General features: G+C 38.3%; 60 protein-coding genes, 14 tRNA genes, 1 riboswitch and 1 other annotated feature (2 of these 76 only partly in view). Of the genes, 16 read left to right on the top strand and 58 right to left on the bottom strand.

Annotated features, from left to right (window positions below; genetic code table 11):
* On the top strand, positions 1–531 hold the end of the coding sequence (locus BN1243_RS19585; RefSeq protein ID WP_062110801.1) for a BaiN/RdsA family NAD(P)/FAD-dependent oxidoreductase. It extends 738 nt beyond the left edge of the window; the window shows 531 of its 1269 coding nt (coding positions 739–1269); its start codon lies beyond the left edge, outside the window; the stop codon is at positions 529–531.
* A 103-nt stretch (positions 532–634) separates the two neighbouring features.
* Here the strand turns inward: BN1243_RS19585 and BN1243_RS22790 are convergent, their stop codons facing one another.
* The 6 genes from BN1243_RS22790 to BN1243_RS19555 form a co-directional block, all read right to left on the bottom strand.
* On the bottom strand, positions 635–973 hold the full coding sequence (locus BN1243_RS22790; protein WP_230200262.1) for a hypothetical protein: 339 nt from the start codon (positions 971–973) through the stop codon (positions 635–637).
* A gap of 172 nt (positions 974–1145) precedes the next feature.
* Positions 1146–1331: a sporulation protein Cse60 gene (locus BN1243_RS19575; RefSeq protein WP_062109660.1), complete on the bottom strand. Its 186-nt coding sequence runs from the start codon at positions 1329–1331 to the stop codon at positions 1146–1148.
* A 78-nt stretch (positions 1332–1409) separates the two neighbouring features.
* On the bottom strand, positions 1410–1724 hold the full coding sequence (locus BN1243_RS19570; RefSeq protein WP_062109657.1) for a rhodanese-like domain-containing protein: 315 nt from the start codon (positions 1722–1724) through the stop codon (positions 1410–1412).
* An 84-nt stretch (positions 1725–1808) separates the two neighbouring features.
* A complete protein-coding gene (gene leuS / locus BN1243_RS19565; protein ID WP_062109655.1) occupies positions 1809–4223 on the bottom strand; it encodes a leucine--tRNA ligase in 2415 nt (804 codons plus the stop codon).
* 74 nt (positions 4224–4297) lie between these two features.
* Positions 4298–4522 (bottom strand) — a binding site (T-box leader).
* A 75-nt stretch (positions 4523–4597) separates the two neighbouring features.
* A complete protein-coding gene (locus BN1243_RS19560) occupies positions 4598–5779 on the bottom strand; it encodes an MDR family MFS transporter (protein ID WP_062109652.1) in 1182 nt (393 codons plus the stop codon).
* Between the two features lie 161 nt (positions 5780–5940).
* Positions 5941–6231: a YtzC family protein gene (locus tag BN1243_RS19555; RefSeq protein ID WP_062109650.1), complete on the bottom strand. Its 291-nt coding sequence runs from the start codon at positions 6229–6231 to the stop codon at positions 5941–5943.
* A gap of 128 nt (positions 6232–6359) precedes the next feature.
* Between BN1243_RS19555 and BN1243_RS19550 the strand changes: the two genes are divergently transcribed.
* Entirely contained in the window at positions 6360–6932 is a 573-nt protein-coding gene (locus tag BN1243_RS19550) for a tRNA 5-(aminomethyl)-2-thiouridylate-methyltransferase MnmM (RefSeq protein ID WP_062109649.1), read from the top strand.
* A 224-nt stretch (positions 6933–7156) separates the two neighbouring features.
* On the opposite strand, the gene BN1243_RS19545 is transcribed toward BN1243_RS19550, so the two are convergent.
* Positions 7157–8257 carry a tetraprenyl-beta-curcumene synthase family protein gene (locus BN1243_RS19545; protein ID WP_062109647.1) on the bottom strand — a complete coding sequence of 367 codons (1101 nt, stop codon included), beginning with the start codon at positions 8255–8257 and terminating at the stop codon, positions 7157–7159.
* A 346-nt stretch (positions 8258–8603) separates the two neighbouring features.
* Between BN1243_RS19545 and BN1243_RS19540 the strand changes: the two genes are divergently transcribed.
* The 3 genes from BN1243_RS19540 to BN1243_RS19530 all read left to right on the top strand — a co-directional run bounded on the left by BN1243_RS19540 (position 8604) and on the right by BN1243_RS19530 (position 11841).
* Entirely contained in the window at positions 8604–10112 is a 1509-nt protein-coding gene (locus tag BN1243_RS19540; RefSeq protein WP_062109645.1) for a DUF1846 domain-containing protein, read from the top strand.
* Between the two features lie 204 nt (positions 10113–10316).
* On the top strand, positions 10317–10832 hold the full coding sequence (locus BN1243_RS19535) for a gamma carbonic anhydrase (protein ID WP_062109643.1): 516 nt from the start codon (positions 10317–10319) through the stop codon (positions 10830–10832).
* 178 nt (positions 10833–11010) lie between these two features.
* Positions 11011–11841 (top strand): C39 family peptidase, encoded by an 831-nt coding sequence (locus BN1243_RS19530; RefSeq protein WP_062109641.1) that lies wholly within the window; start codon positions 11011–11013, stop codon positions 11839–11841.
* Between the two features lie 109 nt (positions 11842–11950).
* On the opposite strand, the gene asnB is transcribed toward BN1243_RS19530, so the two are convergent.
* From asnB to BN1243_RS19510, 4 genes are all read right to left on the bottom strand, one after another.
* Positions 11951–13843, bottom strand: a complete 1893-nt coding sequence (gene asnB, locus BN1243_RS19525; RefSeq protein ID WP_062109639.1) for an asparagine synthase (glutamine-hydrolyzing) — start codon at positions 13841–13843, stop codon at positions 11951–11953.
* A gap of 241 nt (positions 13844–14084) precedes the next feature.
* Positions 14085–15284 carry a methionine adenosyltransferase gene (gene metK, locus BN1243_RS19520; protein ID WP_062109637.1) on the bottom strand — a complete coding sequence of 400 codons (1200 nt, stop codon included), beginning with the start codon at positions 15282–15284 and terminating at the stop codon, positions 14085–14087.
* 146 nt (positions 15285–15430) lie between these two features.
* Positions 15431–15537, bottom strand: a riboswitch (SAM riboswitch).
* A 58-nt stretch (positions 15538–15595) separates the two neighbouring features.
* Positions 15596–15838, bottom strand: coding sequence for a DUF2584 domain-containing protein (locus BN1243_RS19515; RefSeq protein WP_062109635.1), 243 nt, complete (start codon positions 15836–15838; stop codon positions 15596–15598).
* Positions 15839–16134: 296 nt separating this feature from the next.
* Positions 16135–16926: an alpha/beta hydrolase family protein gene (locus BN1243_RS19510; RefSeq protein ID WP_062109633.1), complete on the bottom strand. Its 792-nt coding sequence runs from the start codon at positions 16924–16926 to the stop codon at positions 16135–16137.
* A 108-nt stretch (positions 16927–17034) separates the two neighbouring features.
* On the opposite strand from BN1243_RS19510, the gene BN1243_RS19505 reads away from it, so the two are divergent.
* The 3 genes from BN1243_RS19505 (at position 17035) to BN1243_RS19495 (ending at position 19724) form a co-directional block, all read left to right on the top strand.
* Positions 17035–18036: an ABC transporter substrate-binding protein gene (locus BN1243_RS19505; protein WP_062109631.1), complete on the top strand. Its 1002-nt coding sequence runs from the start codon at positions 17035–17037 to the stop codon at positions 18034–18036.
* Positions 18037–18157: 121 nt separating this feature from the next.
* Complete coding sequence (locus BN1243_RS19500) at positions 18158–18931, top strand: ABC transporter ATP-binding protein (protein WP_062109630.1); 774 nt, start codon at positions 18158–18160, stop codon at positions 18929–18931.
* Entirely contained in the window at positions 18915–19724 is an 810-nt protein-coding gene (locus tag BN1243_RS19495; protein WP_062109628.1) for an ABC transporter permease, read from the top strand. Before BN1243_RS19500 ends, BN1243_RS19495 begins: the two co-directional genes overlap by 17 nt.
* Positions 19725–19732: 8 nt before the next feature.
* On the opposite strand, the gene ytkD is transcribed toward BN1243_RS19495, so the two are convergent.
* The 3 genes from ytkD to BN1243_RS19480 form a co-directional block, all read right to left on the bottom strand.
* Complete coding sequence (ytkD, locus tag BN1243_RS19490; protein ID WP_062109626.1) at positions 19733–20197, bottom strand: RNA deprotection pyrophosphohydrolase; 465 nt, start codon at positions 20195–20197, stop codon at positions 19733–19735.
* A gap of 66 nt (positions 20198–20263) precedes the next feature.
* Positions 20264–20593, bottom strand: coding sequence for a hydrolase (locus BN1243_RS19485; protein WP_326569855.1), 330 nt, complete (start codon positions 20591–20593; stop codon positions 20264–20266).
* 301 nt (positions 20594–20894) lie between these two features.
* On the bottom strand, positions 20895–21338 hold the full coding sequence (locus BN1243_RS19480) for a Dps family protein (protein WP_062109622.1): 444 nt from the start codon (positions 21336–21338) through the stop codon (positions 20895–20897).
* A 241-nt stretch (positions 21339–21579) separates the two neighbouring features.
* Between BN1243_RS19480 and BN1243_RS19475 the strand changes: the two genes are divergently transcribed.
* The 4 genes from BN1243_RS19475 to BN1243_RS19460 are packed head-to-tail and all read left to right on the top strand — an operon-like array spanning position 21580 to position 26061.
* Positions 21580–22167, top strand: a complete 588-nt coding sequence (locus BN1243_RS19475) for a TetR/AcrR family transcriptional regulator (protein ID WP_062109620.1) — start codon at positions 21580–21582, stop codon at positions 22165–22167.
* Positions 22157–23425, top strand: a complete 1269-nt coding sequence (locus tag BN1243_RS19470; protein WP_062109618.1) for a cytosine permease — start codon at positions 22157–22159, stop codon at positions 23423–23425. Before BN1243_RS19475 ends, BN1243_RS19470 begins: the two co-directional genes overlap by 11 nt.
* The gene (locus tag BN1243_RS19465; RefSeq protein WP_062109616.1) at positions 23426–24517 is read left to right on the top strand and encodes a DUF917 domain-containing protein; all 1092 of its coding nucleotides are present in this window, start codon (positions 23426–23428) and stop codon (positions 24515–24517) included.
* On the top strand, positions 24517–26061 hold the full coding sequence (locus BN1243_RS19460; RefSeq protein WP_062109614.1) for a hydantoinase/oxoprolinase N-terminal domain-containing protein: 1545 nt from the start codon (positions 24517–24519) through the stop codon (positions 26059–26061). Before BN1243_RS19465 ends, BN1243_RS19460 begins: the two co-directional genes overlap by 1 nt.
* A 209-nt stretch (positions 26062–26270) precedes the next feature.
* Here BN1243_RS19460 and BN1243_RS19455 read toward each other — a convergent pair whose 3' ends face one another.
* The 24 genes from BN1243_RS19455 to BN1243_RS19340 form a co-directional block, all read right to left on the bottom strand.
* Positions 26271–27614, bottom strand: coding sequence for an ABC transporter substrate-binding protein (locus tag BN1243_RS19455; protein ID WP_062109612.1), 1344 nt, complete (start codon positions 27612–27614; stop codon positions 26271–26273).
* 69 nt (positions 27615–27683) lie between these two features.
* Entirely contained in the window at positions 27684–28469 is a 786-nt protein-coding gene (locus BN1243_RS19450; protein WP_062109610.1) for a glycoside hydrolase family 16 protein, read from the bottom strand.
* 56 nt (positions 28470–28525) lie between these two features.
* Complete coding sequence (locus BN1243_RS19445) at positions 28526–29536, bottom strand: LacI family DNA-binding transcriptional regulator (protein ID WP_062109608.1); 1011 nt, start codon at positions 29534–29536, stop codon at positions 28526–28528.
* Positions 29537–29744: 208 nt separating this feature from the next.
* Positions 29745–30404, bottom strand: coding sequence for a hypothetical protein (locus BN1243_RS19440; RefSeq protein WP_062109606.1), 660 nt, complete (start codon positions 30402–30404; stop codon positions 29745–29747).
* An 87-nt stretch (positions 30405–30491) separates the two neighbouring features.
* Positions 30492–30899 (bottom strand): nucleotidyltransferase substrate binding protein, encoded by a 408-nt coding sequence (locus BN1243_RS19435; protein ID WP_062109604.1) that lies wholly within the window; start codon positions 30897–30899, stop codon positions 30492–30494.
* A complete protein-coding gene (locus BN1243_RS19430) occupies positions 30868–31209 on the bottom strand; it encodes a nucleotidyltransferase domain-containing protein (protein WP_062109602.1) in 342 nt (113 codons plus the stop codon). Before BN1243_RS19430 ends, BN1243_RS19435 begins: the two co-directional genes overlap by 32 nt.
* 39 nt (positions 31210–31248) lie before the next feature.
* Positions 31249–31860, bottom strand: a complete 612-nt coding sequence (locus BN1243_RS19425; RefSeq protein ID WP_062109600.1) for a transglutaminase-like domain-containing protein — start codon at positions 31858–31860, stop codon at positions 31249–31251.
* Positions 31861–31915: 55 nt separating this feature from the next.
* A complete protein-coding gene (locus tag BN1243_RS19420; RefSeq protein WP_062109599.1) occupies positions 31916–32464 on the bottom strand; it encodes a DinB family protein in 549 nt (182 codons plus the stop codon).
* 92 nt (positions 32465–32556) lie between these two features.
* Positions 32557–33423, bottom strand: a complete 867-nt coding sequence (locus BN1243_RS19415; RefSeq protein ID WP_062109597.1) for an MBL fold metallo-hydrolase — start codon at positions 33421–33423, stop codon at positions 32557–32559.
* Positions 33424–33489: 66 nt separating this feature from the next.
* A complete protein-coding gene (locus BN1243_RS19410) occupies positions 33490–34968 on the bottom strand; it encodes a UDP-N-acetylmuramoyl-L-alanyl-D-glutamate--2,6-diaminopimelate ligase (protein WP_062109595.1) in 1479 nt (492 codons plus the stop codon).
* A gap of 102 nt (positions 34969–35070) precedes the next feature.
* Complete coding sequence (locus tag BN1243_RS19405) at positions 35071–35814, bottom strand: SDR family NAD(P)-dependent oxidoreductase (protein WP_062109594.1); 744 nt, start codon at positions 35812–35814, stop codon at positions 35071–35073.
* 31 nt (positions 35815–35845) lie between these two features.
* Positions 35846–36346, bottom strand: a complete 501-nt coding sequence (locus BN1243_RS19400; RefSeq protein WP_062109592.1) for a DinB family protein — start codon at positions 36344–36346, stop codon at positions 35846–35848.
* Between the two features lie 32 nt (positions 36347–36378).
* Complete coding sequence (locus BN1243_RS19395; protein WP_084782126.1) at positions 36379–36843, bottom strand: DinB family protein; 465 nt, start codon at positions 36841–36843, stop codon at positions 36379–36381.
* 70 nt (positions 36844–36913) lie between these two features.
* Positions 36914–37438 (bottom strand): GrpB family protein, encoded by a 525-nt coding sequence (locus tag BN1243_RS19390; protein ID WP_062109590.1) that lies wholly within the window; start codon positions 37436–37438, stop codon positions 36914–36916.
* A 9-nt stretch (positions 37439–37447) separates the two neighbouring features.
* On the bottom strand, positions 37448–37801 hold the full coding sequence (locus tag BN1243_RS19385; protein WP_062109588.1) for a VOC family protein: 354 nt from the start codon (positions 37799–37801) through the stop codon (positions 37448–37450).
* Between the two features lie 84 nt (positions 37802–37885).
* Positions 37886–38428, bottom strand: coding sequence for a GNAT family N-acetyltransferase (locus BN1243_RS19380; protein ID WP_062109586.1), 543 nt, complete (start codon positions 38426–38428; stop codon positions 37886–37888).
* Between the two features lie 287 nt (positions 38429–38715).
* Positions 38716–39285, bottom strand: a complete 570-nt coding sequence (locus BN1243_RS19375; RefSeq protein ID WP_084782123.1) for a Uma2 family endonuclease — start codon at positions 39283–39285, stop codon at positions 38716–38718.
* 425 nt (positions 39286–39710) lie between these two features.
* The gene (locus tag BN1243_RS19370) at positions 39711–40592 is read right to left on the bottom strand and encodes a GNAT family N-acetyltransferase (RefSeq protein WP_062109584.1); all 882 of its coding nucleotides are present in this window, start codon (positions 40590–40592) and stop codon (positions 39711–39713) included.
* 114 nt (positions 40593–40706) lie between these two features.
* The gene (locus tag BN1243_RS19365; RefSeq protein ID WP_062109582.1) at positions 40707–41708 is read right to left on the bottom strand and encodes a phosphotransferase enzyme family protein; all 1002 of its coding nucleotides are present in this window, start codon (positions 41706–41708) and stop codon (positions 40707–40709) included.
* A 52-nt stretch (positions 41709–41760) separates the two neighbouring features.
* On the bottom strand, positions 41761–42267 hold the full coding sequence (locus BN1243_RS19360) for a GrpB family protein (RefSeq protein WP_062109580.1): 507 nt from the start codon (positions 42265–42267) through the stop codon (positions 41761–41763).
* Positions 42261–43289: a serine hydrolase domain-containing protein gene (locus BN1243_RS19355; protein ID WP_062109578.1), complete on the bottom strand. Its 1029-nt coding sequence runs from the start codon at positions 43287–43289 to the stop codon at positions 42261–42263. The genes BN1243_RS19360 and BN1243_RS19355 overlap by 7 nt, the downstream gene beginning before the upstream one ends.
* Positions 43290–43363: 74 nt before the next feature.
* Complete coding sequence (locus BN1243_RS19350) at positions 43364–43723, bottom strand: VOC family protein (protein WP_062109576.1); 360 nt, start codon at positions 43721–43723, stop codon at positions 43364–43366.
* A gap of 36 nt (positions 43724–43759) precedes the next feature.
* Positions 43760–44299, bottom strand: coding sequence for a GNAT family N-acetyltransferase (locus BN1243_RS19345; protein ID WP_062109575.1), 540 nt, complete (start codon positions 44297–44299; stop codon positions 43760–43762).
* Positions 44300–44415: 116 nt separating this feature from the next.
* The gene (locus tag BN1243_RS19340) at positions 44416–44634 is read right to left on the bottom strand and encodes a hypothetical protein (protein ID WP_062109573.1); all 219 of its coding nucleotides are present in this window, start codon (positions 44632–44634) and stop codon (positions 44416–44418) included.
* A 158-nt stretch (positions 44635–44792) separates the two neighbouring features.
* Here BN1243_RS19340 and yidD point away from each other — a divergent pair, with 158 nt between their 5' ends.
* The gene (yidD, locus tag BN1243_RS19335; RefSeq protein ID WP_062109571.1) at positions 44793–45020 is read left to right on the top strand and encodes a membrane protein insertion efficiency factor YidD; all 228 of its coding nucleotides are present in this window, start codon (positions 44793–44795) and stop codon (positions 45018–45020) included.
* 738 nt (positions 45021–45758) lie between these two features.
* A complete protein-coding gene (locus BN1243_RS19330; RefSeq protein ID WP_062109569.1) occupies positions 45759–46679 on the top strand; it encodes a metal ABC transporter solute-binding protein, Zn/Mn family in 921 nt (306 codons plus the stop codon).
* A gap of 56 nt (positions 46680–46735) precedes the next feature.
* Here BN1243_RS19330 and menC read toward each other — a convergent pair whose 3' ends face one another.
* The 6 genes from menC to BN1243_RS19300 form a co-directional block, all read right to left on the bottom strand.
* On the bottom strand, positions 46736–47842 hold the full coding sequence (gene menC, locus BN1243_RS19325; protein WP_062109567.1) for an o-succinylbenzoate synthase: 1107 nt from the start codon (positions 47840–47842) through the stop codon (positions 46736–46738).
* The gene (locus BN1243_RS19320; RefSeq protein ID WP_062109566.1) at positions 47839–49326 is read right to left on the bottom strand and encodes an o-succinylbenzoate--CoA ligase; all 1488 of its coding nucleotides are present in this window, start codon (positions 49324–49326) and stop codon (positions 47839–47841) included. Before BN1243_RS19320 ends, menC begins: the two co-directional genes overlap by 4 nt.
* A gap of 124 nt (positions 49327–49450) precedes the next feature.
* On the bottom strand, positions 49451–50269 hold the full coding sequence (gene menB, locus BN1243_RS19315; RefSeq protein ID WP_062109565.1) for a 1,4-dihydroxy-2-naphthoyl-CoA synthase: 819 nt from the start codon (positions 50267–50269) through the stop codon (positions 49451–49453).
* Positions 50247–51083 carry a 2-succinyl-6-hydroxy-2,4-cyclohexadiene-1-carboxylate synthase gene (gene menH, locus BN1243_RS19310; protein WP_195892164.1) on the bottom strand — a complete coding sequence of 279 codons (837 nt, stop codon included), beginning with the start codon at positions 51081–51083 and terminating at the stop codon, positions 50247–50249. The genes menB and menH overlap by 23 nt, the downstream gene beginning before the upstream one ends.
* An 11-nt stretch (positions 51084–51094) precedes the next feature.
* Positions 51095–52837 (bottom strand): 2-succinyl-5-enolpyruvyl-6-hydroxy-3-cyclohexene-1-carboxylic-acid synthase, encoded by a 1743-nt coding sequence (gene menD / locus BN1243_RS19305; protein WP_062109563.1) that lies wholly within the window; start codon positions 52835–52837, stop codon positions 51095–51097.
* A complete protein-coding gene (locus tag BN1243_RS19300; protein ID WP_062109560.1) occupies positions 52834–54177 on the bottom strand; it encodes an isochorismate synthase in 1344 nt (447 codons plus the stop codon). Before BN1243_RS19300 ends, menD begins: the two co-directional genes overlap by 4 nt.
* Before the next feature lie 195 nt (positions 54178–54372).
* Between BN1243_RS19300 and BN1243_RS19295 the strand changes: the two genes are divergently transcribed.
* Both BN1243_RS19295 and BN1243_RS19290 read left to right on the top strand, forming a co-directional pair.
* Positions 54373–55305 (top strand): 1,4-dihydroxy-2-naphthoate polyprenyltransferase, encoded by a 933-nt coding sequence (locus BN1243_RS19295; RefSeq protein WP_062109558.1) that lies wholly within the window; start codon positions 54373–54375, stop codon positions 55303–55305.
* 108 nt (positions 55306–55413) lie between these two features.
* Complete coding sequence (locus BN1243_RS19290) at positions 55414–56157, top strand: TraR/DksA C4-type zinc finger protein (RefSeq protein ID WP_062109556.1); 744 nt, start codon at positions 55414–55416, stop codon at positions 56155–56157.
* Positions 56158–56397: 240 nt separating this feature from the next.
* On the opposite strand, the gene BN1243_RS19285 is transcribed toward BN1243_RS19290, so the two are convergent.
* The 14 genes from BN1243_RS19285 to BN1243_RS19220 all read right to left on the bottom strand — a co-directional run.
* A tRNA-Glu gene (locus tag BN1243_RS19285) sits at positions 56398–56469 on the bottom strand.
* Positions 56470–56477: 8 nt separating this feature from the next.
* Positions 56478–56568 (bottom strand) — tRNA-Ser (locus tag BN1243_RS19280).
* 58 nt (positions 56569–56626) lie between these two features.
* Positions 56627–56698, bottom strand: a tRNA-Asn gene (locus BN1243_RS19275).
* Position 56699: 1 nt separating this feature from the next.
* Positions 56700–56776 (bottom strand) — tRNA-Ile (locus BN1243_RS19270).
* A 7-nt stretch (positions 56777–56783) separates the two neighbouring features.
* Positions 56784–56857 (bottom strand) — tRNA-Gly (locus BN1243_RS19265).
* Positions 56858–56874: 17 nt separating this feature from the next.
* Positions 56875–56950: transfer RNA gene (locus BN1243_RS19260), tRNA-His, on the bottom strand.
* A 28-nt stretch (positions 56951–56978) separates the two neighbouring features.
* Positions 56979–57051, bottom strand: a tRNA-Phe gene (locus BN1243_RS19255).
* Between the two features lie 11 nt (positions 57052–57062).
* Positions 57063–57139: transfer RNA gene (locus BN1243_RS19250), tRNA-Asp, on the bottom strand.
* 5 nt (positions 57140–57144) lie between these two features.
* Positions 57145–57218 (bottom strand) — tRNA-Met (locus BN1243_RS19245).
* 19 nt (positions 57219–57237) lie between these two features.
* Positions 57238–57330, bottom strand: a tRNA-Ser gene (locus tag BN1243_RS19240).
* 18 nt (positions 57331–57348) lie between these two features.
* Positions 57349–57425: transfer RNA gene (locus tag BN1243_RS19235), tRNA-Ile, on the bottom strand.
* 5 nt (positions 57426–57430) lie between these two features.
* A tRNA-Met gene (locus BN1243_RS19230) sits at positions 57431–57507 on the bottom strand.
* 22 nt (positions 57508–57529) lie between these two features.
* A tRNA-Ala gene (locus BN1243_RS19225) sits at positions 57530–57605 on the bottom strand.
* A gap of 16 nt (positions 57606–57621) precedes the next feature.
* Positions 57622–57671, bottom strand: a tRNA-Pro gene (locus BN1243_RS19220); it runs 27 nt beyond the window's last position.

The raw sequence follows: 57671 nt of genomic DNA, 5'->3' as shown, positions 1-57671 counted from the left end.
CCCGCTGTCCTACGTTGCAGCCAATTTGTAGTCAAAGCAAAAAAGAAATGGAAACTGGATGAAGTCATTATGGAACTTGATGTTCTTCCTGATCAAAATCAGGAAATTCTTTTTCAAGACTTGCAAAAAACAGTAAAAGCCGAACCTAAAAAGGCGATAAAAAACGCTTTAAAAGGACTTATTCCTGAACGATACTTGTTGTTTTTGCTGGAGCGATGCGAAATTGAAGCTTCTCTACCATGTGCTTCGATCTCGATTGAACAATTGCGGACTTTTGTGAAAATGTGTAAAAAATTCCATTTTAAGGTTAATGGTACACTCTCTTTAGAAAAGGCATTTGTGACAGGCGGAGGCATTTCATTAAAAGAAATAGAGCCAAAGACAATGGCCTCTAAGTTTATGCCAGGCCTCTATTTTTGCGGGGAAATTCTTGATATTTACGGATACACGGGGGGCTATAACATTACCTCCGCTCTAGTTACAGGGCGATTAGCTGGGACTAACGCGGCAAAGTTTGTGGAGGGTAATTAAGTTTTTAAGTAAAGGAGGGGGGATTTCCTATCAACCCTCGAATTGGACAGTTCTATTCGACCAGAGTAAGCGAATTTCCCAGCAATGGTCGAATTGATCGGTTCTATTCGACCGAACAAAGGGATTTCCCACCAACGGTCGGATTGAACGCTTCTATTCGACCAAACATAGCGGATTTCCCACCAACGGGCGAATTGAACACTTCTATTCGACCAAACATAGCGGATTTTCCACCAACGGTCGAATTGGACGCTTCTATTCGACCAAACAAAGCGAATTTCCCAGCAATGGTCGAATTGATCGGTTCTATTCGACCGAACAAAGGGATTTTCCTAGCAACGGTCGAATTGGACGCTTCTATTCGACCAAAAAAAGGGATTTTCCCACCAACGGTCGAATTGATCGCTTCTATTCGACCAAAAAAAAGGGATTTTCCCACCAACGGTCGGATTGAACGCTTCTATTCGACCGAAGAAAGAGCATTTCCCAGCAACGGTCGAATTGAACTGTTCTTTTCACCGCCAATTCAAAGTAAACACCTCTAAAATTTCATAAAAAAATAGCGGATCCCATTCAGGAGCTACCCGCTATTCCACGCAACAATTTTCCCTCTATTATTCCGCTCGATAAAGCACCATTGCACTAAAACAATAAACTTGCTCCGCTCCTGCATCACCTATAAGAGCAACATTGTATTTGATATCTTTTAAATTTTTTGGTTCTAGTTCCGCTAGAAACTCGTTGATTTCTTCTTCTAAATCCTCTTCATGTTCACAATCGAATAGCCTCACTTGTAACATTTTATCCACCCCTCAGGATATTTTTAACAGTTTATCCAAAGGGGATGGATTTTAAACTATTCAGAATAAAACGTTAAATTATAATTTAGGTTCAGTATGACCAGTCCATTTCAACATACCACCGACCATATTTGTTACCTTATAGCCGAGTTCATTAAGGTAATCACATGTCCTTCCACTTCGCCCGCCTGAACGACAAATTATAATATATTCCTGGTTTATATCTAACTTATCAAGATGTTCTGGAATTTCCCCCATCGGGATATGTACCGCGCCAAGTATCATTCCCTCTGCAACCTCTTCATCCTCACGAACATCTATTAAATTTAATGTGTCTTCTGTCTCTAATAACTTTTCTAATTCCTCTGGAGTAATCGTTTTTACTTCATTCATCTGCCATGTTCCTCCTTACAAAAGGGCTACCTTGTAACTGATAGCCCTTTAATATTATTACGGGTCACGTGTTCTCGCTAACCCTTAATTTGCAACAATATTCACTAGTTTTCCTGGTACCGCGATTACTTTACGAATTGTTTTACCTTCAATCATTTCTTTAATTTTGTCATTTTCTAAAGCTAATTTTTCCAATTCTTCACGAGAAGCATCACGAGCAACGAATAATTTGGAACGAACCTTTCCATTAACTTGGATCACAATTTCTACTTCATTATCAACCAATTTTGTCTCGTCATATTGAGGCCAAGGCTTATAGGAAATTGTTTCATCATGACCCAATTTCTCCCACAATTCTTCAGCAATATGCGGACATATAGGGGCAAGCATCTTCACAAATCCTTCTGCATACTCTTTTGGAAGAACATCTGCACGATAGGCTTCATTAATAAACACCATCAATTGAGATATCCCTGTATTAAAATGAAGATGTTCATAATCTTCGGTTACCTTCTTAACAGTTTGATGGTATACCTTCTCCAATTCTCCGCCAGCAACATCTTTAATCTTCTCTGAAATGGTTCCGCCATCTGTTACAAACAATCTCCATATCCGGTCAAGGAAACGGCGAGATCCATCAAGTCCTGTTGTTGACCAAGCAATCGAAGCATCCAATGGGCCCATGAACATTTCATATAAACGCAATGTGTCTGCCCCATGACTATCCACTATGTCATCTGGATTGACAACATTCCCCTTAGATTTACTCATTTTCTCATGGTTTTCCCCAAGTATCATCCCTTGGTTAAACAACTTTTGGAATGGTTCCTTCGTTGGAACTACCCCAATATCATATAAAAATTTGTGCCAGAAACGAGCGTATAGCAAATGAAGAACAGCGTGTTCCGCGCCACCAATATACATATCAACAGGAAGCCATTTATCAAGTAATTCCTTTTCTGCTAAAGCTTGATCATTATCAGGATCAATGTAACGAAGGTAGTACCAGCAGCTTCCAGCCCATTGTGGCATCGTGTTCGTTTCCCGACGACCTTTTTTCCCTGTTTTAGGATCAACAACATTTAACCAGTCAGAAATATTCGCAAGTGGGGATTCTCCCGTACCAGATGGCCTAATTTCACTCGTTTTCGGTAAAATTAGCGGTAATTCCTCATCAGGTACTCCGCTCATCGTTCCATCTTCCCAATGAATAATCGGAATCGGTTCGCCCCAGTAGCGTTGACGGCTGAACAACCAATCACGAAGACGGTATGTGACCTTTTTCGTCCCAACACCTTCTTTTTCCAACCATTCAATCATTGTGGAAATTGCTTCTTCTTTATTCAAGCCATCCAAGAAGCCGGAATTGACATGTTTCCCGTCACCTGTATAAGCAGTATCTTCAATATTTCCTCCAGCAACAACTTCTACAATCTCAAGTCCAAATTTACGGGCAAATTCATAGTCGCGCTCATCATGAGCAGGAACAGCCATAATCGCACCTGTTCCGTATGACATTAATACGTAATCGGCAATCCAGATTGGAATTTTTTTACCATTAACAGGGTTCACTGCATAAGCTCCTGTAAAAACACCTGTTTTATCTTTGGCAAGATCCGTTCTTTCCAAATCGCTTTTCGTTTTCACTTTTTGAATATAAGCTTCTACATCGTCTTTTTGACTAGCTGTCGTAATTTTTTCTACAAAAGGATGTTCAGGAGATAATACTGCATATGTTGCTCCAAACAGCGTATCTGGGCGAGTTGTAAAAACAGTAAATGTATCCGCGTGGCCATCAATGCCAAATACAACTTCAGCTCCTTCAGAACGGCCAATCCAATTGCGTTGCATGTCTTTAATACTTTCTGGCCAATCTAGTTCTTCCAAATCTTCTAGCAAGCGGTCAGCGTACTTCGTAATTCGCAAAATCCACTGTTTCATTGGACGGCGCTCAACTGGATGCCCACCACGCTCACTTTTCCCATCGATTACTTCTTCATTTGCAAGTACTGTGCCAAGGGCAGGACACCAGTTTACTGGCACCTCATCTACGTAAGCAAGACCTTTTTCATACAACTGCAAAAAAATCCATTGTGTCCATTTATAATAATGTGGATCTGTCGTGTTAATTTCGCGATCCCAATCATATGAAAAACCGAGTTCTTTAATTTGCCTTTTGAATGTTTCAATATTTTTTTGAGTGAATTCAGCTGGGTCATTGCCTGTATCCAAAGCATATTGTTCAGCGGGAAGACCAAATGCATCCCAGCCCATTGGGTGAAGAACATTATATCCTTGCATACGTTTCATTCTAGACAGGATATCGGTTGCTGTATAGCCTTCTGGATGCCCTACATGAAGACCAGCACCTGAAGGATATGGAAACATATCTAATGCATAGAATTTTTCTCCATCCTTATATACATCTGTTTTAAACGTTTTTTTATTTTCCCAGTACGTTTGCCACTTTTTTTCAATTTCTTTATGATTGAAACTCATAAGTCATCCTCCTATTTTCCAAAAACTATATCTATAGTTATAAATAGCAAAAAAACCTCCCATCCCAAAAAAACTTTTGGGACGAGAGGTTTGAGTTCTCCCGCGGTACCACCCACATTAATGCTGTGTGCATTCGCTTCGTTCATCCTTAACGCGGAAAACGGCATGAACTAATAGGAATCTCTGTTCATTCATGCAACTAGAAAGGCGAGTTCATGATTCTCCCTGATTGGCTTTCACCACCCGCCAATTCTCTAGACAGTTCGTAATCACTACTAATCCTTTGTTAACGTTCAACTATATAATCATGATATTCCCCATTGTAATCAAATTTATACAGAATATCAAGGAACTTTTTGACAATAATTCTCCATTTATGATACTGTTTTTTCCTTTACCTTTAAAGGATGATCATAAAATGATGATAAAACAAGTGCAAAGACAAGTAGTATTATGAGTATGAAAAATAACATCGACATGCCATACATATCCACAAGCAATCCACCTAGAACAGGTCCAATCATTCTTCCGCCGGTGGCTGTACTATTCACAATTCCTTGGTAAAAACCTTCTCTGCCGCGCGGAGCTAATTGATTCGCAACAGTGGGCACAACTGGCCAAACAAGCATTTCGCCAATGCTTAAGATGGCCATTGCTGCAACAAAACCTTTAAACTCATCTGCAAAACTGACAAGACCAAAAGAAATAATAAAAATCCCGTATCCAACTAACATTTGTCCCTTTAAATTGCTCCCTCCAAATTTCTTGAGGATCCCTTGCAAAATCGGTTGTCCTAACACAATGATGGCACCGTTAATCGTCCATAGGATACTATACTGTGTTAAGGATATGTTTATTTCTTGTGTATAGGCTGAAATCGTCGCTTGCCACTGAACATAACAAACCCAGCCTAAAAAATATCCCGCACAAATAATAACTAGTGCATAAAACTTTCCTTTTTCCCGTATTGTTTTTCGTTCATGCAATACGTTCGTTTGTCCTAATTGTTGCTCGGCAATATTTTTATAACCAAATAAGGCAATTAACAGAAAAAGAATGTACATAAAAAGATTAGCAATAAATATATAGTCAAAAGAATAAGAGGCGATTAAGCCACCCAAAGCTGAACCTAAGGCAACACCAGCATTTTGGGCAACATATACAGCGTTAAATGCTTTCCGGCCTCCTTCTTTCCAAACAGAACCAGCCATGGCAAACATAGATGGAAAAGTAATTCCTCCGCCAAAACCTAGAAAGGCTAAAAAAATGACGTAATATGGCCAGCCATGCCAGAAGCTCATCCCTGTTAAAGATAAAACAGAAATAATAATTCCTAATAAAATTGAGCGATAGCCGCCAATTTTATCATAAAGAAATCCGCCAAGAAGGTTTCCGACCACGCTTGTGCCAGAGTTCAACATTAAAACAAATCCTGCAACTGATAATGATTTCCCCAAATAATCATGGATGTAAATTGCATTCAATGGCCATAAAAAAGAACCACCCGTCATGCTAATTAACATCCCAATAACCAATAACCACAATGCTCTAGGCATGATCAGCCCTCCTCTCCCGAGTACCAAACACATTCTAATCCTTTTATGTATACGGTGCAAGAAACGCATTGAATAAAATAAATTCAGTAAATTCTCCTTAATAAAACACGTCTAGAGATCTAAAAAAGCGCTCTGAGAGAGACCCTCAAAGCGCTTAGGCTTTAGTGCAATGTCGTGTATGATGGACCACCGTGGTTATGGAGAATCATTTCATTTTGTAGCTGCTGCACTTTTATACGGGTACGATCAAGTCGCTCTCGTTGCTGAGCATTAGAACTATCTTTTAACTTTTCAAGTTCCATAATTGCTTGTCCTAACTCTTCTTGAGCTTCACTAAACTCCACGTCGTAATAGTGCTCTTGCTTGCGCGCCTCCGTTAATTGATCACTAGCATAAGAAAAGGCTTCTTCACAACGATTAATGCAGTTATCAACTGATAGTCGCGTTGCCACTCATGATCCTCTCCTTACCCCGTTTTGTCCCCAAACTTCCTGGGGTCTTTTCTAGTTTGTTCTCAAAAGAGATTTGCTATGATAAAATTTTTTGGTAATTACTTTATAAATAAAGGTGCTGAAATGATGTGACCTTACAACCAATTCTTGTTTTTGTACGAACTTTAATGCAAAGTGTGCTTCATGATGAAGCTATCGCCATCGATGCGACCGTTGGAAATGGACATGATACCGTCTTTTTAGCAAAGCTTGTGGGAGAAGCTGGCAAAGTATATGGATTTGATATTCAAGCGGAGGCCATTGAAGTAACAAACAAGCGGCTTATAGAGGAAGGTTTAGCGGAAAGGGTTGCTCTCTTTCAACTAGGACACGAGAATGCAGAAATGGTTATTCCGTTAGAAGATCATGGCAATGTTGCAGCTGCTATTTTTAATTTAGGTTATTTGCCTAAAGGAGATAAATCGATTATTACGAAACCGGAAACCACCATTTCAGCTGTAGAACAGATGCTAAAAATGCTTAAAGTCGGCGGCATTGTCGTTCTCGTCGTCTATCATGGCCATGATGGAGGAGCTGAAGAACGGGACACACTGCTTCAGTATGTTACGACATTAAATCAGGAAAAATTTCAAGTTCTTCAGTACTCCTTTATAAACCAAAGAAATCATCCACCATTTGTGTTGGCTATTGAAAAAAGATGACTGATATCCATAGATGACCCGTTCCCTAAAGAAATAATTCTTTCGGGAACTAGAGGGTTTCTTGAAATGCTCCCTGCCAACTTTTCCATTGAGGTAGGTGACTATTTTCTCAGACGACCGTTACACCATTTTTTTTTGCTTTCGGCGTTCCGAGTGTTTAGATTTAGTTTCTTAACCATCTCTAATATGGAGCCAACTAAGTGAATGCATCTCACACTTCCTGATCATCCTCCTGCAGCTGATTCCATAGAAGATGGGCGACTAAATAGGTTGCGTGCCCTCCGATAAAGCCTTCCATTCCAGTAAAAGAAATAACCAGTCATCCCGCTTCGCTTCATCATTTTTTTAGCAAGTAAACGAACCTCTTTTTGCTGATGAACCTTATTATCAGAAAGATACACAGCTAAAAGGCCGCGATTAATTAACTGATGAAATTTAGGATCGGGCAGCAACTTTGTATGTTTGTCCGCTTCTTCAAGAAAATGAATGATTCGTTCAAATAGTTGTTCTTCATTTTCATAATAAAAACAAAAATTAAGATCTCCACCTTGACGATCCTCTTCTTGATCAATAAAGTAATCCAGCATAATATGTAACCCTTGAATATATGGAAAATATCCATTTCGAATCATCTGCGCGTATTCAACCTTGAAATCTTCACGAAGAGCATATGAAACAAGACAAAAAATGCCTAATGTTGAGCCTGAACAAGCGGAAAACTCATACCAATCCATCTCTGGCAGATCATTTTTATGTTCCAAAAACCATTTTTTCAAACGTCCTTCTCGCTCTTCTACCTTAACATGCTTATGGATTTGAAGATCACAATAATATCGGCATAATTCCAATAAATATGGTTTAATTTCATCATAATATGGAACACTTTTTAAAACCATTTGGCATGTTTGCACAAGTTCCGTCAAATATCCTCCATCGTCCTGATCTTCCCGAAAGTGATAATAGTTTTGAGTCTCTGCTCCAACCGTTAACGAATCGATCATCGCTGCATGCAAAGCCGCAAAATCATTTGGATCCAATGATGTACTCCGATCACAAAGATTATCCAAATAATCACTAATCGTTTGATAAGCAACAATAAATCGAATCGCTTTTTCCATTCCTTTAAGAGCAGTTAAAGCCATAATCGCTCCACCTTCGCAATGAAAGGTTTTATGTTCGATACTTGCAAGGGCTTGTGTTCTTAATTCTTCATTAGAAATTTCTGCAGCCCTTCTTTTCCAATGAGACAATTCGCGATGAACGATCGGGAAAACATGTCTAAAAACTTGATTTAATAAATTTACAGGATGTAGTGGCAATGACATTAGAATTCACCTCGTTACAGTACTTATCTCTATTATAACCAGACTCTCCCTTAACCAAAATATTTGGTGAAATATGGATAATTTTCAGTAGAGAAACTTGATGAAAAATAAAATTCCGAGAACCAGTAGATGGTTGAAACTACTTCATGTTTCTACCAATAAGACGAGTCAACAAGGTACGATAACCTGTTCTAGATACTTGATAATTTCTAGTAAATAGGGTAATAATTAATGGTATAACTTGTCACTGTGGGAGTGGCAAGTTTTTTCAATTATAAATTAGGGATAACATTAAGTTTACACATAGAAAATTTTACAATATGACTGAAAGAGAGCGGTAAGAAACATGAAAAAAATCGGATTTGATTCGGAGAAATACTTGCAAGAACAATCTTCCTATATCCTAGAGCGAGTGCAGCACTATGATAAACTTTACTTGGAGTTCGGCGGAAAGTTAATCGGAGATAAACATGCGAAACGAGTATTGCCAGGGTTTGACGAAGATGCAAAGCTAAAGTTACTGGCTACTTTAAAAGATCAAGCGGAGATCATCATCTGCGTGTATGCAAAAGACATCGAACGGAATAAAGTACGTGAAGATTATGGCATCACATATGACCAAGATGTCTTGCGTTTGATCGATGAATACCGCGGATACGGTATTTCTGTTAATAGTGTTTTGATTACTCGTTACCAAGAACAGCCGAATGCGAAAGTATTTATGACGAAATTGGAACGGAGCGGCATCAAGGTTTTCACTCATCGCGCTATTGAAGCTTATCCAACAAATGTGGAAGCAGTCATCGGTGAAGATGGATTTGCAAGAAATCCATATATTGAAACGACTAAGCCTATCGTAGTCGTGACGGCACCTGGTCCTGCAAGTGGAAAGTTGGCAACTTGTCTAAATCAAATGTACCACGAACATGAACGGGGAAATAAAATAGGTTACGCCAAGTTCGAAACTTTTCCTGTTTGGAACTTGCCATTAAAACATCCGGTAAATATCGCCTATGAAGCCGCAACAGTTGATTTAAAAGATGTGAATATGATCGATAACTATCACTATGAGGCTTACGGAGAAGTGGCGGTCAATTATAATCGCGATATCGAAACGTTCCCAGTCATAAAACGGATCATTGAAAAAATTACTGGTAAAGAATCAGTTTATCAATCACCGACGGATATGGGTGTCAATCGCTTGAAGACAGGTATTATAGACGATCAAGTCGTAAGGGAAGCTGCAAAACAAGAAATCATTCGGCGCAGTTTCGCTGTAGAAAATGATTACAAAAAAGGACTAGTTGACGAAGAGACCCTTCGTCGTATGCAAGTAATTTTGGAAGAGATCGACTTAAAAAAAGAGGACCGGGTTCCTGTATTACCAGCACGCGAATATGCAAAAACGGTACAGGATAAGATTGGCAGCACGAATCCTCAAGCAGTAATTGCGATCGAACTATTGAACGGCGAAATCATTACTGGACGAACTACAGCTCTGATGGATGCTTCGGCTGCAGCGATTCTGAATGGGTTGAAGTCGCTAGCCAATATTGCTGATGAAATTGACCTTTTAGCGCCGATGATTTTACAAACGATCCAGCGGTTGAAAAAAGATGATCTAAACAGCAGAGTACCGACATTAAGTGCCAATGAATTATTGATCGCATTAGCAATAAGTGCCGTCACCAATCCAACTGCTCAGCTTGCTTATCAACAACTGCCAAATTTAAAAGCTACTCAAGCTCATTCTACGGTCATTTTAAACAGAGAAAACGAACAGACCTTGAAAAAACTTGGCATCGATATTACGAATGATCCAGTATATCCTACAGAAAATCTGTATTACAATTAAATTAAACGATACTTATATAGTTCTGTCTTCCATTAGATTATTGCGAACAGATTAATAATCGAGGGAGACAACTTGTCACTTCCTGTTCCGGGATGTTGGTTATTAATAACCAACATTACCCTCAGAATTGGAGGCGGCAAGTTTTTTATATACCTAAGTATCCCTTTTATTACATACCAAAAAGGTCCAAGGAGGAAATTAAAAATGGCTATTTATCCATTTGCAGGGAAAACACCCGTTATTCATGAATCGGTTTTTCTGGCTGATCATGTAACAATTACAGGTGATGTAAAAATTGGCGCGGAATCAAGTATCTGGTTCAATTCCGTAATTCGTGGGGATGTTGCGCCAACTGTCATAGGTGAAAGAGTCAACGTTCAAGATAATTCTGTCCTTCATCAAAGCCCGAACGAGCCATTAATTGTTGAAGATGATGTGACGATTGGACATCAAGTCATTTTACATAGTTGTAAGATTAGAAAAAGAGCCTTAATCGGTATGGGTTCCATTATCCTAGATGGTGCAGAAATTGGAGAAGGAGCTTTTATTGGAGCTGGAAGTCTTGTTTCCCAAGGTAAATCAATCCCACCAAACACTCTCGCTTTCGGCAGACCAGCACGAGTTATTAGGGAACTAACAAAAGAAGATGTTCAAGATATGGAGCGCATTAGCCGAGAATATGCCGAAAAAGCTCAGTATTATAAATCTCTCCAAAGTTAGTATTGGAAAAATCCTGATACTGGCCGATAAAATGAGTAAGGAATAAATCGCGATTAGTTCGGACCTTCAGTATGCGTTTTAAGGGTGTTGCGAACTCAGCTTTTGTTCTGTATTTATCAGTGAGGATGGAAGAATCTCCTGCTGATTGAAGTTTCACTTTTATTGGAGGGGTCAGACGATGGAAATCCTGCTATTTCTAATTATTATTAGTTCGGCTACTCTACTGTTTCTTTTTTTCATTAAAATTTCTTCATCTAGAAAATGGTTGGCAATATTGGGAATAACCTTTTTAGTAACAATTTTATTAGTTGTTCTTCCCGTTATTTCGGATGAGAAAATAGAGGCAGATGAACGACCAGCATTTCAACGTATCCAAAAACAAAACAATTTTGATGTTATTAAAATAAAGAAGAGTGTTTTAATTGACGCACCTGTTATCCCTCAGTTTCCAGAATTACCAAGGGGATGTGAGGTCACATCTCTTGCTATGTTACTTCAAAGTGCAGGGGTTGAAGCCGATAAAATGAACCTTGCAGAGGAAGTCGTAAAAGATCCTACACCACATACGATAAAAAACGGGCAGATTCACTTTGGCAATCCTCATAAAGGATTTGTTGGTAATATGTACACTTTCAGCAAACCTGGATATGGTGTCTACCACGAACCAATTTTGAAATTAGGGGAAAACTACCTACCAAATAAGATGATTAATTTATCTGGACAATCTTTCGAAGAGTTAAAAATTCCACTCTCGGACGGGCGTCCTGTTTGGGTAATTATCAATATCGAATACCGCGAACTTGAGGAGTCATACTTCCAAACTTGGCAGACTGATGAAGGAGAAATTAAGATTACTCGCAAAGAGCATTCGGTGTTGATAACTGGGTATGACGAGGAGTACATTTATTTCAATGACCCTTATACAGCTCAGAAAAATAAAAAGGCACCCATCAAAGACTTCGAAAAGTCATGGGTGCAAATGGGAAGCCAAGCACTCACCTATAAATAAAGGCGTGTCCTACAGGCTGAACGACTCTTACGAGATAAAAGAAACACCAGTAAGCCGTTATGTTACTTATCGTAAGAAGAGTCGGAAAGCCTGCAAACCATTGCCAAACTTACAGGTGAGCTAAGGCTTTTTTATTTTGCTCTTGAAAATCATATTGACCTTCAAGGTAAACAGCGTGCCAAATCATAAAGACAAGCACAGTCCATATTTTTCTGCTATGATCTGCTTTACCTTGACAATGATCTTCAAGTAAATTTAGCACATATTGTTTGTCGATTAGATGATCGGTCCCACTGTTTCGAATGATATTCTTTGCCCAGTCATGCATTTCATCCTTTAACCAGTGACGAATTGGGACAGGAAAGCCGAGCTTTCTGCGGTATAATACATGATCTGGAATAATCCCTTCAGCTGCTTTACGCAAGACGTATTTTGTAGTCCCGTCAGCCGTTTTTAAACTAGTTGGAATCCGAGAAGCTACTCTAAATACTTCCTTATCGAGAAACGGTACCCGTAATTCAAGTGAATGGGCCATTGTCACTTTATCGGCCTTCAATAAAATATCACCACGCATCCACGTATGAATATCAATATATTGCATACGCTCAACTGGATCATAACCAACCGTCTCATCGTATAGAGGTTTCGTAATATCACGGAAATCAATCGAATTGTTGTACTTTCGAAGCAACTGGCGCTTTTCTGCTTCAGAGAACATCTTCGCGTTTCCAATATAACGCTCTTCCATTGGTGTTACACCGCGTTCAATGAAGCTCTTACCCTTCACACCTTCAGGAAGAACATTGGCAAGTGCTCTCAAAATTGTTTTTCCAACTTTTGGTATTTTATTGAATACTTCCAGCGATTGTGGTTCACGATAAATATTGTAACCACCAAATAATTCATCTGAGCCTTCTCCTGATAATACGACAGTCACATGCTTTCTTGCTTCACGTGCAACGAAATAAAGTGGTACACAAGCCGGATCTGCCAATGGATCATCCATATACCACATAATTTTCGGCAGTTCCTTCATATACTCTTCGGGAGTAATGACATAACTAATATTTTCAACGCCGAGCTTATCAGCTGTTTCCTTAGCAACGTCAATTTCACTAAAACCATCACGCTGAAAGCCGACAGAGAAAGTTTTAATATTAGGATTGTAAAGCTTAGCAATTGAAACAATGATCGTAGAGTCAATTCCACCTGATAGGAAAGAACCTACAGGAACATCACTTCTCATATGGACATTAACAGAATCAAATAAAACATCCTTAATTTCTTGAATAAATTCATTTTCCGATTTATGAACCGGCTGAAAATGTGCTTTCCAATAACGAGAAATTCGCATTGGCTCGCCCACTTTTTTTGTAAAATAATGACCTGGTTCTAGCTTTTTAATCCCATTCGTCATTGTTTCTGGCTCAGGAACGAACTGATAAGTCATATATTGTTGGAGTGCATCCGCATTTAACTCATTTTGTTCCATAGCAAGCAGGATGCTTTTTTTCTCAGACGCAAACAGGGTACGTTCCCCATCCTCTTTATAGAAGAAAGGTTTAATCCCGAACGGATCTCTCGCACCAAACAATTCTTGCTTTTCTTTATCCCAAATTAAAAAGCCAAACATGCCGCGTAGTTTTTCTACAGCTTTCTCCCTTAATTGGCTATAAAGAGCTATGATCACTTCTGTATCAGAAGAAGATTCGAAAGTCATACCTTGCTTTAGTAATTCTTCGCGTAATTCAACATAGTTATAAATTTCTCCATTGAAAATAATCCAATAACGGCCATTTTCATAAGAAAGCGGCTGCTGCCCACTCTCAATATCGATGATGCTTAGTCTTCGAAAACCAAATTGAACATATTCGTCCTCAAAATAGCCTTCATCATCGGGACCGCGGTGAGTAATAATTTGATTCATTTCGTGAAATAGTTCTTGATCGGGCATTTTTTCCTTCGTTGGATTATCATGGATGCAACCGACAAAACCGCACATAATTTGACACTCCTCTATATAAAAACGATATTCGTTTCAAGCATAAGTTTCAGCGTATATTACATAATAATTTAGAGTAAGATTAGTTTACGCAGAGTCAGTTAAATTAACCAATCTTAAGACAATATTCGAACTTAACTTTAAATGCCAGTGCTATCATTCTATCATTTTCTACAGCATTTTGTCAGTATCCTAGAAAAAAATAACAGAGCTATGGTTAGCCCTGTTAATTGAATATTCATTAGTTAACTGATTTTAAAATGGCCTCTGCTTTATCTGTTTGTTCCCAAGGAAGATTAACATCAGTTCGACCAAAATGGCCGTATGCAGCCGTCTGTTTATATATAGGACGACGTAGATCAAGCATTTTAATAATTCCAGCAGGTCGTAGATCAAAGTTCTCTCGAATAGCTTCAACAAGTGCTCCTTCGGAAACTTTCCCCGTACCGAAAGTATCGACGGAAATCGATACTGGTTGAGCAACACCAATCGCATAGGCAAGCTGAACTTCACATTTATCAGCAAGACCAGAAGCAACGATATTTTTCGCGACATAACGCGCTGCGTACGCTGCTGAACGATCGACTTTAGTTGGATCCTTTCCAGAGAAAGCTCCCCCGCCATGGCGAGCATAACCGCCATAAGTATCGACAATAATTTTTCTTCCAGTTAAGCCAGCATCACCTTGAGGTCCCCCGATGACGAATCGACCAGTTGGATTAATAAAATATTTTGTATCCTCATCCAATAACTCGGCAGGCACAACTGGTTCAATGACATTCACTTTAATATCGTGTTGGATTTGTTCAAGAGTAACCTCTGGATGATGTTGAGCAGAAATAACGATCGTATCGATCCTTACAGGATTTCCTTCCTCGTCATATTCAACGGTCACCTGTGTTTTTCCATCAGGTCGTAGATAATCCAATATTTCCTCTTTTCGAACTTCCGAAAGTTTTCTTGAAAGTTTGTGAGCAAGTGAAACGGGAAGTGGCATTAATTCCTCTGTCTCATTACAAGCATAACCAAACATTAAGCCTTGATCCCCAGCTCCGATCGCTTCGATCTCAGCATCTGACATCTTTCCTTCCCGAGCTTCCAACGCTTGATTCACGCCTGAAGCAATATCCGGGGATTGTTCATCAATGGCTGTGATTACTCCACAAGTTTCAGCATCAAATCCATATTTAGCACGAGTATACCCAATTTCTTTTACTGTTTCCCTAACAATTTTGGGAATATCCACATAGGTTGTAGTGGAAATTTCCCCTGCAACTAGTACAAGTCCAGTCGTTATGGAAGTTTCACAGGCAACCCGAGCATTCGGATCATCCGCCAAAATCTCATCTAAAATAGAATCAGAAATTTGGTCACATATTTTGTCTGGATGTCCTTCCGTCACAGATTCGGATGTAAATAAACGACGACGATTACTTGACACCTATGTTCCTCCTTCATGAATGATAATCTTGACGGTACTCAATTCCTACTTTGAAAGGGTCAAAAAAATTTCCGAAAAAATAAAAAACCTTTCCTATTATTCATCACTTGAGGAAAGGTTTTTGGTTTAATCGTCCGAGCCTTTCACTCTTATCGTCCAAGGCTTAACCTTGCACCAGGTTAGCACCTTTCTGAAAATCAGTAGGTTGCCGGGTTTCACAGGGCCTGTTCCCTCCACCAGCTCAGGATAAGAGTATCCGTTCAATTGAAAATCATAACGCAAAATAGGAATTTGGTCAAGTAGAACAACTCTTAATTACTTGAATGTAATGCCCTTAATTCGTAAGTAACAATAGTTTGCCCATTTTCCCACTCCACTTTTTTAATAACTGCCGTTGCACGATGATCACTGTCAATCGTCTGTTTCACATCTAAAGGAATATCGAGCGGGTATAACCGATATCCATCTTTCACTAATTGGAACAGGTTTTCCTCCAATCTTTTCTCCTTTCCTTTTGTTACAATCATCGTATTTAATTCTAATGGCATCCCCATATTGAACTCCCCCCGTTTTTAAACTTTTTTGTACAATTTATCATTGATTTGGAACAAGTATTTTTCTATACGACGGTTCACGTCTTTTTAATTGTTGGAAGGTTGAATAGAAGCGGGTATTCGACCGGTTGCGCTTTTTCCAACCATGAACGGGCGAATAGAGCCCGGCTATTCCACCGTTCGAGCTTTTACTAACCACGAACAGGCGAATACAACTCCGCTATTCGACCATTCGACCGTTTCCACCAGTCACTCGGGAACATTAACAATTTTTTCTCTTTAATTACTTCTATTATCTAACGTTTTTGTTTTTTCATCCACTGGCATAAGTCCTTAACAACTTTCCGATTCGTTGCAGGCGGGAAGTAGTGGGTAAAATCATGAAAATACCAGGTATCAAATTTTCTTCCTAGTTCGCTGAGTTTCCCCTCGAGTTTCTTTGCGTGTTCGATGGAGACATTATGATCCTGTTCGCCGTGAATAATGAGGATAGGTGCATCCAATTTTCCCAGATCGGTTAGCGGGTTACGGGCATCATATTGTTCGGTAGCAGTGTTAGGCGATCCGCCAATTACTCGCTTCATCATTCTTCTTAAATCTTCCCGCTCCTCATAAGTAAGGGCTACATCAGAGACGCCGCCCCATGTTACAACAGAAGCAGCCTCCGGATATTCAATTCCAGTTAAAAGTGCCATAACACCTCCTCGTGAAAATCCAAAAATGTGAATCCGTTCGGGATTAACAGAAGATAAACTCTTCAAAATTTTGAATCCAGCGAAGGCATCATGGCGATCCGTTCCGGCAAAGTCTTCATTTCCTTCTCCGCCCCAATTGCCCCGGTAAAAAGGTGCGAATACGACAAAACCTTCTGAGGCAAATTGAGCGATCCGCGCCGGCCGCACCATGCCAACTCCTTTAATCCCACCGCGTAAATAGAGAAACCCATCATACTTTCCATCTTCAATTGGTTCGGCCAGCATACCCTTTACTTTCAGTCCCCTTGATAAATATGTAATTAAGGACAATTTCACATGAGGATTTGGAGAAGGAAAGGCTAGCTGTTCAACGATTACATTCGAATCACTCATACAAATTTTCTCCTTTAAAGAATTTTAAGATGCTTATAGGCTATCACACAATTTTTCCTTTTTCATATTATATCTTAGCTTCAATAGACGTAACGAGGAGGAAAACAGATGAAGACACAACTAAAAATCGCAATTTTCGTCATGGTGTCTTTAATCACCCTGATCGGGATGACAGCTTGTACGAAAAAAGACAGCCTAGAGAAGGTAAAATTGGCAGAAGTCACCCGCTCGATATTTTATACACCCCAGTATGTTGCACTGGAAAAAGGCTTTTTTGAAGATGAGGGATTGGATGTCGAACTAACAACAACATGGGGTGGAGATAAAACTATGACCACTCTGTTGTCGGATGGCGCAGATATTGCGCTTGTCGGTTCTGAAACTTCCATTTATGTGTATGCCCAAGGAGCAACAGATCCTGTAATTAATTTTGCGCAATTAACCGCTACTGACGGCACATTCCTCGTTTCTCGTGAAAAGATCGATAGCTTCGATTGGGGGATGCTTAAAGATTCCACATTTTTAGGTCAACGAAAAGGTGGAATGCCACAAATGGTGGGCGAATATGTCTTAAAACAACATGGGATCGATCCTCATTCTGACCTGGAATTAATTCAAAACATTGATTTTGGTAATATTCCTAATGCTTTCGCCTCCGGAACAGGTGACTTTGTTCAACTTTTCGAACCAACTGCATCTGTCTTTGAAAAAGAAGGAAAAGGATATATTGTGGCTTCCTTTGGCGAAGAATCAGGCCACGTTCCTTATACCACTTTTATGGCCAAAAAAAGTTACATGGATACGAACCCAGAAATTGTTGAAAAATTTGTTCGCGCCCTCTATAAAGCTCAACTATGGGTGGAAGAAAATAGTGCAGCCGAAATAGCTAAAGTAGTAGAACCATTCTTTGAAGACTCTGATCTCGAAACAATCGAAGTAGTTGTAGATCGTTATAAGAGTCAAGGCTCCTTTGCTAAAGATATGCGTTTATCAAAAGAAGGCTGGGAAAACTTGCAAGCCATTATGGATGAAGCCGGAGAACTTCCCGAAAAATCCGATTATGAAGATCTCGTTAATACATCGATTGTCGAAAATGTAATGAATGAATAAGTGGAAGGCCAAAGTTGAACGACGTACAAACTCTAAACGTGATAAGTGAACCAATGTTGACTCATCGTAGGCTGGACACTAAAACTAGAAGAATTAAATCTAAATAAAGGAGGCCGAAATCATGAGTTTTATTGAAGCAAAAGGAGTCGGCCACTACTATTTCACTCCCACAACTGCTACAGAAGCACTGGAAGACGTTTCATTCACCATTGAGGAGGGAGAATTTATCTCCTTCCTTGGACCAAGTGGCTGCGGAAAGACAACTATGCTATCCATTCTAGCAGGGTTAATCACACCAACTACTGGTCAAGTCATTATTGATCAGCAAACACCTGAAGATAACTCAAATTTTATCGGATATATGCTTCAACAAGATTATCTATTTCCGTGGAAAACTATTGAAGACAATATTTTACTTGGATTAAAACTAAATGGCCGGTTAAGTGAGGAAACGAAAATAACGGCTTTAGATTTCCTTAAACAAATTGGATTGGAAAATGTGGAGAAACAAAATCCTCAACAACTGTCCGGTGGAATGCGACAACGCGTAGCTCTCGCTAGAACGATGGCCGTCAATCCCAAATTACTTCTTTTGGATGAACCATTTTCCGCACTTGACTATCAAACAAAGCTAAAACTAGAAGATCTCGTCTTTGACATCTTGAAAGCCTATGGAAAAACAGCTGTCCTTGTAACACATGATATCGGAGAAGCTATTTCTATGAGTGATCGGATCTTCCTTTTTTCTCAAAGGCCGGGAAGAATAATACAAGAATTTAAGGTGCCAGATGAATTACGTAACCTTACACCGTTCGATGTTCGCAGCAAAGAATCTTATAATCAAATCTTTCAAACTATTTGGAAGGAGCTGGAATCCCTTGAAAAAGACACTTGATCCTAATCTCCTTCACAATCAGTATAAACAGAAATTAGCAACTGAAAAGAAATGGGTTCGATTTTATCAAATCTTAATTTTCATCGTGTTTTTTTCCTTTTGGGAGATTGCCAGTCGTATGCACTGGATCGATCCACTCATCTTCAGTTCTCCTTCAAAGGTCGGCTCGTTATTTGTTGAAAAATTCGCCGATTCTTCCCTGTTTACTCATGTTGGAGTAACTGTATTTGAAACTGTCCTCGGCTTTATTTTAGGAACAGCACTCGGAACTTTATTAGCAGCCATTCTCTGGTGGTCGCCCTTCTTTTCAAAAATATTAGATCCATATCTAGTAGTGGCAAATGCCATGCCAAAGGTTGCACTCGGTCCAATCCTAATTGTTGCGTTTGGTCCTGGTTTTACTTCGATCATCGCGATGGGGACTCTCGTTTCTGTTATTATTACCACAATCGTCATCTATACTTCCTTTCGAGAAGTGGATGGAAACTACATTAAAGTTCTTCGTACCTTTGGCGCCACAAGAAAACAAACTTTTCAAGAAGCTATTTTGCCAGCCTCTTTCCCTACAATTATATCCACATTAAAAGTAAATGTTGGACTTTCTTGGGTCGGAGTTATTGTTGGAGAATATCTTGTATCAGCCAAGGGACTAGGCTATATGATCATTTATGGTTTCCAAGTATTCAACTTTTCACTCGTCATGCTGTCGCTTTTACTCATTGCTATTTTTGCAACTATTATGTATAAAGGTGTGGAATGGTTAGAGAGAATATTAATTAAAAATCTTGGGTAAGACTGTCTCTATGAGGCAGTCTCATCTAATATTTTTCTAAGAGCCATTGGTACGACTTGGTCTTTCATAATAAAACTATACTCTGGGCGATCTAACTCTTCCAAGAGGTTGCCTGCTTTTAATACTGGTCCATTCGTTTCCATATAATCAGGAAGCTCTTCTAGCTGGCCAACTTCAGCTAGCATAAGCGCCTTTACAAACTGATTATCTACACAATACTCACCAAGATAATCAAGCGTCTGGACGATTCCTCCTGTTTCTTCATAAACCTCTCTTCTAGCCGCGTCCTCTATCTTTTCATTCAACTCTACTTTCCCACCCGGAAATTCAAGTCCACGTAATTTATGATCTGTTAAAAGCCACTTTCCTTGAAAACGACAAATAACAAGGACATGACGGGCTTTTATAAAAAAAGCATCCTTTTTAAATATCAGTGCAAGTGGTTTTCCATTAGCATCGATGAATTCGTACATAAAAAAGTTCACTCCCTCTTTCCATACTATACGACAATCAGGAAAAAAGGAGTGAACATATGCGTTTTATTTACTTGTAAAGTCCTCCAAAATTCCGATACTGTCAATATGATCTTTCGCTTCTTGATCACCAAGTTGATAGATCATCTCGTAGATCCTTATTAAGTTTTGATCATACCGATCATTAGTTGGATCATTGTGATATTCCATAACGGGTATATGTGCGCGGGCAAAATCAGCAATGCTATTATCATAATTGGCATTAAAAATCTGTCTTAGTTGTTGGATTTCTTTATCGGTTGCACTGATTTTAAACTGCCAAGGTGATGCGCTGGGAGTGGAAAAAATTTCTCCTGCCCCAATGGAAATATAATAGGTCTGCTTTTCCGAATCCAAAATAATGGCCTCCCTTTTACATTAGATAAGAAAGTATAAAATTTGGCTAGTGCTTGGTCTAGCTCCAGCGCCCAGCGACTAGCAAACTTTCAGCTTCTTCCTACGATAAGTCAACATCGGCTCGTGCCTCGCCGTGTTTCCTTTATATCGGGCCAACAGGACGTTGGTCAGAACGGCGTTGCGCCAGGACGGCGCGCCTTTAGCCGTTCATCCTTATGATAAAAGTTTGTACGTCGCTAAGCGGGCGCTTGCGCTTTTCGAATGCTTTCCATTATTTTGCCGCCCACCAATTAAATTTATTCTATTGTCCTAAAAAAGCTTTCAGCATCCAATTATGCTTTTCCAAATTTGTTTGGATCCCAATAAACATATCTGTTGTTGGTTCATCTTGGTTGGAAGAAGCTATCTCAATTCCCTCTCTTAGTTCATCAATCAAAATGGTAAAATCATCTACAATCGATTGAACCATACCATTCGCATCCAAGCTTTCCTCCACTTCGCCAATGCTTGACAATTCTAATGCCTGTTTCAATGTTGCTACTGGTTTTCCTCCAATTGCCAACAGCCGTTCCGCCAAATCATCTAAATATGTTGCAGCCTCATCGTATAACTCTTCAAATTTCACGTGGAGCGAGAAAAAATGAGGTCCTTTTACATACCAATGATGATTATGTAATTTCGTATAAAGTACAGTCCAGTTAGCTACTTGTTTATTCACTACTTGAATTAATTGTGTATTCTCCATCTCTCTATCACTCCTTTATTTAAAAATATTCCCTAATTTATTGCCATTAAACTTTAACTTCTCCTTTTAATTGGAAACTATTCTTTAAGTATTTCTCTTATTATTTACTCAAATGAATTATCGCAATTTTAGTAAAAACGAGTTATTTTTTATTAATATACTAGATTATGAATAAAAATAACTTGCAATTCGACAAAAACTGCTATAATATTTACCTAACGATCATTAGGTGGTGAATTTTTTGACTAAAGAAAAGATTTTAGCAGCTGCGATAAATCAGTATTCCCTACATAATTATCATGGAGCTACTATGCAAAAGATTGCAAAAGAAGTAGGAATTAAACCCGCTTCGATCTATTTTTTTTACAAAAATAAAGAAGATTTATTTGTTGCTGCTTTTGAACAGTTGTTGGAAGATCACTTCACAACAATTCAGAAGATTATGAACGGAGTACGAGGACGTCCACTTTTGGATGTATTTCAGCATTTATTTAATGGAGCTGTTGAATACCATATTCATCATGAAAATGAAACTAATGCTTATATCTCACTTATTAATTCACCACCACAAGAAATTAAACATTTCTTACATGAGCACATGGCAAGGTTTGATGATTGGCTATTTGAATCTTTGCTAGATATAACCCAAATAGATCAGCCGCATATAACAGAAGAACAAGCTGTTGTTTTAACAAAACAAGCTGTTCTTTTAATGGATGGACTTTTCTGGGAAATCAATCTCTATGATAAAAATACTTTGCGTGATCAAATAAAACTTGCACTGGACATCATGAAAATTTTACTGGAGGGATTAAAACATGAAAAATGATTATGCAAGAGAAGCTGTACCAATGAATGAAAGAAAAAAATGGTTTTCAATTAGTTTAGTTTGGATTGCGGTTGGCATTGATTTATCTGCCATGTTATTCGGAGCGGAGTTAGGTGCAGGGATGGCATTTGAAGATGCATTAATTGCTGTCCTTATTGGTTCTACTATTTTAGGTGTTTTAGCTGCTTTTTGTGCTTATGTAGGTGCCGTTACTGGTTTATCTACTTCAATGATTTCTAAATTTACATTCGGATCAGCTGGTGCTAAATTAGTTTCTCTTTTCCTAGCAATCTCGTTACTTGGTTGGTTTGGTGTGCAAACAGGATTTTTTGCCGAAAATGCCTTTGCAGCGATTAAAGGAGTTGCTGGCTGGGATATACCGATCCCGGTTTTAGCAGGTATTGGCGGCGTCCTGATGATGACAACAGCAGTATTTGGTTACCGAGCAATTGAAAAGCTCAGTTCTTGGTCTGTTCCTTTACTATTAATCTTAGTTATTTTATCCGTTATTTTCGCAATAAATAAATTCGGAACTAGTAAGCTATCTGCACCTGTAGAAAATGTCTTCTCCCTTGGGATGGCTATCTCGCTCGTAATAAGTGTTTTTGTTGTCGGTGCGGTTATTTCTCCTGATATATCACGTTGGGCACGTACGAAAAAGGACGCCGTCTTAGCATCATTCTTCGGATTTTTCTTTGGTAATAGTTTTATGATCGTGATTGCGATGATCCTTTCTAGAATCATGGATGAAAGTGATTTAACTACAATTATGATTACAGTTGGATTAGGCGTTCCTGGGATTCTAGTGTTAATTCTTGCTCAGTGGACAACAAACACAAGCAATGCTTATTCATCAGGACTAAGTTTATCAGTGATTTTTTCTAAAACAAATAAAGTCGTTCTAACATTAATTGCAGGCACTATCGGAACTTTACTTGCCGTTTTCGGAATTTACGATTATTTCATTGATTTCTTAACAATCATGACGATGTTTATTGCACCGATCGGTGGTGTATATACCGCATCTTATTATATTGGAGGAATATCGTTATTCACAAAAGAAAATCATTATACTATCAAATTACTCCCCCTAATTGCGTGGGCGCTTGGCACACTAATTAGTTGGTTGACGATGGAAGGACCGATTGGATTAGAACTATTTAAATTAACGACAATCTCTTCTGTAGATAGTTTCTTAGTTGCTTTTATATTCCAAGCACTATTCTTACTTGTACTCAAAAAGAAGGAGATTTTGTAAATGAGATGGTTAACTGAAAAAGACATTGAAAATATCGCAATTGGCGCGACTGTCCTTGGAACTGGCGGGGGCGGCGATCCATATATCGGGAAGTTAATGGCTCTATCTGCGATCAAAAAATACGGACCTGTCCAAGTAGTGACGGTAGATGAATTAAATGATAATGATTGGGTATTACCTGCTTCTGGCATGGGCTCCCCAAGTGTTCTTGTTGAAAAAATCCCTTCTTTTGAGCAATTGGAAGCACCATTACGGGCGTTTGAAAAAGCTTGCGGAAAAAAAGTTGATGTTGTCATGCCGATTGAAGTCGGTGGCGTCAATTCCTTAATACCTGTTGCTGTTGCAGCGATGAATGGAATTCCTATTTTAGACGGTGATGCAATGGGACGGGCATTTCCAGAAGCTCAAATGGTCACCTTCCATTTAGATGGACTCAAACCAGAACTCGCTACGATCGGTGATGAACAGGGCAATGTTGTGACAATTGAACCTGCAGATGGTTTTTGGAGCGAAAAATTAGCTCGAAATATTACGATCGCTATGGGTGGTTCTTCGATCGTTTGTGATTACGGAATTACTGGAGCTCAAGCGAAGAAAAGCGTGATTCCTGGTACTTTATCACTCGCACAACAAATTGGCGAAGTTTTGGCAGCAAAACGGACAGATGTGATTCATCCGATTTTGCGAATAATTGATTTGCTAGGGGGTTACCGTTTATTTAAAGGAAAAGCAGTTTTCATAAAACGAGGTATTCAAGGTGGATTTACACGTGGAGAAGCCCATTTTGATGGAACAGATCAATACGAAAAGCTATCCTGTACATTATTTTTCCAGAATGAACATTTGCTTGCAGAAATAGAAGGCAAACCAATCGCAATGACCCCTGATTTACTCGCTGTACTTGATGAGGAAACTGGCATGCCTATTACAACGGAAGGGCTAAAATATGGGGCAAGAGTTGTTATCGTTGCATTTCCAGCCCATGAAAAGTGGAGAAGTCCGATCGGTATTGAAACAGCCGGTCCCCGTTATTTTAAGTATCCGTATGACTATGTACCATTGGAAACGTTAGTAAAGGAGCATGCAAAATAATGATTAGATTAGGAATTGATGTTGGCGGAACAAATACGGACGGCGTTATTTTAAACGAAAAGAATCAAGTGCTTTGCAGCGCAAAAACTCCAACAACAGATGATGTGTTTACTGGAATTGAAAATACAATTGATGCATTACTTTCACAGTCCCATATAAATGTTGAGGATATTCAAGTAGCGACACTTGGGACAACTCATTGTACAAATGCCATCGTTGAAAGGAAAGCATTAAATAAAATAGGAATCATTCGTTTGAGTCTCCCTTCTGGTTCAACAGTACCACCTTTACTTGGCTGGCCAGAAGATTTGATTGAAAAATTAGAGGCTGTCACTTTACTTGTCCATGGAGGCTATGAGTACAATGGAGAACCGATTGCTCAGCTTGATTTTGCTGAATTAAAACAAGCTGCAGAACAATTCCGTGGGCGCGTCGATTCAATAGCCATTTCTGGTGTATTTTCTCCTGTTCTGAATGAGCAAGAAAAAGCTGTAGCAGCCTTCTTTGAAAAGGAACTGCCCGGGATTCCTTTATCTTTATCCAGTGAAATTGGCTCTATCGGATTAATAGAACGGGAAAATGCCACTATTTTAAATGCAGCTTTGATGAACACAATTAACCACGTTTCCAATGGATTTGAACGAGCATTACAAGACAAGGGGATTGATGCGCGAATCTTTTTAGGACAAAACGATGGAACGTTGATGACGCATCAATTCGCACAGAAATATCCTATTTTTACAATTGCATGCGGCCCGACAAATTCGATTCGGGGAGCTGCCCATCTTTCTCAGGAACCAAATGCGATTGTTGTGGATATTGGTGGAACAACGACTGATATCGGTGTACTATCTAATAGTTTCCCCCGTCAAACATCCCTTGCCGTCGAAGTTGGGGGAGTTAGGACTAACTACCGAATGCCTGATATTTATTCAATTGGTTTCGGGGGAGGAACACGAGTTTATTTGAATGGTGATAGTTGGAAAATTGGCCCTGAAAGTGTCGGCTATCAATTAACAGAAAAAGCAATAGTGTTTGGTGGGAATGATTTGACTGCAACAGATGTTGCTATAGGCGCTGGTGTCATGAACATTGATAACATAGATTCGTCCCGAATTGAGGGAATTCCAACTGAAAAGATTTATCCAGATTTTGTAGAAATGGTAGAAAAAGCAGTTGATCGCATGAAAACGAGCGCGGAGAACCTTCCTGTTGTACTTGTCGGCGGAGGAGCAGCCTTAATGCCAAAAGAATTAAAAGGAGCCAGCCGTGTTATCCGTCCTGAACATGCGGGAGTTGCTAATGCCATTGGTGCAGCTCTTGGAGATATTAGCGGAAATGTCGAAAAAATTTATTCTCTTGATTTACTTACTTATCAAGAAGCGATTGAAGAGGCAAAAACAGAAGCCATTGAAGCTGCAATTGAGGCTGGAGCAGATCTAGAGAAAATCGATATTATCCAATTAGAAGATTTCCCGCTCGCCTACATGCCAGGTAATGCGATATTAGTAAGAGTAAAAGCAGCGGGGCCGTTAAAGTTATAAGTATGTTCTGAAAAACGGGGGATTCCTCCCGTTTTTTTGGGATCTTCATAGTAAAAAATAGCTGTTTTTGTGCCACACTCGTGAGAAAAGAAGCTTATTAGCATAATAAACTGGATGATTGTATGATTACGTTGCAAGAACTTTATTGATTGACGTCCCCCAGGTGAAAAAGTATTAACACACTGGAGGACAGGCCTAAGGATCGCACTCTATTTTTTACCCTTTTCGTCCTCTAATAAAATGGTTAAAGCTTCGTCTGCTTCTCGCAAGATAGTGTTAATATCCTTCTTTTCTTCTATTAATTCTCGAACCATAGTTTCATATATCCCGCCAGCTAAATCCTCATATTCGGAATAACGCTCACTTCCAGGTGAGGGTGCTTGCTTCGTTAATGCCTCTATATTAAGATCACTAGCATGAGGACGCTCTTTGATTAATTCCTCGAATAAATGCTCATTAATAGCAGGATCTTTTAGTGCAGATGCTTGCCCTGCCTTTGACCACTCAATCTGTTTTTCATCGGAGAGTAAATAGGCAATCACCTTAAACGCTTCATCCGGATGTTCACTCGTTTTCGTGACACCTAAACTAAATGCTTTAGATGAGCGCGCAATTCCCGGAAGATCTTCCCATTCAGGATAAGTTACAATACCGAAATTCAAAGATTCCTCACTGGAGTACCAATCGATTAATTGCCAAAGTGGGAGCATCGCCACATTTCTTTCACTTATAAATTGATTTCCCCATTCATATAGAAATGCATCCGATTCTTCTTGTGGTATATTCCCAGGAATACTTGCCATTTGCTCGATTGTTTGCAACACTTTTACAAATTCTTCACGATATCCATCTTTCATAATTGTAGACTCATCCGTATCTGGATCAACAAAAACAAGTCCACGTTGATCATATAAAATACTTGGAAAAGCAGGCTGTAACCCGTGATACTGTACTCCACCCTTTTCACCAGTTACTTTCGCTGCTAATGAAATACTCTCATCCCACGTCATATTATCTGTTGGATATTCCACTCCAAATATATCAAATATATCTTTGTTGTAATGTAAAGCCGTCAATCCTAGTGATAACGGTATAGTATATAAATTCCCATCCGAAAAAGTACGGTGTTCAGTCAATATATTAGGTTGGATTCGATTTAAATCAAAACCGTGCTTTTCAATTAGATCTGATAAGTCCAGTGCTAATTCACTTTCTACATAGTTCTTAATATTGATAGGATTTTCAACAAAATAAATATCTGGCAGTTCCTTTTTGGCAATTAATTCATCTAAATCACCAGTATCAATACGCTCTATCGTTATATAAGGGAACTTATCTTCGATCGGATCTTTATACTGCTTCTTAAATCCCTCATCATCAATTCCGTGAGCATGCAGGAATTTTAACGTAATTGGTTCTGGCTCGGTATTCTCTGGTTCGGTTTTCTGTTGTTCCTCATTTTCTTTCGGTCCATCTGTTGTCGAAGAACAGGCTGCTAGCAATAGACTCATGAACATGAGTAAAGAAATAGTTGACCACTTCAAAATTTTCATCTGAATCCCCTCACTTATCATTATTCGCTTTCGTACTGTGCGAATTTTCGGATAATTATTTTCAAAACTTTATATTGACTCATACACTCGAATATAATCAATTTCAAACATTTGTGGAAATACAGTTGACGGATCTGGGTTTCCCGGCCAGTTTCCACCAACGGCCAAGTTTAATTGTAAATAAAAAGATCTGTCAAACGGTGCTGGAAATGGCACGTTCTCTTTTCCATTTTCACGGGAAGAAAACCACGTGTTTTGTTTACAATAAAGTATGTCATTAACAAACCAGCGAAACTCAGTAGGTGTCCACTCCAATGCAAAGGTATGAAAGTCTTCAGAAAAATCCCCTTTGCTGAGCGTAAAGCTTTCTCCTGTATACGTATGAGGTTGACCATAATGAAGAGTTCCATGGACTTTGTTAGGGGAACAGCCAATCAACTCCATAATATCGATCTCACCACAACTAGGCCATCCTCCATAGATATTCATATCTGTTGGCATCATCCAAATTGCTGGCCACATTCCTTTACCTTTCGGGCATTTCGCCCTAATTTCAAACCTGCCATATTGCCAATCCGCTTTTCCTTTTGTTATCAGTTTTGCTGACGTATATTCTCTGCCTTCATATGTTTCTTTCAATGCCCGAATCACTAATTTCCCATTTCTCAAGTAAGCGTTTTCCCTTCGGTCCGTATAAAACTGCAGCTCGTTATTCCCAAAACCATGACCGCCAACAACATAGGTCCATTTTGATTGATCGATTTCTTCACCGGTAAATTCATCAGACCAAACTAATTTCCATTCACCTTGAGAGGAGCCTATCGTATTGGACGTCTCTCCTGAGTTTTGTATCATTTGAAAATCTCCTCCTTTTCATTTAACGAAACCCTTTTCGTAAATAGGCAAAAAAACTATTTAATGTTCTGGCACGATTCTCGAACAATTAATTCAGTAGGTATCATAGTCCTTGTATTTGACTTTTTATTATTATCAATCGCATCAATTAAAATATCAGCTGCTTTTCTACCGATACAATTCGTATTCTGTCTAATCGTCGTTAACTTTGGCGTAACATATTGAGCTAATTCAATATCATCAAAGCCAATAACCGAGATGTCTTGAGGGACTCGAAGACCACGGTCTTTAATAGCTTGTATTGCACCAAGTGCCATGTAATCACCTGCAACAAAAACAGCCGTGGGCCTATCTGCTAAATTCAGAAGCTTTTGCATCGCTTCATAACCACTGTCATAAGTAAAATAACCACCGTCAACGATCCACTCATCCTTGACTGGTAATCCGTACTGCTTTAACGCTTGTTTAAACCCTTCTCGCCGTTTTGGTCCTGAAAAAGTATCATCACCTCCCGAAATATGTGCGATGTGTCTATGGCCTAAGCTATAAAAATAGTGTACCGCCTCAAAACCACCGCGAATGTTATCTGAACAAACCGTGCTAGCTTGTTCTGACTCCATATCAATAAGGACACAAGGCATATCACTATTAAGTAGTTCTTGAACCTCTTCGTTGTGATATTCAGATTGAACAATTATTACACCGTCTATACTCCTAAATTGACAATGTTTCAAGTAACTAAATTCTTTTTTTCCGATATCTTTTGAGATGAACATTAGGTCATAACTTTTATATTCCATTCTTTCTTTGAAACTTTCAATTACAGCATTGAAAAACGGATGCTTGATCCCCATTCCAAAAGGTTCTACATAAAGAACGCCAACCATCCATGACTTTTTTGTTAAAAGAGTCCTTGCATGTGAGTTAGGGAGATACCCCATTTCCTTTGCTACTTTCAAGATTTCTTGTTTTGTTTTAGTGCTAATATCAGAATAGTCATTAAAGGCTTTAGAAACAGTAGTTGCTGAATATCCTGACTTTAAGGCAACATCATAAATTGTGGGCAATTTAGTACATCTCGCTTTCAATCGAAATGGGTTTCGTTAATGTATACGGTATCATGTTTAATAAAAATAGGCAATATAATTATTAAACAATTTTGAGTTTTTTGTTATATGTTTAAAGTACAATAAGTGTCCTTTTTTGAATTCTAAAAAGGGCATACATATCCTGTTGCCCTAATTCCTAAGTTTTTTCGCCTGTCCCTTAAAGCCATTATTTCAGGTGGCTGCGATAAGATTTGATAATCTTGAGATACTGCGTATCCCCTAGCCCATAATGTGAGAATTTTGCTAATAATTTCATGACTAGTTCCTTTTCTGGTATATCTTGGTGCGCTGTTATATATTGAACGAGTTCACTGTCTCTATCAAGATATTGTAAATATAAGTCAATGCCTTTTCTTAACGGCTTCGGAAAGACAAATTCGGGAGATTCCTTTTCAAGGAAAACTTGTTTGTACAGCTGATAATACCCTTCCGCCTTCAAGTCAAAGTTCTCCTTCAGTTCAAACTGATCTCCTACAATATGAAGTTTAATCTCCCCCTTATATCCTATTTGATCCAACCAGCCAAGAATCGTAAGAATATTCATTTGGCAAAACATATCCGCATCAAACCATAGGGTAAGATCAGTGAATTTTTTAGATAACAGCGGTTCTAGTGGTTGTAATGTAATTTCCTTGTATTGATCTAGTGTAACTTGATGAACATTAGCACGTATTTGAGCGAACGTATCGGAAAAAATAACCTCATGCACCTTCCCTTCACACATTGCCTCATTAAAAGGAACCATTACTTCTCCATTAAGGAAGCGTGTCTTTCTAAAATATTCATACATCATTTGTCCATTTAGAATATGAAGTGTCTGAGTCATAAACGAGGCTCCTTTTACAAGATTATTGATTCGTAGTACATTTGTTTTACTTGATTTAATTGGAGGGTTTTTTTCAGTTTTTTACATCTACTTAATCCTCATAATTTCTTGCTCCAGCTTACTATACAGGTCAGACAATAGATGGCAATAATAATTTTTAATTTTTTCATAAATGAGCCTTGCTTCTTCCTCATCATATATGTGAGAGGTTTTATTGCGATCTACCATCATATCAATCCATTGTTCCCCATCTTCGATTAAACCGTAAGAATTTGCTTCCCTTATCGTTGCCCTAGGACTTTTCATTTCTGTAATCCCGGTATATTCCAAAAACGTCTTCATAAGTTTCCAACTTAATTCAAAAGTGAACTCGAATCGCTGAATGACGCCATCATACACAATATCAGAGTCAACTTTAATTTTTGTTGCCTCTTTTAGTCTTGTACTCGCACGTTTGTAATCATCAAGCTTCTCGTAGAGCCTTTCCCTGTTCATATAAAACGACACCTTCCCTCCTAATATTAGAAATCATTTTTTCTTTAGTAAGGCGATCCATAAAGACAATATCTATTTTTAAGGGCGTAGACATCTCATGAATCGCTTGTTCGACTATGTTTTGCTTGGTATGTGAACTTTGATTTGTAAAAATAGCTAAATCAATATCAGAAGATCTATTGTAATCCCCTCTTGCTCTTGAACCAAATAATAAAACTTTATCTATATGTTTATTTTTTTTGCAGTAGCTTTGCAATTCATCAATGAAACGCTTTGAAATTCCGGTTGAATTCCACTCTGCATATTTCATGGTCTTCTCCTCAAATCCTTATAACGACTTTCATTTATATTAACATAAACTCTCCGGCAAATGATCTTCATACATTTCTAACACATTAGTATATCCCTCTAATACAGCTACAATTTTCGGATGAGGATATGCATAAATAAGAGGATAGTCCATTTCACCAAGATCGCGATTAATGGGAAAAGCTAATTTCTCTTCGTCAATTGAAAATTGAGCATCAATTCCGTCCTTATTCCCACGGGCATCTACCCTTATCCATTTGTTAAGTGATTGAAAGAAGACCGCATTTAAACCATGGATACAATACCCTTGTTCCGGAGTATCGAATAACATTAGACGTTGATAACAAAAGCCTGTTGGTATTCCTTGGGAGCGCAAAAGAGCTGCCAGTAAATGTGATTTTGCATAACAGATACCCTCTCTATGCATTAATACATCCGATGCCTTGCAAGTGACACGATTCCCTTTAATATCCCATGAATGAGAAATTTCATCACGAACAAATTCAAATGCGATTTTAGCTTTTTCAACGTCTGTTTGTTTATGATTGAAAAGTTCGTTCGCTTTTTTGCTTATTACATGATCAGAAAAATTAACTTCATTCAGCTCAAGTAAATAATCATCTAAATTGTTTGACTCACAAATCAGCTCCATTTTCTCAACTCCCTTTCTGTAATGATTAATAAGACATCGCCAATATGACCATGTCTTACTTCTCTCCTCTTAACTTCTTCACCATCATTTTTTTGATAATTCTAATTTGGCCTCTATGATTTAATTCATCTTCGAACACATGAAACCATTTAAAATAATTGTTTGCTGGTTGATCAAACCAGAAAGGTGTTTGCTGAAATAACCATCCGTCCGGAAGTGTTTTAAACGTTTCAATCGTTTCATTCCGAGTCTTCGCTAAAGCACTCATGTAAAACTCGATTGTATTTCCCTGAATTTGTTCTCGTGCTTTATCGCCTAATTCTAAAGCTGGATTTAATTTGACAATTTCTTCATCTGTCACTTCACGATTGTGAAAAGTTTCAATCTGATACGCTTTTTCTACTGCCACCATATGAGCCAGTAACATTCCAATTGAGTTGGCATCCTCATCATGAAGAAAATCCAGTTCTTCCTTTGATAGATTTTTTACCTCTTCAAGAGTCATTACCCTCATATAATTCATCATTGAAACTAACTTACTAAACTCTATGCTTAAGTCACTCTTTTGATCAATTAAAAATAATGTTTTCAAATCTACTTCCATAATTTCACCTACTTAGATTAAGTTGCTCAGACCTTTTTAACCGCTAGTTGTTTTAATGAGACTTTTTTCAACTATGCCGTGCTATCGCTTTATCATTCAATTAAATGTGTTCGGCTATCCCCATTATTTTTCAAAGCTCCTGGAGAAACATAAATAAACCTTTCAAAGCGTGAGCATACATGACATTTTTGCATCGGGTAATGTTCATACAAATAATCAATCATTCTACCCGGTTTTTCAGAATTTCCAGGAAACATGTCATAATGCAAAGGTATTACTGTATCGACACCAGCTTTAACTGCTAGCTCTGCGGCTTCTCGTACATCCATATTCCCTACAATATTTCGTTGATTCCGAAAAAAATCTCTACCATTGATAGGAAGGAACGCTAAATCAATCGCTTCCTTTTTTAGCAATTCTACTAATCCTGGATAAACAACCGTATCCCCCGCGAAATAAACTTTTACTCCATTCATCTCTAAAATGTATCCAACAAATCGATGACCATAATCAGAAGAATACTCAAATTCTTCATGCGCAGCTGGTATTGCCTTTATCTTGACGCCGGCAATGCACCTTTCTCGAGTCGTATCCGCATGGATGATACGATCTTGGTGAACACCGCATTCTTGCAAACGTTCATGACAATAGGCCGGTGCGATAAACGTAGTTTGGCTGTTGACTTTAGCGATCGCCTCGACTGCATATGGATCTAAATGGTCAATATGATCATGGGAAATACACACATAATCTATATTAGATAGCATTTCAGCTTGAAAAGGAGGTTGAAATGCTCGATAAGGTGCTGGATCTAAATAAGGGTCTAAGCAAACAATTTTATTATCTGCTTTTAATAGAATACTATTTTGACCTAAAAACCAAACAGCCAGCATTCCTTCAGGGACTACGGTTTCTTTCAGTTCTTTTATTATTTCTAACCCGCGATCTGAATGTTCCATTTTTACTAATCTCCTTTCGTCCTTATACCTATATACAACATTTTCACTATTCGGCTAATCCCAAACTTACTTTTGAGTTATGGCCTCTCTCGCTATCACTTTATCATCAAATGGAACAGTCTGATCCTTTAAAACTTGATAGGTCTCATGCCCTTTGCCTGCAATAAGCACAATATCTTTATGATTTGCTAGTTTGATTGCTTTATGTATCGCTTCTTCACGATCCACCACTAGTTCATACTGTGAAAAATCAGCTTTCTTTATTCCCATTTCAATATCTTGCAATATTTTTATAGGATCTTCAGAGCGCGGATTATCAGATGTAACAACAATAAAATCACTATATTGACTAGCTAATTCCCCCATAATGGGACGTTTCGCAGTATCGCGATCCCCGCCACAACCAAAAACAGTTATTACGTTGCCAGTTGCAAATTCTTTAATTGTTTTCAAAGCATTTTCTAAAGCATCTGGTGTATGGGCATAGTCTACTAAAACAAGGAATTCCTGATCTTCATCGACTATTTCCATCCTACCATCAACACTTTTTAATTCTGATAAACTGTTTTTAATATTTTCAAGAGGAATCCCTTCAAGTAAAGCAGCAGTTATCCCTGCCAAAGCATTATAAATATTGAATCGACCGACTAATTGAAGATCCATTTGGATTTCACCTTCAAAAGTAGATAATAAAAACTGAATCCCTTTTGAAGTCATACTAATATTTTTTGCAGTGACATCCGCGGTATTGTTGATTCCGTATGTGACCACTTCCGCCGTTGATACTTTACGAAAGTATTCACTACTTGGGTCATCTGCATTTAGAACAGCATACTTTCTTTCCTTTGGTGAATAAGAGTTTCCCAAACTTGAGAATAAACGACCCTTTGTATTTCTATATTCTTCAAAAGTCCCATGATAGTCTAAGTGATCTTGAGTTAAATTAGTAAAAATAGCTGTTTTAAAATGACATCCTAACACTCGTTTCGTATCTATTCCTTGAGAGGAAACCTCCATCACGCAATGACGAATATGTTCATCTCTCATTCTCCGAAGGTTGCGTTGTAAAATAGGAGATTCCTGTGTGTTAATATCAGTAGGATGCATCGTTCCGTTCATTTTAACACCGTTATTGCCCATCAGACCTGTTTTCAATCCATAGTCTGATAGTATCTTTTCAATAATAAAAGAGGTCGTCGTTTTTCCATTTGTCCCGGTAATTGCGATTAGATTCATTTCCTGTGATGGATAATGGTAAAAATGGGCAGCAATCACAGCCATCGCATGTCTTGCATCTTTCACAAATATCTTTGGAACATCAACATCCATATCCCTTTCAAGCACTAGGGCTACTGCGCCATTCTGAATGGCATCGTTTGCAAAAAGGTGCCGGTCTTGAAGAAATCCTTCGATTGCTGGTACACAAATAAACAAATTGCCTTTTTCTACTTTTCTTGAATCCATTTGCAGTCCTGTAATGTCGATGTCCAAATTTCCTACTGTTCTCTTAACGATAAAAAGGTCGGCAATCTCTTTTAATTTCAAAATTTACACCCCTCTCCACCTAAATTGCATTTATTTATAATTCGGCAATATAACCTACTTACTTTTGCATTTCACATATTCTACAGCCTTTTTATTAATCAATTAGTTTTCACCACTAATCCTGCCACCATCAACAACGAGTGATTGACCTGTTACAAATGACGACTTCTCTGAACTTAACCAAACAATTGCTTCAGCTACCTCTTCAGGCATCCCAATTCTCCCGATTGGATGTGCTTTATTTAACTTTGCTGTGACCCTGCCAACCCAATCCGTATGTATTGTGCCTGGACAAACGGCATTAACGCGTATTCCTTTAGAAGCATACTCCACTGCTGCAGTCTTTGTTAGACCAATAATGCCATGTTTGCTAGCACCATATGCAGCATGATGTTTAAGACCAATTAGCCCAGCAATTGACGAAGTGTTAGTAATAACTCCACCACCTTGCAGAGTCATTGCTTGTATTTGATGTTTCATACATAACCAAGTACCCTTTAAATTTACACTTATAATTTTATCAAAATCCTCTTCACTGCTCTTTGCCGTTAATCCGCCGATGCATATGCCTGCGTTATTAACACCTATATCAATTCGGTGAAATATATGGAGACAAGTACGCACTGCTTCTTCTACTTCCGATCCTGAACTTACATCAGCCTTTATAAAGGCACTTTCTACTCCCAAAGCCTCGCACTGTTCTTTAGTCCTTTTACCTTCTGTCTCATTTATATCAACTACAAAAATATTGGCGCCTTGCTGAGCAAAAGACAATGCTGTCGATTTACCAATTCCCGATCCAGCACCTGTAATAAATACCACTTTTCCTTTTAAATCTTCATACATAAAAATCCCTCAGTTCTTCTCTTTTATAACTTTAAATCATTTTTTTGATGATGTTTATTTGTCCCCTATGATTAATCTCATCTTCGAATACATGAAACCATTTGAAGTAACGATTAATAGGAGTGCCTTGATAGTACTCATCGATTGTGTGTAGCCACTGGTCATCGACTTCCTTAAACCTTTTTAGTGTATTACTTCTAACATCATTTAACTTTTGAATATAATAATTCAAATCATTTCCCCGGATCGTTTCTCTTGCTTCTCCCCCCAATCGAATCGCTGGTCCCCATTGAATCTCTTCATCTTCGTTTAATTCCCGCTCTTCAAATGTATTGACAAAGTAAGCATATTCAATGGCTGCGATATGTAATAAAAGGGCACCAATCGTATTGCTATTTGAGTCCAATAATGAATCAAGCTGTGGTTGGGTTAATCCCTCGACGCTGCTAAGAGTAATGTTTCTAGTGTAATTCATCATGCAGATTAGATAGCTAACCTGTTCTGCATGACCATCGATTTTAGTAATGAGCATTTTGTTTAACCTCCTATTAATAGAGTTAAAACTTACGAAAAGAAAACTTTCAATTGCTCGATATGGTGGGCATCGTGAGGTATAAACCCTATTAAATAGTAATAAGCTGAAAAGGGATTGCCCTCTCCATCAATATGTTCTTTTGTAAAATCTTCATCGGAAATGGACTCTAGTTGACGAAGAAGTTCGTTACGATAGTGGACTGTCTCACCAATGATTTCCTGTACTGTTTTGTTCTTTGCGTATTCTACCGCTTTTTTGTTGAACTCATCGAAATCAAGATGTTTAGCGGTCAAAGGTTGTTGACTTGTTATTCTCTGAATAGCTTCCTCAAGAAAATACTTATCCCAAAGCATAATATGTGCGATCATATCTTTCGGTGTCCATTTTCCTTCTGCAATCGGCGTGGCCCACATTTTCTCATCTAATTCCCTCATTGATTGTACATAAGGGATTAATCCCGAAAATTCATCTAGTAACTGCTCTTTATTTTGCAAAAAGTCGACCTCCCATATTTATAATTCACGTTTTTATACCATTCGACTTTAATTCCTATATTCCTCTTAGTTATCGTATTTCTAATTTTGTATACCAATCTAGTGCTTGCCGCTCGATTTCTATGGCAAGATCTTCCTTCCCCCTAATATACGATTCGATATCATCGGGAAACTCGTATGCCAACCGTTCTTTTAGATCGCCATATTGTTCCTTTATATTCGGATGTGTTCGCAAAAAGTCGCGAAAAGCGAGATGCCGTTTTATTTCAAAACTACCGATCTCGTAAATATGTACGTGATGAGTACGATCGTCTCCACCTTTTTTAAAATACCTTCTCCCCTTTATGCCATTCTCACCTTTTGGTTCATATCCTAGCGCTTGCATATTTAAGTTATATTGATCAACCAATTGAATATCCTTTACAACTGGCATGATATCAATAATTGGCTTAGCTTTTAACCCTAATACGGCCGTACTGCCAATATGGTGAATATCCACAATCAGTTCTCCAAAAAGCAGCTTTAGTTTGTTAGCCTCTTCTAAAAACATAGATGGCCAATTTTCATTATATGGATGTACTTCGACTTTTCTCATAATGTCACCTTATTTATGTTGAATCAGTCCAAAGCCAATTCCTGTTGGATCAACAAGGTATGCAAGATAAAATTCATCAAACTCCATCTTCTCTCGAACGATCATCGCCCCATGTTCTTTTGCTCTAGAAATAGAATCATCAATGGAATCCACTTCAATTTGGATTCTCGTTCCATGCGGGTAATCGTGAGGCCCTTTACTTATTCCGCCGTTCATCCCACCTCTCTCCGAATCTATTTCAGTGGAGACTGCCCAATAATCCCATTTCGGCTCAGAAATCTTCCACCCAAATACATTAGAATAAAAGGCAGCTGCTTTTTCTGGTTCCTGACTACTTAATTCGAATCCAATAACTTTTCCCATTTTCGATCTCCTTTTTTAACGCTATTTACGTACTCTAAAAGTAAAAAGGCCCATTCCCTTCGTGAAATGTCAATCCCTGTTGAACTATCGTTTACTAAAATACTCTTTTTCTAAAATAGAGTAATAATATTGATCAGTCCATTGGTTTTGCCAATAGAGTTCTTCTTTTAAAATAGCTTCCCTTGTCATCCCAAGGCGTTCCATTAAGGCTGCTGACCGTACATTTTGCGAATTGCACATACCTACCACTTTATGGGCACTTAATTTTTCAAAGGCAAATTTTAATAAGAGATTCGCCGCTTGACTTCCATATCCTTGTCCTGAAAATTCAGGGAGTATTGCATACCCAATTTCCCAGCTTTTTCGAAAATCAACATAACTCCATATTTGAGCTATGCCAATGGGCTTCCTACCTATTTCATCAACTAAAGACACTATAAAATCATAATTTTGTCCTTTTCTATCTTCGTCAATTCTTTCAATATACTTTTTATATACAACATCAATATCAGACTCGATAGACTCCTCATAGCTCCATAAGCTTTCATCACATTCTATCCTACAAATAAAATCCAAATCACTAAGCGACACCTTTGATAACCATAATTCCCCACTTGAAAACTTCATAAAATACCCACCAATCAGTAATTTCTTAGAACTAGTTCACTTATCGTGCAATCACCATCTTGACACTGTTCATTACGGGCATAGTAACCAAAAACTGCTAATGAAGTAATTCCCAATTGCCTTCAGTGTCAACATTTTCATTTAAGATATCGATAATTAAATTCATATAGATCTCTTCTTATATCCTCAATTTCCGCCGTATGCATGGCGCATTGAACAGTAGCGCATGCATGAAACCCCTTCCATTATTCGTGTTCTAAAGTATCAGGTTTTCTTTATACAAATCTTTATACAAATATTTGATTCAAATCTAATTCTAATCCAGATAAAACATGAACGGAAATCGCATCCTCTTTAGTAAAGACTCCCTGAAATTTATAGTTTCCATCAATTAAAAGATGAATTTCAACAGATTCGTTTGTTGGGTCAACAATCCAGTACTCCTTTACCCCCACTTCTTCGTAAAGTTGATATTTTATCCAGCGATCCAACTTCACAGATGAAGGCGAGAGGATTTCAATGATCAAGTCCGGTGCGCCATTACATCCTTTGTCATCAAGCTTATTTTGATCACATATAACCAACAAATCAGGTTGGACAACATTTTGTATTTCCGTATCTTGTTTATCTTCAACTTTTAATCGTACATCGAACGGTGCAAAAAACACCTCGCATTCCTTTCCACGCAAAAAGTTGGAAAATGCTGTGAATAACTCCCCAAGAATCTTTTGATGTCTTACTGAAGGTGCTGGTGACATATTGAAAATTTCCCCATTAATTAACTCAATCCTTTCACCCTCTTCCCACATTAGATAATCAGCATATGAATATTTCCTTTTTTCATTTGGAATGGCCATCTGAATCATTCCTTTCGACTTATTCTTAAGCTTATATTATCATAATCAGAAAAAAGCACCATGTGAGCTAATTCAACATTTCCATTTTCCCTCCATACGCCCCTTAACGATGGACAAGGGCAATTCATCTAAAAAATTCATTCAGAAACTTTTTTTAGTTTTTGGAAAAGTAACTTTCTCAATTATATATTCGTACATTATGTATCCGCTCAGACCTTGTATTTCTAAATTGCAAGTAATAAATTAACTCTCCATAAACAGAATTTATATTTTTCCCTTTTAAATATGGTAAGAATTCAGGATTTATTCTACTTTTGCATTTGATTCCTCCATAGCCAGAATGATCACCCATTCTTATTTACTATTTCATCTGACTTTTCGATGGGGGTCCATAAATTGGTGGAAAGCATTCATTCGTTGGGACTTTACGCTATTGAGGTTATAGGATGCTTTACACGTTCTGGAAAAATATAATTTCCATTTGTTAATACAAATAGCGTGTCATCACACTGAATTGGATTTCTTTCAAAAATCATTCCTTCATAATCTGGAGTATAATGAAAAACAATCTTTTTCCGTCCTTTGCCCACAATCGTATTTAATATCCGATTAATGTTCATCTCGTTTTTGCTGATTATGTCAAAAATATCAATTTGGTTTTCAGCTTTATTGAAAATCACAATAGCATCTTCAGAATCAAGGTAATAAAGATTATCACAAAAAACATTTAGGCAATAATACATGAAAATACCTTGTGAATTCAGTGTTGCAAACCGCTGAGAGACAGGAACTCTTTCTTTGGCAAATTCATAAATAAAATGAAGGTCTGCGATTTTTTCACTATCCAGCTTATAAAGTTTATTTTTTACTTTCTGATCAGACGAGAAATCCGTAGTATATTGAAATTCCTCTACTTTATTAAATCCAAATTTCGGATAAAAGTCTAAAACGCTTTGATTGGCAAAAAGATAGATAAAATCACACTTATTCTTATATTCTTCTAAAACTCGATTCAGTAAGCTTTTGGAAAGCCCCCTGTTTCGGTAATGAGGTTCGGTCATTACTGTTCCAATTTGTAATGCGGTATGTTGCTTGCCATCAACTAGTAAATCAAGAACATTCAACGAGACATTCGCAACTACTCTACCTTCATCCACATATGAAAAAGGAATGTAACTCCCTCCCCAAAAACCACTTTCATACCATTTTTTGAAATCAATCCCAAACACACTGTTTGCGAGCTCGAAAAAGCTTTTCCTAAGTGAGGCATGGTCACGATAATCTTTTATAAACTTTAGCTCTTTCATAAAGTGAAGCTCCTTGTCGCCAATTTATAATCCTCATATATTCATTTACTATTAGTCCTGTTGGTTAGAGGAGATTAATAGTAATTAGCAGACTCTACTATAAGTTTTGTCGTTTCACCATATATTAACTACCGATTCGTTATTTTCAATTCTTAATCTACTTTCCCTTAACCAATCGATACTCCATTGGTCCAAGTTCGAAAAATCCCAACTGCGATAACATCCTACATAAACAATGATTTCTCTTAATTGAAGGAAGAGCGGGATGTGTTTAAGCCACTCTATATCGAAATAGTTTTCTTCCTTATATCCTTTTAAGAAATGATCCATAAAAAGACGGGCTTGAAATTCTCTATTCGATCTCCCATCTTCCCCGCCAAATACATAAACAAAATAATATAATGGAATGGCAATATCCTCAGCGAACCAACTATATTGAGCTTCATCAAAATCAAAAAGAGTAATTGTTCCTTCGCCGTTCACGAGGAAATTTCCAACACCTATATCACCGTGAATAAGCCCATACGAATTTTTATCCTTAGTAATGTTTTCGTGTATTCTACTCATTAAATTGGTACTGGATTCAATCACCAAAGGTTGATCTGCTGGAACATATTTTTCTATATGTTGCAAGTAATAGTTCTGCCTCCAGTCGTGTCTCCGTATCGATTGATCATCGGGATCATATCCTTTAGATAAGGAATGAATCTTCCCCATAATCTTACCAAGTCTGTAATATAGGTTAGTGTCGTGTAAACAATCAGGGTAGCCAATTTTCTTACCTTCTGCTTTTACAAAAGAAGTAACAATAAAATCTATATTATTGCTATTAACAACTTCGACATAATTTCCTCGTAAAGACTTGATAGGACAGGAAACAGAAACGCCATTTCCAGCCAAATAAAGCAGCCAATCCATCTCTCCCTTTACTAAATTAACGCTGCGATGAGAACTTGGAGTAAACCTCAAAATATAGCACTGATTTTCTTTTTGATATTCGAATATGAAATTCTGCCAGTTTCCAATATGTAATAAGTCATTAATGGAAATGCCAAATCTATTTGCTCCTATACTTTTAACTTCCACATTAAATTGTTCAATAATTTCTTGTTCCATAGGTGTATCCCTCTTTACTCCAAAGGATCCGAAATTGTTCCTCTGGCTTTAATTAAATCTTCTCCAATATAGATTTAACAAAATCCGTTTTTTCATCTGCATATTTGTGTTTATCATTTTTATTGATTGTTGAAAGTCTCATTTTTAGCTGTTCATACTCAATTCTTGCCGCATCATTCGTTCTCAAATAATCTCTAAATTTCAACTGATCCGTTAGATACATACTTCCACTTTGATACATATGAATTTGATGTGTTCTTGGTTCACCCTTGCTGAAATAATATCGTTCTGGAAGTATATTTGTTCCTTTGTAGGAGTAGCCTATTTTTTCTAAAGGTGTAGCACAATATTCCCCATCCCCAAAAACTTTGATTTCAACTGCGATGTCAATGATCGGCTTTGCACTTAGATCCTTTACAGCTGTACTTCCAATATGGTGAATATCAACAACATATTTATTAATTTCCTTTTGTATTTTCTCCTTCTCTCGAAAAAATTCTTCATTCCATTTTTCTGTCCAAGGCACTAAAAAAACCTCACCTTTTGGAAGTCCTAGCATGTCATCACCTTAATTTCATTTTCAATCCCTTGCATAATCTCATATGCGCCTTCTGATTTGTTAGAACATACAACAACCTTAGTTCCAATAGTAGGATAAAAAGCAGAATGAAAGCTAACGCCAGGGTCATAGCCCATGACATGATACTTTATAACGCTCTTTTCATTTGTTTTAATCCACACACCATAACCATACCAATTGCCATCATCGTCTACTTGAGCATGGGGAGTAAGTAACAATTTAGTAGTTGATTCACTTAGAAGTTGATTACTCATAAGCGCTTCCCAGAGCTTAACCATATCATTAACTGTAACAAATGCTCCTCCGTCTGAGCCGCCTTTTACAGGTAATGAATAAATATTGGTTTTCCACGTATGATCGGGGTAATCAATATATCCTTGAGCGGTATCGGAAGGTAGTGAATCCAATTCAAAATAGCCTGACTCTAGCACGTTAGCTTTTTTAAAAATATTTTCTTGAACATAATCCGTAAAATTCATCTGACTTGCTTGTTCAACAATTAAGCCAAGCACGATATATCCTGCGTTATTATAATGAAATCTCTCTCCTACTCTATATTTCATAGATTGATTTTGAAATAATGGTAAAAAATCCTTTAAACTTCTTATTCTATACATTGGATTTTGAATCCATAACTCTTCAAAGTCATCCATTACTTCCTCATCAAAGTAATCTGGTATTCCAGATGTATGTGTTAATAAATGATGGATAGTAATTTCTTCAGAAAAGTGTGGGAAAGGTACATCTAGACACTCGTTCAACTTCATATCAAAGGCAATTTTCCCCTCGTCAACAAGCTGACAAATCGCTATGCCTGTAAATAGCTTGCAGCCTGACGCGATACCAAACCGAGTGGTTGGTTTATTCGTTATCTTTTCAGAACGATTAGCATATCCGTAGCTTACTGCTGCTAAAACTTCCTCTGCTTTGACTAAGACTGTACCTGAGAAATCACTACAACTCTGTATATCTTTTATACGTTTTAATAATTCTGCTTTCATTAAGCTCCTCCAATAATTTGATTACCTTTTGGCTACTAGACTATCCCCTTTTATAAGTCCTAGCAGTAAAAGCTTTATTTTGATTCCGCGATATGCCAACATACACCTGAAGGATCTATTAAATGGATTTCCCGTTTTCCCCAAGGGTATTCTGTTGGTTCCTTCACCTTAATCGGATAATTTTTATTTTGAATGTTATTCTGGATATTAGTCCACCACTCATCAAGGTCTGGGACGAGCAATTCAACCATAAAGTTACTTTGAAATTCTTCGTTATGAAAATTTTGGAGATAAAATTCTTGTTCATCCAATCGAAATATAGTAAGTCCACTATCCGAATACATTTTTTGAAAACCAAGGTCTTCAAAAAAACGCTTTGCTTGAGGATAATCTTCACCTGAAGGAATAAATGGACGTAGTTTGATTAAATCCATAACGCTCACCTCACTATTTTGTTTACTTTAGCTTTTTCACAAAATATTTCTTCTTTTTGCCCATTCATTCTCTAAAATACTCATTTCCCATAAACTCCAATATTCATTACCGTGTTTCCTTGAATCTCTTAGTAACCCCTCTTTTATAAAACCTGCTTTTTCATAACAGGCGATGGCCGTAACATTAAAGTCAAACCCCCCCAGACCTACTCGGTGCAAATGAAGCTCATCGAATGCAATTTTTAGGGTTTCCTTTATCATTTGCTGTCCTATTCCCTTGCCCCTTGTATTTTTATCACCGACTAATACTTTTCCAACTCTAGCAGACTTATTTTTCCTATCAATTTTCCCTAATGAAATATGGCCAATTACATTTTCAGTTTCATTATCTATGACTTTATAAACAAAAGTTTCTGATCCTTCCTTGTTGGCGCTTTCTATATATTTTTCCAACTGAACTTCATCAAGCGGATAATTAAACCCAGGCCCACCCCATTGGAGTAGGAATTCTGGAGTTTTAATCCATTGAATCAGTTGTTTAAAATCAGAACGCTCAAAATATTTTAGTTGAATCATAACTGTCTCCTTTTCACAAATTCACATACGCAACGTACTTAGATAAACTTTTGCATACCCGGTCTAATTCTCAATAAATGCTATCTTTGTTCCATCCATTTTTATGATTGAATTTTTCAAAAAAGAGGAACTGCCTTTCTTTCATTGGAGCCACAAAGATTGGCAATCTTCTTCCCTGTGATGTTTTCAAAATAATGTTGATGATTTTTCAACCGTTCTTTTGGATTTTGGATTATTTGCTTTGCCTTCAATTGAGGATGGCCATATCGCGTATTCCAAAATTCATAAGCTCTATATTCCCATGCAATTTTATTTTTGGCACTTTGTTCATTCATTGCAATAACCGCCTCCTAAAATGGACTAGACATTAATATTCGTTTAATTTCGATAAAACCCTGCATCAGTTGAAAATAAAGATTCATTATTTGCTTGTTTCCTTTCTTTTATACTAGAATAATGAAAGATGTTAAATTCGGTGAAAGAAGTTTTGCACATGTTAAAATCTCTCTTTTTAATGATCATTCGTTTTTATCGAAAATTCATTTCTCCACTGAAACCTCCTACCTGCCGCTTTTATCCGACTTGTTCCCAATATGGACTAGAAGCTATTCAACGTTTTGGTGCCATCCGCGGCGGTTGGCTGACGATTAAAAGAATAGGTAAATGCCATCCCTTTCATCCTGGAGGCATTGACCATGTTCCTGAAAAGAAAGAAAAATAACCGAGTTTAAAGGGAATCCCTGTAAGTTGGGAAGTTTTTTTATTTGAAGATGAGATTTTATACTTTTTATGAGGCATAATCTCTTAAGATTCATAAGGAATTCTTTCAACTTAGAGAGGGATTTTTCAACTTTTAAGGATTCTTTCAATTTTCCAAGCAGGACATGAGACACTTTTTCATGTACCGTTCGTCGAAAAAAAGGGCGCCTACGGGACATGAGATGCTTTATCACGGACCGTTCGCGGAAAAAAAAGGATACTACGGGACATGAGACGCTTTATCACGGATCGTTCGCGGAAAAAAAAGGATACTACGGGACATGAGATGCTTTATCATGGACCGTTCGCGGAAAAAAAAGGAACCTACGGGACATAAGACGCTTTATCACGGACCGTTCGTCGAAAAAAGAGGCGCCTATGGGACATGAGATGCTTTATCATGGACCGTTCGCGGAAAAAAAAGGAACCTACGGGACATGAGACGCTTTATCACGGACCGTTCGCGGTAAAAAAAGGAAACTATGGGACATGAGATGCTTTATCACGGACCGTTCGCGGAAAAAAAAGGAACCAATGGCCTCGAGACTCGGACTTTTTCAGTGCCCTCCTACTGAGGAGTAATATTTTTTCACATGAATGATGAATTTCTTGCTTGCTTTTCATCGTAAAATCCAGTAAGATAAATTCCGGAATACAAATCGTAATCATTACTATTTACACCGAGAGAATGGAGGCTACCATGAATAAATTTATTTTATGGCTCTTACCTATTTCTTTTCTTCTGTTGATGGCCGCCTGTGGCAATAACGAACAACATGAAGATGGGAAAATGGTTATATATACAACTGTTTATCCGCTCCAGTACTTTGCTGAACGTATTGGCGGCGAAGATACAATTGCAAAAAGCGTCTATCCACCTGGATCAGACGAACATACTTTTGAACCTTCTCAAAAAGATATGATGAATTTAGCTGATGCCGATCTTTTCCTATATATTGGATATGATTTAGAAGGTTTCGCTAAAAAAGCGGAAACTACGTTGAAAAATGAGCATGTCAAGATGGAAGCTGTTGGGGAGAAAATTTCTTTAGAACATGATGAAGATGAACATAATGATCACGATGGACATGATCATGGGGGTATAAATCCTCATCTTTGGATTGACCCCATTTATGCAAAAGAAATGGCGGAGCAAATTTTAAATAACTTAGTTGAATTACAGCCGGATCAGAAGGTAAAATTCGAAAAAAATTATCAAGAACTAGCCGAGGAATTAGATAGCTTGAATGAAGACTTTATAAAAATGGCGGAAAGTTCAAAACGAAAAGAGTTCGTTGTCGCGCATGCTGCTTATAGTTATTGGGAAACACGATATGGCTTAGAACAAATCGCCATCGCAGGGATTTCTTCATCTGAGGAACCTTCGCAAAAGAAATTACAGGAAATTGTCGAAACTATTAACGAGAAAAACATCCCATATATTTTAGTAGAGCAGAACATTAATTCCCGCTTAGCAGGTGTCCTTCAAAAGGAATCAAATACTAATATTCTGCACATTCACAATCTCGCTGTATTAACAGATGACGACATTAAGAACAATGAAACGTATTTCTCCCTTATGAAGAAAAATATAAATACTTTACAAGAGGCACTGAACTAAAGTCTTTTAAAAATGCTTTGAGCACTTTTGCATTAGCAGAAGTGCTCTTTTAAATGTTATACAAACTCTTCCTTATACAGTGTTATCTCTTTCATTCTTTTTAAATTCAAGGAAAAACCGAGTCCAGGACCATTAGGAACAACAATCTTCCCATTCTTCATTTCTATCAAGGGCTCGATAATATCTTCCTCCCAATAATGATTTGATGAAGAAAGGTCACCTGGGATGGAAAAACCGGGGAGTGAAGCAATCGCGATGCTATGTGCTTTCGAAATACCGAATTCAATCATTCCACCGCACCAAACTGCAATTTCATTTTCTACACAGAGATCATGTATTTGTTTTGCATTTTGTAAACCACCAACCCGACCGACTTTAATATTCACTACTTGACAACTTCCAAGCTGAATAGCGCTCTTGACATCATGTACACTTGTGATGCTTTCATCTAAACAAATCGGTGTTTGAAGCTGTTTCTGTAACTTTGCATGCTCTACAATATCTGTCACCCGGAGTGGTTGCTCAATCATGATTAGGTTAAATTCATCCAATGTACGGAGATGTTCGATATCCTGAAGTGTATAAGCCGAATTGGCATCAACCATTAACGGTACATCCGGAAAAACCTTTCGAATAGCTTTTAAAAACTCTATATCATTCTCAGGACTAATCTTTATTTTTATGCGCTCATAGCCACTTGTAGAAAACTGCTCAATCTGACGCAATGCCTCATTGATACTTTGTGTTGCCACAACTGCCCCAGCAAGAACTTCATTGCGGGTTCCTCCGAGCGATTCAGAAAGTGGTTTCCCCATTCGTTTACTATAAAGATCCCAAAGAGCTGTTTCTACTCCACTTTTCGCCATTTCATTCCGTCGAATAAAAGAAAATACATTAGTTAAATCGCGAGGATGTTCCACCGGTTGTTCCATAAGCTTCGGTAATAAAAAATCCTTTTGAATATGAAAGGCTGTCTTCACCGTTTCTTCTGTATACCACGGGGAGGAGAATGCTACTGTTTCCCCAAATCCTGCTACACCGTCCTGATCGATTAACTCTACGATGATCGCTTCTCGATTCTTCACAACACCTAAATGAGTAGAAAATGGCTTTTTCAAAGGCATGGAAATAATAGATAGCCGTGCTTTTTTGATATACATCATTGAGAGCGCCCACCTTCTACATAATAAATAAGCTCTCGCCTTAACAACTTATTCGAAGCATTCCTCGGCAAAGTATTAACTTGAATAATTCTCTTTGGTATTTTATAACGCGCCAATCGCTCATCGCAAAATTGAAGAATATTCTTTTCTTCTGCATGCTTCTTTAACACAACGAAAGCATAAGGAACTTGTCCCCATGTCGGATCATCTATCCCCGTCACGCCTGCTTCCACTACAGCGTGATGAGCCATTAATACTTCTTCTATTTCTGCGGGATATATATTTTCGCCACCGGAGATGATTAAATCAGAACGGCGGTCCACAACATATAAAAATCCTTCCTCATCCAAATAGCCCAAATCACCTGTTTTTAGCCACCCTTGATCAAAGGTTGACGCATTCGCATCTGGCCGATTTAAATAACCAGCTGTAATGTTCGGCCCCTTTAATTGAATTTCTCCTATTTGTCCAGCTTCTAAAAGTTCCCCGTTCCCATCCACTACTTTAATTTGTGCAGGGAAAAGCGGCTTTCCTGCCGATCCCAACTTTTTCAAACAATCTTCTGGTGAAAGAGTTGCTATTTGCGAAGATGTTTCAGTCATTCCGTATGTTTGAAAAATTGGTATCCCTTTATCAACACATTTTTCAAGAAGCGGGCGAGGCGCTGGTCCTCCTCCTAGAAGCATACATCGAACAGCGCTATGATATCCTTCATCATCTAAATCATCTAGCATTCGGTTCAACATAGCCGAAACTACCGACATAATCGTTATTTGCCCACTGCAAAGCAACTGATTCGCCTTTTTTTCATCAAACTGTTCCATTAAATAGACTGGCATTCCGTAGATTATACTCCTCATCAAAATGGACATGCCACTAATATGAAAAAGCGGAACAGCACAAAGCCATGCGTCATTCTCCCGAAGCCCAAGATTCAATGAAGAACCAACAGCACTCCACCAATGATTTCCGAAAGATTGCAGCACACCTTTAGGCTTGCCTGTCGTTCCCGAAGTGTACATAATTGAACAAACTTCATCAAGTAGAAATTCATTTCTTATTTCGATTTCTTGCAATGGAAGTGTACGTAATTGTATCGGAGTAAAGCTATTCATATCTGCTTTCAATTGTTGTAACTGTTCAGCAATCTTTGAAAAATCCTCATCATAGATCAATACTTTTGTTTCACTGTCTTCCAATTGAAATTGTAACTCTGATGCAGTTAATCGAAAGTTGAGAAAGACTATATCCACTCCTATTTGTTGAAGGGCATGAATAATAAAAACCATATCTGGGCGGTTTTTCATTAAGATTGCAACGCGATCATGTCGTTTTATCGATAAAGAAGCTAGCCTTTTAGTAAATTCTTGGACAATTTCTGCCATTTCACGAAAAGTCCAGGTTCTTTCTTCAAATACTAGAGCTTTGCGATCTGGAGTCAAATAAGCCCTTTGTAAAAGAAAATTGGGGATTGCTTCTTGCATTTGATCACTTCCCTTAAAAATGTCGAACTATAGATTATAGTTACCAAATTCCGTTGTTTGATCGTCTTTTCTATGTATTAAAAGAAAAGCTTGATGGATCTACCATCAAGCAGCTTTTACAATATTAAGGAAAACGCGGGAATTGATCAAAATCAGGTTTGCGTTTTTCTTTAAATGCGTCGCGCCCTTCTTTTGCTTCTTCTGTCGTGTAATAAAGAAGAGTAGCATCTCCCGCTAATTGTTGAAGACCTGCAAGACCATCCGTGTCAGCGTTGAAGGAGGCTTTCAAGAAACGAAGAGCTGTTGGGCTCTTTTCAAGCATTTCTTCGCACCATTTTACTGTTTCTTCTTCCAGCTGTTCAAGAGGAACGACAGTGTTCACTAAGCCCATATCTAAAGCTTCTTGAGCATTGTATTGACGGCACAAGAACCAAATTTCTTTTGCCTTTTTATGGCCAATAATCCGTGCCAAGTAGCCAGCGCCATATCCTGCATCGAAACTTCCGACTTTAGGTCCCGTTTGACCAAAGACAGCATTATCTGCAGCAATCGTTAAGTCACAAACAACATGAAGAACATGTCCTCCACCAATCGCATAACCAGCAACCATCGCAACAACTGGTTTTGGAATTACGCGGATTAATCTTTGTAAATCAAGGACATTCAGACGTGGGATATTATCTTCACCAACATAACCACCATGTCCACGAACTTTTTGGTCACCACCTGAACAAAAGGCCTTTCCACCTGCACCAGTTAGAATAATGACTCCAACAGATGAATCATCCCGTGCATACGCAAAAGCGTCAATCAACTCTGTAACAGTCCTTGGCGTAAACGCATTATGTACCTCTGGACGATTAATCGTTATTTTCGCAATCCCGTTATATGTTTCATAAAGAATATCTTGGTATTCCCTTTCACTTGTCCAAACAATCGACATTTTGATTAACTCCCCTTTCGACATTATCTATAAACTTCTTTACTATTGTACCAAAATAATCTGGCTTCTCCACGTGAATTGCATGTCCAGCTTCTAAAAACATATGAAGCTGTGCATGTGGAGCATAATCTTTCATATTGCCATTTAGCTGACAAAATTTTGTATCCAACTCACCGCAGAGAAGTAATAAGGGCATTTTAATATCTGAAAGCTCTGGCCACCATGAAGGCTGCTTTCCCGTCCCCATTCCCTTTAAGCTATTTGCTAACCCAATTGGATTCTGTTCAAGGCGATGAATTCTAATTTGTTCTTGTACTTTAGCTTCAAGCAGTTTCTGGCTGGAAAATAATGGGATATCCTCCCAATAATGAACAAATTCCTCTAATCCTTGATCAAGAATCATATTTGCTATTTTTTCATCTTGCTGGATGCGAGCTTTTTTTTCTTCAGCGAGTTGCAAACCAGGAGAGCTGCTTTCAAGGATTAGACTTGCCACTTTTTCGGGATAAAGTATGGCAAATGTAAGGGCAAGCCTTCCTCCCATCGAATAGCCTAATACATGTGCTTTTTCGATATTGAGCTGCTCTAAAAAAAAGGCAAGATCGGCTGCTACCGATTTGATATCGTATCTGTTCTGATCGGATGGTGAATCTGATTTACCATGTCCTAAAATATCAATCATAATTAATTGATAACTTTCTTTCCAATATTTTACGAATGGAAGCCATGTGCGATAGTCGCCTGTAAAGCCGTGGAGTAAAAGTAGTGGCGGACCACTCCCGACGATTTCATAATAATATTCGACACCATCCATCATTTTAGCCTTCATTTTTTAACACCTTGCAAATAACCATTTATTTCCCGAGAAATACTCTTCCACATTTCTTGATGAGACGTCAAATTTTGCATTCGATCTGTCGGAACTTCGATTACGTTTAACCCCTCATGATTAGTCGCATTCGAAATCGCAAGTTTATATTGATCCCAATCACTTATTTTCGTATATTTCCCGTTATACATACGAACAGCATGTTCAAAATCCAGTCCGGTCGGTGTTCCAAATAAAATTTCAAAATGCTTTGGCTCGGCTGCCTGAGGGAGATAAGAAAAAATTCCTCCGCCATCATTATTGAGTAAAATAATCGTTATATTTAATTTATGGAGCTTAGCAGCTAATAACCCATTCATATCATGGAAGAAGGAAAGATCCCCGATCACTAAAAAGAGAGGGCGTTTATGGACAGATACACCCATTGCTGTCGAAACGACTCCATCAATCCCATTTGCACCACGATTTGCCATTATATGGATATTTTTATCCGTTTTATGGAAAAATGTATCAACATCTCGGATTGGCATACTGTTTCCAACAAAGACTGTACTTTTAGCTGGAAGGCATTTCGAAAATTCGTAAACGGCCTTCCCCTCTTCCAGGTCATCCTCAAGGAGCATATAGTTTGAAATTGTTTCTTTTGCTATTTGATCGATCTTTTTCCATATCGATAACCAGCTTGTCATACTCCTCTTTTCTAATAAAATGCTAACTTTTTCACAAAACTCAACCTCATCACAATAAATCATTTGAGATGCAATCTGACTTGGATCACGCCAGCCAGCACCTCCATCAATTATGATGTGCTTTGCTTTGTTATATTTTTTCATAAATAAAGTAAGTGGTTTTGAAACAGGCATCGCTCCAAAACGTATAACTATATCGGGCTCTAAATATTCAACAGTATCCGATGATTTTAAAATGGCATCATAACTATCGATAACATGTCCATTCGGATCTTCCACACTTCTTAACTGGGATAGAGGATCCGCAAGAATTGGAAATCCTAATCTTTCCGCTAACTGCAGGACAGCAGATGGAAAATTTTGTTGATCAATTGGACCGCAAACGATGATGCCTTTTTCAAACGATTTTAACTGATCTGCCAATCTTTCTATCGCATCTAGTGATAAACTAAGGTGACCACTTTCAATTGTTAAGGGCTCCTCTTCATTCGTAAAAAGAACAGGATTTAAATTCGGAATTAATGGTTCGCGTAAAGGGAAATTCAAATGGACTGGCCCCTTTTTCAAAGCCATTGCTTCCTTCACAGCACGTCTAGCAGTTGTTTTAGCATAGATTGTTTGCCCACTATCAGGAAGTGCCATTTCACTAAACCAGCGAACGTGATGCCCATATAAATGAAGCTGATTAATCGCTTGTGGTGCGCCGACATCCCGCAATTCATGAGGACGGTCAGCTGTAAGGACAATTAGCGGGATTCTCGATAAGTCCGCTTCAACGACAGCTGGAAAGTAATTTGCTGAAGCTGTTCCTGAAGTACATAGTAAAGCAACAGGGCTTGCGGTCGCTTTTGCAAGCCCCAAAGCAAAAAATCCAGCAGATCGCTCATCAACCTCGATATAAACTTGTAAATCTGGATGCTCAGCCATGAGAAGCGCTAAGGGGGTTGATCTTGAGCCAGGACTAATAACGACATCTCTCACACCTGATTGAACAAGCCCAACTATAAAAGCTGCTAAATATTGCGTAAGTGCTTCTTGATGTTGATTCATATTTCTTTTCCCCCTATCGCATTTAACATTGGCTTGAATTTCACGCGAGTTTCTCTCAATTCCTTTTCAGCAACTGAATCTGAAACTAATCCGCAACCGGCGTACAAATAAGCTGAATTGCCTTTCAGCAGCCCAGAACGAATGCCTACGATAAATTCTCCATTCCCTTGAAAGTCTGTCCAACCAATTGGGCTTCCGTAAAAACCGCGATCCATCTCTTCATTCTCCCGGATCAGTTTCATCGCCGGTTTCCGAGGTACTCCACCTAATGCAGGTGTTGGATGTAGATCTTTTACTAATGAAAAAATGTTACCTTTCTTATTAATTTTCCCAACAACCGGTGTATATAAGTGCTGGATATAAGGAGTTTTCATCAATATTGGATCCCCTGGTATTGATAGTTGGTTACAATAAGGCCTTAAAGCATCCTCAATCATGGAAACAACGAGTTCATGCTCGAATAGATTTTTCGGATCATTTAATAAACCTTCTCCTAAATTCCGATCATCCTCCTCATCTTTTCCTCTTCTAGTAGATCCTGCTAAACAAGTCGATAATACTTCTGTTCCTGTTATCTTTACAAGTCTCTCTGGAGAAGCTCCAAGAAAGCAGCCATCTTCAGCTTCCATAGAAAAGATAAAACTTGATTGTTGCTGATCCGCTAATTGTTGAAGGATATAGGTAGATGATGGTTGATCTGAAAAGGACACTTTTAATTTTCTCGCCAATACTACCTTTTTCATTTCTGTTGATTTTAAAATATTTACTATATCTTTTACACTGTTTACCCATTTCTCAACATTAATTTCTTCCATGTCTTTAATATGCGGAGTATTTGTTGCGGCTGAATCCGTAGTGGTTGTTAATTGTTGAACAAACTCTTTGAGATCTTGTTCCATATAACCTTTACTCTCTGCCGACTCTAAAAAGTGATTCATCGTTATATAATATCGGTTGTTCGAAAAAGTTAACATGATTTTAGGTAAATAAAATAATGACTCACCGTAATGATCCCATTCACTCATTTTTATGCTTTCTGTATCAAAGGAAAAGCCCCCAAACAGAAGAGGCCCAGTACCTATAACATTATATGAATTATCGATAATTGCCGTTTTTAAAATTCTTTTCCACTGTTGGTCGATTTCATCAAACCGATTCATACTTGAGCTATTTGAAATAGAGGCGGATACTCCAAGTCCTACTATAAACGTTTCTCCATCTGGACTTCTCCAAAAAAAGCGTTGCCCCTTATATTGTGCTTGATTAATATTGTAAAATTCATATGGGTTGCAAAATTCTATTTGAGTTGTATGGCTAAAAAGCCTCTTTTTTCCGTTCATCTTTCGAATCTCTCCTAAAACCCTTCTTTGTCTGTACCTTACTATTATATATGAAGAGATCGCTTTAATGTAGCATTCACGCTTAAGGAAATCATTTCCCACTATTATTTTCGCTTTTTAGATTGACACTTTATTATACATTTCCTAAACTTTAAGGATAGGTTCTTTTTAAAATGATAGAGGAGAGACAAATAAATGAAGGTTCAAGCAAATTCTGTTGTACCAGCAGATAAAGGTTGGCGAATTTGGTGGCAATTAACACGCCCTCATACGTTGACTGCTGCTTTTGTTCCTGTACTACTTGGAACAGCATTGGCGGGGAAACAACAACATACTATTCATATTTCACTTTTTATTACTATGCTCCTTGCGAGTTTATTAATTCAAGCCGCAACTAATATGTTTAACGAATACTTTGATTATAAAAGAGGTCTAGATCACGAAGGCTCAGTTGGAATTGGTGGTGCAATCGTTCGAAACGGGGTCCATCCTAAAACAGTTTTAAAACTTGCTTTTACCCTTTTTGGAGTGGCCCTTATTCTTGGAGCCTACATTTCATTAAATAGCAGCCTTTGGATTGCTGTTGTAGGGCTAATCTGTATGGCAGCAGGTTATTTTTATACAGGTGGTCCACATCCAATTGCTTATACACCATTTGGAGAACTAACATCCGGATTTTTTATGGGCTTTATTATTATACAAATATCCTTTTTTATTCAAACTGGATCTATTTCAAGTCTAAGCATCCTCATTTCCATACCAGTGTCTATTCTAATTGGAAATATAATGCTTTCCAATAATATACGTGATTTGGACGGGGATAAAGAAAGCGGACGGAAAACAATCGCCATTCTAGTAGGAAGGCAAAATGCGATCAAGATTTTAGCAGCATTATTCATCGTATCTTACTGTTGGATTATCTTATTAGTTGTATTTACGGATACGTCTTATTGGCTACTTGTCACATTCATCAGTATTCCGAAAGCATATAAAGCAGTAAAAGGTTTTATTGGTAAAACAGAACCGCTTCATATGATGCCAGCGATGGTTGCTACCGCTCAAACTAACACGATTTTTGGATTTTTGATGTCGATTGGTTTAATTATCAGCTACTTTTCAAATTTCTAAACCCTTGTTTATCAAGGGTTTTTTTATTTATCAAGAAACAGGGAAAGATAAAATAGAACATAAAATAGATGTTCATACTCTGTAAAGAAATCTAAAGGAAGTGACACCATGATCTCAAAACAGCAATTATCACAGTTAAAAAAAGAATTATTGCAACAAAAAGAGCAATTTGAAATAACCTCTGATGAAGATAGTTTTAAAAATAGAAGTGCGCATGAAAATCTTGGAGAATTATCACTATATGATAACCACCCTGCAGATCTTGGAACAGGTTTTTACGAAAGAGAGAAGGATTTTGCATTATCTGTTCATGCACAGGATGAATATGGAAAAGTACAACACGCTTTAGAGGCAATGGAAAAAGGAAGCTACGGGAGATGTGAAGTATGCAATGTAGAGATTCCTTTTGAGCGGTTAGAGGTGCTTCCAGCCACTACATTTTGTAAGGAACACTCTCCAGATCAGGCAATTCCAACTGATCGCCCAGTGGAAGAAGACGTACTGGAACCCGCACATGATGATTCCTTTTCTTATCGGCTTAAAAGCCCTGTGAAGGATTATGAAGATATCTTTGAAGAAGTTGCAAAGTTTGGGACATCAGAAACGCCTTCAGATTTCATTGGTGATTACGATGATTATAACGAACTTTACCATGATGCGAGTAAAGATGGAACTCAGGAGGAATATGAAACTTTTAGTGTGACAGATATTACTGGTACCCATCGAGAAATACTTCAAACAGATGAACAAGTGGAATATAAAGAAATGTTAGATGAATTAGGAATGGAATCCGAACTTGGAGATATTCCCTATTATGAAAGAGACAGCTATTTAGAGGATGAGGAGCATTAAGCTGAATGTATGATTGTTAGATGCTTCTTGAGAAGCTTCATCAGCCTGTTTTGAAATTTTTAACGAAGAAATGTAAAAGGCTCCAAGAGGGGCTCAATTCTTGCGAATCGTAGGCATAGAGGACCTTCGGTTTTAAAAAGATATCTACCACCAATTATCTTATCTTTTAAGCTAAAATGAGAGTCAGATCAAAAAAGAAGGTCATGTCGTATAAGTAGACATGACCTTCTTTTTATTTGATGACCCCTACGGGATTCGAACCCGTGTTACCGCCGTGAAAGGGCGGTGTCTTAACCGCTTGACCAAGGGGCCATGTATAATGGCGGAGAAGGAGGGATTTGAACCCTCGCGCCGCTTACGCGACCTATGCCCTTAGCAGGGGCACCTCTTCAGCCTCTTGAGTACTTCCCCGTACATAAAACAATAATGTAAATATTGATTCCGGGTGATTATAATTTTTCAAAATTAACTCCGCAGGTAGGATTCGAACCTACGACCGATCGGTTAACAGCCGATAGCTCTACCACTGAGCTACTGCGGAATGGTGGGCCTAAGTGGACTCGAACCACCGACCTCACGCTTATCAGGCGTGCGCTCTAACCAGCTGAGCTATAGGCCCATAATGATGGAGCGGGTGATGGGAATCGAACCCACGACAACAGCTTGGAAGGCTGTAGTTTTACCACTAAACTACACCCGCATAAAATATTTTTTTCATGGGGCGACTAGTGGGAATCGAACCCACGAATGTCGGAGCCACAATCCGATGCGTTAACCACTTCGCCATAGCCGCCATGATATTGGCACCGTTATAATAAAGGTGGCTCAGGACGGAATCGAACCGCCGACACAAGGATTTTCAGTCCTTTGCTCTACCGACTGAGCTACTGAGCCACTATGTATTATGGCGGTCCGGACGGGACTCGAACCCGCGACCTCCTGCGTGACAGGCAGGCATTCTAACCAACTGAACTACCGGACCATTGATTGCGGGGATAGGATTTGAACCTATGACCTTCGGGTTATGAGCCCGACGAGCTACCAGACTGCTCCACCCCGCGATAATAATATTGATGTTTATGGCGGAGGAAGAGGGATTCGAACCCCCGCGCGGTGTAACCCGCCTGTCGGTTTTCAAGACCGATCCCTTCAGCCAGACTTGGGTATTCCTCCGTAATATGAAAGTAGCTATGGTGGACCTTGTAGGACTCGAACCTACGACCGGACGGTTATGAGCCGTCTGCTCTAACCAGCTGAGCTAAAGGTCCTTATTTGGTAGCGGCGGAGGGGATCGAACCCACGACCTCACGGGTATGAACCGTACGCTCTAGCCAGCTGAGCTACGCCGCCCCAATAGAAACTTTTATTAAAATGGTGGAGCCTAGCGGGATCGAACCGCTGACCTCCTGCGTGCAAAGCAGGCGCTCTCCCAGCTGAGCTAAGGCCCCAAATTGTTCTGAATAGTGGTCGGGAAGACAGGATTCGAACCTGCGACCCCTTGGTCCCAAACCAAG

This window comes from Bacillus niameyensis, assembly GCF_001375535.1.
Classification (GTDB): domain Bacteria; phylum Bacillota; class Bacilli; order Bacillales; family Bacillaceae_C; genus Lederbergia; species Lederbergia niameyensis.
Note: the sequence above shows the minus strand (reverse complement) of the source record. Positions and strands in the feature narration are given on the sequence as shown.

What these genes read in the sequence shown, in the direction of transcription:
- BN1243_RS19425 (WP_062109600.1), bottom strand. Translation starts at nt 31,860, where the DNA reads ATGGAGCTGATTTGTGAGTCAAACAATTTAGATGATTATTTACTTGAG.
- BN1243_RS19500 (WP_062109630.1), top strand. Translation starts at nt 18,158, where the DNA reads ATGAGTTTTATTGAAGCAAAAGGAGTCGGCCACTACTATTTCACTCCC.
- BN1243_RS19515 (WP_062109635.1), bottom strand. Translation starts at nt 15,838, where the DNA reads ATGGGGATGCCATTAGAATTAAATACGATGATTGTAACAAAAGGAAAG.
- yidD (WP_062109571.1), top strand. Translation starts at nt 44,793, where the DNA reads ATGTTAAAATCTCTCTTTTTAATGATCATTCGTTTTTATCGAAAATTC.
- BN1243_RS19330 (WP_062109569.1), top strand. Translation starts at nt 45,759, where the DNA reads ATGAATAAATTTATTTTATGGCTCTTACCTATTTCTTTTCTTCTGTTG.
- asnB (WP_062109639.1), bottom strand. Translation starts at nt 13,843, where the DNA reads ATGTGCGGTTTTGTCGGTTGCATCCATGATAATCCAACGAAGGAAAAA.
- BN1243_RS19430 (WP_062109602.1), bottom strand. Translation starts at nt 31,209, where the DNA reads ATGAAATATGCAGAGTGGAATTCAACCGGAATTTCAAAGCGTTTCATT.
- BN1243_RS19460 (WP_062109614.1), top strand. Translation starts at nt 24,517, where the DNA reads ATGATTAGATTAGGAATTGATGTTGGCGGAACAAATACGGACGGCGTT.
- BN1243_RS19360 (WP_062109580.1), bottom strand. Translation starts at nt 42,267, where the DNA reads ATGCTAGGACTTCCAAAAGGTGAGGTTTTTTTAGTGCCTTGGACAGAA.
- menB (WP_062109565.1), bottom strand. Translation starts at nt 50,269, where the DNA reads ATGTCGATTGTTTGGACAAGTGAAAGGGAATACCAAGATATTCTTTAT.
- BN1243_RS19470 (WP_062109618.1), top strand. Translation starts at nt 22,157, where the DNA reads ATGAAAAATGATTATGCAAGAGAAGCTGTACCAATGAATGAAAGAAAA.
- BN1243_RS19345 (WP_062109575.1), bottom strand. Translation starts at nt 44,299, where the DNA reads ATGATTCAACTAAAATATTTTGAGCGTTCTGATTTTAAACAACTGATT.
- BN1243_RS19540 (WP_062109645.1), top strand. Translation starts at nt 8,604, where the DNA reads ATGAAAAAAATCGGATTTGATTCGGAGAAATACTTGCAAGAACAATCT.
- BN1243_RS19340 (WP_062109573.1), bottom strand. Translation starts at nt 44,634, where the DNA reads ATGAATGAACAAAGTGCCAAAAATAAAATTGCATGGGAATATAGAGCT.
- BN1243_RS19530 (WP_062109641.1), top strand. Translation starts at nt 11,011, where the DNA reads ATGGAAATCCTGCTATTTCTAATTATTATTAGTTCGGCTACTCTACTG.
- BN1243_RS19510 (WP_062109633.1), bottom strand. Translation starts at nt 16,926, where the DNA reads ATGAGTGATTCGAATGTAATCGTTGAACAGCTAGCCTTTCCTTCTCCA.
- BN1243_RS19405 (WP_062109594.1), bottom strand. Translation starts at nt 35,814, where the DNA reads ATGTATGAAGATTTAAAAGGAAAAGTGGTATTTATTACAGGTGCTGGA.
- menH (WP_195892164.1), bottom strand. Translation starts at nt 51,083, where the DNA reads ATGGATGGTGTCGAATATTATTATGAAATCGTCGGGAGTGGTCCGCCA.
- BN1243_RS19545 (WP_062109647.1), bottom strand. Translation starts at nt 8,257, where the DNA reads ATGTCATTGCCACTACATCCTGTAAATTTATTAAATCAAGTTTTTAGA.
- BN1243_RS19450 (WP_062109610.1), bottom strand. Translation starts at nt 28,469, where the DNA reads ATGATACAAAACTCAGGAGAGACGTCCAATACGATAGGCTCCTCTCAA.
- BN1243_RS19300 (WP_062109560.1), bottom strand. Translation starts at nt 54,177, where the DNA reads ATGAACGGAAAAAAGAGGCTTTTTAGCCATACAACTCAAATAGAATTT.
- menD (WP_062109563.1), bottom strand. Translation starts at nt 52,837, where the DNA reads ATGAATCAACATCAAGAAGCACTTACGCAATATTTAGCAGCTTTTATA.
- BN1243_RS19455 (WP_062109612.1), bottom strand. Translation starts at nt 27,614, where the DNA reads ATGAAAATTTTGAAGTGGTCAACTATTTCTTTACTCATGTTCATGAGT.
- BN1243_RS19290 (WP_062109556.1), top strand. Translation starts at nt 55,414, where the DNA reads ATGATCTCAAAACAGCAATTATCACAGTTAAAAAAAGAATTATTGCAA.
- BN1243_RS19350 (WP_062109576.1), bottom strand. Translation starts at nt 43,723, where the DNA reads ATGGATTTAATCAAACTACGTCCATTTATTCCTTCAGGTGAAGATTAT.
- menC (WP_062109567.1), bottom strand. Translation starts at nt 47,842, where the DNA reads ATGATGTATATCAAAAAAGCACGGCTATCTATTATTTCCATGCCTTTG.
- BN1243_RS19570 (WP_062109657.1), bottom strand. Translation starts at nt 1,724, where the DNA reads ATGAATGAAGTAAAAACGATTACTCCAGAGGAATTAGAAAAGTTATTA.
- BN1243_RS19320 (WP_062109566.1), bottom strand. Translation starts at nt 49,326, where the DNA reads ATGCAAGAAGCAATCCCCAATTTTCTTTTACAAAGGGCTTATTTGACT.
- ytkD (WP_062109626.1), bottom strand. Translation starts at nt 20,197, where the DNA reads ATGTACGAATTCATCGATGCTAATGGAAAACCACTTGCACTGATATTT.
- BN1243_RS19400 (WP_062109592.1), bottom strand. Translation starts at nt 36,346, where the DNA reads ATGCTCATTACTAAAATCGATGGTCATGCAGAACAGGTTAGCTATCTA.
- BN1243_RS19505 (WP_062109631.1), top strand. Translation starts at nt 17,035, where the DNA reads ATGAAGACACAACTAAAAATCGCAATTTTCGTCATGGTGTCTTTAATC.
- BN1243_RS19420 (WP_062109599.1), bottom strand. Translation starts at nt 32,464, where the DNA reads ATGGAAGTAGATTTGAAAACATTATTTTTAATTGATCAAAAGAGTGAC.
- BN1243_RS19535 (WP_062109643.1), top strand. Translation starts at nt 10,317, where the DNA reads ATGGCTATTTATCCATTTGCAGGGAAAACACCCGTTATTCATGAATCG.
- BN1243_RS19375 (WP_084782123.1), bottom strand. Translation starts at nt 39,285, where the DNA reads ATGGCCATTCCAAATGAAAAAAGGAAATATTCATATGCTGATTATCTA.
- BN1243_RS19390 (WP_062109590.1), bottom strand. Translation starts at nt 37,438, where the DNA reads ATGAGAAAAGTCGAAGTACATCCATATAATGAAAATTGGCCATCTATG.
- BN1243_RS19575 (WP_062109660.1), bottom strand. Translation starts at nt 1,331, where the DNA reads ATGTTACAAGTGAGGCTATTCGATTGTGAACATGAAGAGGATTTAGAA.
- BN1243_RS19370 (WP_062109584.1), bottom strand. Translation starts at nt 40,592, where the DNA reads ATGAAAGAGCTAAAGTTTATAAAAGATTATCGTGACCATGCCTCACTT.
- BN1243_RS19560 (WP_062109652.1), bottom strand. Translation starts at nt 5,779, where the DNA reads ATGCCTAGAGCATTGTGGTTATTGGTTATTGGGATGTTAATTAGCATG.
- BN1243_RS19365 (WP_062109582.1), bottom strand. Translation starts at nt 41,708, where the DNA reads ATGGAACAAGAAATTATTGAACAATTTAATGTGGAAGTTAAAAGTATA.
- BN1243_RS19295 (WP_062109558.1), top strand. Translation starts at nt 54,373, where the DNA reads ATGAAGGTTCAAGCAAATTCTGTTGTACCAGCAGATAAAGGTTGGCGA.
- BN1243_RS19355 (WP_062109578.1), bottom strand. Translation starts at nt 43,289, where the DNA reads ATGAAAGCAGAATTATTAAAACGTATAAAAGATATACAGAGTTGTAGT.
- BN1243_RS19480 (WP_062109622.1), bottom strand. Translation starts at nt 21,338, where the DNA reads ATGGAGAATACACAATTAATTCAAGTAGTGAATAAACAAGTAGCTAAC.
- BN1243_RS19465 (WP_062109616.1), top strand. Translation starts at nt 23,426, where the DNA reads ATGAGATGGTTAACTGAAAAAGACATTGAAAATATCGCAATTGGCGCG.
- leuS (WP_062109655.1), bottom strand. Translation starts at nt 4,223, where the DNA reads ATGAGTTTCAATCATAAAGAAATTGAAAAAAAGTGGCAAACGTACTGG.
- BN1243_RS19415 (WP_062109597.1), bottom strand. Translation starts at nt 33,423, where the DNA reads ATGGAACATTCAGATCGCGGGTTAGAAATAATAAAAGAACTGAAAGAA.
- BN1243_RS19385 (WP_062109588.1), bottom strand. Translation starts at nt 37,801, where the DNA reads ATGGGAAAAGTTATTGGATTCGAATTAAGTAGTCAGGAACCAGAAAAA.
- BN1243_RS19440 (WP_062109606.1), bottom strand. Translation starts at nt 30,404, where the DNA reads ATGACTCAGACACTTCATATTCTAAATGGACAAATGATGTATGAATAT.
- BN1243_RS19380 (WP_062109586.1), bottom strand. Translation starts at nt 38,428, where the DNA reads ATGAAGTTTTCAAGTGGGGAATTATGGTTATCAAAGGTGTCGCTTAGT.
- BN1243_RS19435 (WP_062109604.1), bottom strand. Translation starts at nt 30,899, where the DNA reads ATGAACAGGGAAAGGCTCTACGAGAAGCTTGATGATTACAAACGTGCG.